The 55,652-nt window shown below is 45.4% G+C and carries 35 protein-coding genes; 23 read left to right on the forward strand and 12 right to left on the reverse strand.

Annotated elements, in window-relative coordinates; translation table 11 throughout:
- Positions 1-89: 89 nt before the first annotated feature.
- The gene (locus D7D25_RS15575) at positions 90-335 is read left to right on the forward strand and encodes a hypothetical protein (protein WP_122969855.1); all 246 of its coding nucleotides are present in this window, start codon (positions 90-92) and stop codon (positions 333-335) included.
- Positions 336-427: 92 nt separating this feature from the next.
- Here D7D25_RS15575 and D7D25_RS15580 read toward each other — a convergent pair whose 3' ends face one another.
- Positions 428-2,203, reverse strand: coding sequence for a DUF4091 domain-containing protein (locus tag D7D25_RS15580; RefSeq protein WP_255417348.1), 1,776 nt, complete (start codon positions 2,201-2,203; stop codon positions 428-430).
- Between the two features lie 659 nt (positions 2,204-2,862).
- On the opposite strand from D7D25_RS15580, the gene thrA reads away from it, so the two are divergent.
- The 4 genes from thrA (at position 2,863) to D7D25_RS18300 (ending at position 11,283) form a co-directional block, all read left to right on the forward strand.
- The gene (gene thrA / locus D7D25_RS15590) at positions 2,863-5,307 is read left to right on the forward strand and encodes a bifunctional aspartate kinase/homoserine dehydrogenase I (protein ID WP_122969884.1); all 2,445 of its coding nucleotides are present in this window, start codon (positions 2,863-2,865) and stop codon (positions 5,305-5,307) included.
- 366 nt (positions 5,308-5,673) lie between these two features.
- Entirely contained in the window at positions 5,674-6,882 is a 1,209-nt protein-coding gene (locus tag D7D25_RS15595; RefSeq protein WP_122969858.1) for a cofactor-independent phosphoglycerate mutase, read from the forward strand.
- 228 nt (positions 6,883-7,110) lie between these two features.
- Positions 7,111-8,412: a threonine synthase gene (gene thrC, locus D7D25_RS15600; RefSeq protein WP_122969859.1), complete on the forward strand. Its 1,302-nt coding sequence runs from the start codon at positions 7,111-7,113 to the stop codon at positions 8,410-8,412.
- Between the two features lie 84 nt (positions 8,413-8,496).
- Positions 8,497-11,283 (forward strand): putative LPS assembly protein LptD, encoded by a 2,787-nt coding sequence (locus D7D25_RS18300; RefSeq protein WP_221408017.1) that lies wholly within the window; start codon positions 8,497-8,499, stop codon positions 11,281-11,283.
- Between the two features lie 122 nt (positions 11,284-11,405).
- Here D7D25_RS18300 and D7D25_RS15610 read toward each other — a convergent pair whose 3' ends face one another.
- The gene (locus D7D25_RS15610; protein WP_122969860.1) at positions 11,406-12,674 is read right to left on the reverse strand and encodes a replication-associated recombination protein A; all 1,269 of its coding nucleotides are present in this window, start codon (positions 12,672-12,674) and stop codon (positions 11,406-11,408) included.
- Between the two features lie 84 nt (positions 12,675-12,758).
- On the opposite strand from D7D25_RS15610, the gene D7D25_RS15615 reads away from it, so the two are divergent.
- Positions 12,759-13,724, forward strand: a complete 966-nt coding sequence (locus D7D25_RS15615) for a bile acid:sodium symporter family protein (protein ID WP_122969861.1) — start codon at positions 12,759-12,761, stop codon at positions 13,722-13,724.
- Between the two features lie 43 nt (positions 13,725-13,767).
- Positions 13,768-15,078, forward strand: a complete 1,311-nt coding sequence (locus D7D25_RS15620) for a 1-acyl-sn-glycerol-3-phosphate acyltransferase (protein ID WP_122969862.1) — start codon at positions 13,768-13,770, stop codon at positions 15,076-15,078.
- Positions 15,079-15,104: 26 nt separating this feature from the next.
- On the opposite strand, the gene alaS is transcribed toward D7D25_RS15620, so the two are convergent.
- From alaS to D7D25_RS15665, 9 genes are all read right to left on the reverse strand, one after another.
- Positions 15,105-17,723: an alanine--tRNA ligase gene (gene alaS, locus D7D25_RS15625; RefSeq protein WP_122969886.1), complete on the reverse strand. Its 2,619-nt coding sequence runs from the start codon at positions 17,721-17,723 to the stop codon at positions 15,105-15,107.
- 347 nt (positions 17,724-18,070) lie between these two features.
- On the reverse strand, positions 18,071-19,297 hold the full coding sequence (locus D7D25_RS15630) for a S9 family peptidase (protein ID WP_122969863.1): 1,227 nt from the start codon (positions 19,295-19,297) through the stop codon (positions 18,071-18,073).
- 56 nt (positions 19,298-19,353) lie between these two features.
- A complete protein-coding gene (locus D7D25_RS15635; RefSeq protein ID WP_122969864.1) occupies positions 19,354-19,563 on the reverse strand; it encodes a hypothetical protein in 210 nt (69 codons plus the stop codon).
- Between the two features lie 398 nt (positions 19,564-19,961).
- Positions 19,962-20,906 carry a sugar phosphate isomerase/epimerase gene (locus D7D25_RS15640; RefSeq protein WP_122969887.1) on the reverse strand — a complete coding sequence of 315 codons (945 nt, stop codon included), beginning with the start codon at positions 20,904-20,906 and terminating at the stop codon, positions 19,962-19,964.
- Between the two features lie 8 nt (positions 20,907-20,914).
- On the reverse strand, positions 20,915-22,237 hold the full coding sequence (locus D7D25_RS15645) for a Gfo/Idh/MocA family protein (RefSeq protein ID WP_122969865.1): 1,323 nt from the start codon (positions 22,235-22,237) through the stop codon (positions 20,915-20,917).
- Positions 22,238-22,568: 331 nt separating this feature from the next.
- Entirely contained in the window at positions 22,569-23,612 is a 1,044-nt protein-coding gene (locus D7D25_RS15650) for a DUF4973 domain-containing protein (RefSeq protein WP_122969866.1), read from the reverse strand.
- 22 nt (positions 23,613-23,634) lie between these two features.
- The gene (locus D7D25_RS15655; protein ID WP_122969867.1) at positions 23,635-25,662 is read right to left on the reverse strand and encodes a RagB/SusD family nutrient uptake outer membrane protein; all 2,028 of its coding nucleotides are present in this window, start codon (positions 25,660-25,662) and stop codon (positions 23,635-23,637) included.
- Positions 25,663-25,689: 27 nt separating this feature from the next.
- Complete coding sequence (locus D7D25_RS15660; protein ID WP_185140278.1) at positions 25,690-28,812, reverse strand: TonB-dependent receptor; 3,123 nt, start codon at positions 28,810-28,812, stop codon at positions 25,690-25,692.
- A gap of 26 nt (positions 28,813-28,838) precedes the next feature.
- Positions 28,839-30,293 (reverse strand): IPT/TIG domain-containing protein, encoded by a 1,455-nt coding sequence (locus D7D25_RS15665; RefSeq protein ID WP_122969889.1) that lies wholly within the window; start codon positions 30,291-30,293, stop codon positions 28,839-28,841.
- A 527-nt stretch (positions 30,294-30,820) separates the two neighbouring features.
- On the opposite strand from D7D25_RS15665, the gene D7D25_RS18185 reads away from it, so the two are divergent.
- From D7D25_RS18185 to D7D25_RS15690, 4 genes are all read left to right on the forward strand, one after another.
- Positions 30,821-31,558, forward strand: coding sequence for a helix-turn-helix transcriptional regulator (locus D7D25_RS18185; protein WP_175497683.1), 738 nt, complete (start codon positions 30,821-30,823; stop codon positions 31,556-31,558).
- A 187-nt stretch (positions 31,559-31,745) separates the two neighbouring features.
- A complete protein-coding gene (locus D7D25_RS15680; protein ID WP_122969869.1) occupies positions 31,746-32,654 on the forward strand; it encodes a class I SAM-dependent methyltransferase in 909 nt (302 codons plus the stop codon).
- 121 nt (positions 32,655-32,775) lie between these two features.
- On the forward strand, positions 32,776-33,168 hold the full coding sequence (locus tag D7D25_RS15685; protein WP_122969890.1) for a MerR family transcriptional regulator: 393 nt from the start codon (positions 32,776-32,778) through the stop codon (positions 33,166-33,168).
- Between the two features lie 270 nt (positions 33,169-33,438).
- Complete coding sequence (locus D7D25_RS15690) at positions 33,439-34,605, forward strand: exo-beta-N-acetylmuramidase NamZ domain-containing protein (protein ID WP_122969870.1); 1,167 nt, start codon at positions 33,439-33,441, stop codon at positions 34,603-34,605.
- A 24-nt stretch (positions 34,606-34,629) separates the two neighbouring features.
- On the opposite strand, the gene D7D25_RS15695 is transcribed toward D7D25_RS15690, so the two are convergent.
- Positions 34,630-35,502 carry an AraC family transcriptional regulator gene (locus D7D25_RS15695; protein ID WP_122969871.1) on the reverse strand — a complete coding sequence of 291 codons (873 nt, stop codon included), beginning with the start codon at positions 35,500-35,502 and terminating at the stop codon, positions 34,630-34,632.
- A 425-nt stretch (positions 35,503-35,927) separates the two neighbouring features.
- Between D7D25_RS15695 and D7D25_RS15700 the strand changes: the two genes are divergently transcribed.
- From D7D25_RS15700 to D7D25_RS15755, 12 genes are all read left to right on the forward strand, one after another.
- Positions 35,928-38,957 carry a TonB-dependent receptor gene (locus D7D25_RS15700; RefSeq protein WP_122969872.1) on the forward strand — a complete coding sequence of 1,010 codons (3,030 nt, stop codon included), beginning with the start codon at positions 35,928-35,930 and terminating at the stop codon, positions 38,955-38,957.
- 13 nt (positions 38,958-38,970) lie between these two features.
- A complete protein-coding gene (locus tag D7D25_RS15705) occupies positions 38,971-40,638 on the forward strand; it encodes a RagB/SusD family nutrient uptake outer membrane protein (protein ID WP_122969873.1) in 1,668 nt (555 codons plus the stop codon).
- Complete coding sequence (locus D7D25_RS15710; protein ID WP_122969874.1) at positions 40,638-41,513, forward strand: alpha/beta hydrolase; 876 nt, start codon at positions 40,638-40,640, stop codon at positions 41,511-41,513. The genes D7D25_RS15705 and D7D25_RS15710 overlap by 1 nt, the downstream gene beginning before the upstream one ends.
- 15 nt (positions 41,514-41,528) lie before the next feature.
- On the forward strand, positions 41,529-44,039 hold the full coding sequence (locus tag D7D25_RS15715; protein WP_122969875.1) for a right-handed parallel beta-helix repeat-containing protein: 2,511 nt from the start codon (positions 41,529-41,531) through the stop codon (positions 44,037-44,039).
- A gap of 76 nt (positions 44,040-44,115) precedes the next feature.
- Entirely contained in the window at positions 44,116-45,633 is a 1,518-nt protein-coding gene (locus tag D7D25_RS15720) for a right-handed parallel beta-helix repeat-containing protein (protein WP_122969876.1), read from the forward strand.
- Between the two features lie 22 nt (positions 45,634-45,655).
- Positions 45,656-46,678 (forward strand): glycosidase, encoded by a 1,023-nt coding sequence (locus tag D7D25_RS15725; protein WP_122969877.1) that lies wholly within the window; start codon positions 45,656-45,658, stop codon positions 46,676-46,678.
- Between the two features lie 53 nt (positions 46,679-46,731).
- Complete coding sequence (locus D7D25_RS15730; protein WP_122969878.1) at positions 46,732-47,976, forward strand: serine hydrolase; 1,245 nt, start codon at positions 46,732-46,734, stop codon at positions 47,974-47,976.
- Between the two features lie 32 nt (positions 47,977-48,008).
- Complete coding sequence (locus D7D25_RS15735) at positions 48,009-49,532, forward strand: hypothetical protein (protein ID WP_148038958.1); 1,524 nt, start codon at positions 48,009-48,011, stop codon at positions 49,530-49,532.
- Positions 49,533-49,538: 6 nt separating this feature from the next.
- A complete protein-coding gene (locus tag D7D25_RS15740) occupies positions 49,539-51,116 on the forward strand; it encodes a sodium:solute symporter (RefSeq protein WP_122969880.1) in 1,578 nt (525 codons plus the stop codon).
- 340 nt (positions 51,117-51,456) lie between these two features.
- Positions 51,457-54,081, forward strand: a complete 2,625-nt coding sequence (locus D7D25_RS15745; RefSeq protein ID WP_122969881.1) for a valine--tRNA ligase — start codon at positions 51,457-51,459, stop codon at positions 54,079-54,081.
- 77 nt (positions 54,082-54,158) lie between these two features.
- Entirely contained in the window at positions 54,159-55,028 is an 870-nt protein-coding gene (locus tag D7D25_RS15750) for a fructosamine kinase family protein (RefSeq protein WP_122969882.1), read from the forward strand.
- Positions 55,029-55,252: 224 nt separating this feature from the next.
- Positions 55,253-55,528: a transposase gene (locus D7D25_RS15755; protein WP_122969883.1), complete on the forward strand. Its 276-nt coding sequence runs from the start codon at positions 55,253-55,255 to the stop codon at positions 55,526-55,528.
- Positions 55,529-55,652: the final 124 nt, after the last annotated feature.

Below are 55,652 nucleotides of genomic sequence, written 5' to 3' on the forward strand. Positions count from 1 at the left end.
AAAGTGGCACGGTTTGAACCGAAAAAGGTGGCACACATAGACCGAAATCACTGGCACAAATCAAACCGTTTTATCCAAATTGGGAAGAAGTGGTGGATTTTTATTCTACCGAAGAAGCGCACAAAAAATTTAATGCTGATTCCGCGATGAAACTTTCAATTTCCCTTGCGCCGGAAGATTATTATAAAAATGATTATAAATATGTTGATGTTTTGTTTTTTCAGAAAAAAGAAAGAGGCTTCATAAGTTTCTTCTGTTTTTATACTGATAGAGCGCGTGGAAATTTTAATCATTATTGGAAAAAGATAGAAGAAGCATTCTATTATGAAGATTAGCATACTTTCTCGTTGATGAGGTAGTACAAAAAATTAAATTTATGTCGAAATACATGATGGCAGGGTCAAAAGAGGTGCACCCAAAATCAGGCTTAATTCAGCAATTTCTTGGCATCGTTCAACTTTTCCTGCCAGTCGGAAGACGGTTCCAGTGTGTTGAAATACTCGATAGCCTCTTCCAGTCGATTCAATTTTGCCAGTGATTCAGGCGTATTCTCCTGGGTGTATTGTCCCCGCAACACCCGGATCTTTTCCGCATCCTGAATCCCTTCCACCAGGCGTTCGAAACGGATAGAGCTACGGGCGTCGGGATAAACCATATAGGTGTCTCCGGCCGGCCATGTCCTGAAACGCGAATCGGTGAGCGGATTTTCAACCCATGAGTTGTAGGCCCAACGCAGGAAGCCATCAAAATCGGCAGCTACGGCATACCATGCGGCATAGACAGATTCGGCCGGTGCGGAGAAGGTAAACATATTGGGAAACTTATCGGAACAGCAAACATAATAGGTGGTGATCAGCCCTTTGCCCCTTCGCGCGGCGATCTCCTCTTTGGTCACCTCATTACCGGCCCCGACACAAATATCCTTTATCCACGGGTAATCCCTGTAACTCTTATGGTTGTCGGCCAAAGAAACACCCAGCTCGGGAGCCACGCTCTCCAATACCTTCAACGCCGCCTGCATATCTGCCGGTGCGCGCTCATCCATGGCTATATTGGTTATCTCCAACCATCCTTTTTCGCGTAAGTGGCTGGTAAAATCTTTCAGGAAGACGCTCCACATCTCCACGTATTCTTTCGACTGGGCTTTCAGCTCCACGGTGACCAACTCTCTCTTTCCCATATCATTATAGTGCAGCTTGTTATTCCAAGTGAGCAAAGAGTAGCAATTGATCATCTTGTCGATACCCAGCTCCATCATATACTCCACCCATTTATCGAAGATGGTATAGTCGAAAGTCCAGCTTTGGTCTTCATGTTTTGTCCAGACGATCATGTCGGCGTACGCATCATAACACTGATTATTCCACGGATCCATATTCAGGGTAGCGGTGATCACTTTCTGTCCCGCATCGACCAGCATCTTCATCAGTGGTTTCATTTTCTCGAAATGGGCATCGCTCCACACTTCCAGGTTATGCACCCTTGCCACGGCCGAAGGATGTTGCCACAGGTCGAGATGATAGCGCCACTCCGACGGTTCGGGCAGCACCTGGTCCACCACATTCAACGTTATTTCAAAATCCTCCACCTTACTTCCTCCCGCATACAGTTTCAGGGTAGTCTTATAGTCCCCGGCAACAGCATCGGAGGGAATGGCAAAAGTCAGCCACACCGGCCTGACGCTCTTGGCTTCTATATTGAAGCACTCCAGGTTATCCAACATGTCCGCTGCCAGTGATGACGGAAAATCTTCAGGTTTGCGGTATCCGCAACCGGGGCCGAACTCATCGGTCATCACGTAGCGGACAAACCTTGCCTGCGCGACAGATGCAGGCAGTTTAGCTCCCGGTGCCTGAAAGTCGGTGAATTCAAATTCTACCTGATCGGCATTCGAAAGCGACCATAAAAGCAGTTGGGCTGATACTTTTTCCCCTTTCCAGCCTGTAACCGTCACGCTCTTATTGAGAGGCACCTGGGGCGCCGCCGATTTCGGCAGTTTGTCGTCAATCGAAATAAAGGATGCCTGTAACCCCGCGGGCACGCTCGACCAGTCGGATAATGTATCGTTTGCCGGATCCCGCATCTCTTCAAAAGTGTCACACTCCTTTTTCGGACGCTTGCTTTCGCATGAGAAAAAGGTCAAAACCTGTAACCCTATCAACATGGATAGGGATAATCGTAAAATAGTGGATGAAATACTCATAGGAAATAAGATAATAGATATATTCTGTTATTGCAAGTCCAAGATTCCCCATCGCCACCGTAGGAAAACGTGAGGAAGCGTCGCCCGTCTGATATCCGTGACTCAGATGGAAATTCCGGATAAAAGGGAGCCCATTCGGAAGATGTCGCTGTCGCATGATAGGAATCTTCCACCCTGATTGACGGAAGGGTCATTCATATCACCTAAATAACAGGATCATTAAAAGAGAATCCTCCCGACACCCGCAATTACAGCAGGCAAAAATAATCATTATTTCCGTAGCAAAAAATTAAATACAACCGCCATATTCTGTATTTTTATTGCATTTTGTCAATTATTCCGCTATCTTTGCAATAAATTCAAATGTTAGCAATGCAGAGATTGTATTCAACATACCTCCACACGACCACTACTATGACCATGACCCCTTAGGGGGTTATGTAAATTCTTCGCACCCGGCCTCGACCGTTATTATTTGATGAGTTCATTCATGAATGTGTTGATTTGCTGATTAAATTATCACTCCTTGTCCCGTCTTCCCTGAAAATCGGGACAAGTTCCCGAAGGATCGGGACACGTTGTCGCGATCAACCAATGAGTCTTTCAATTCCAATTCCAAAAATGTTTCATATAACCTCAAGGTTAAAAATATAATCAATATGAAGGTGATGAAATTCGGGGGAACATCCGTAGGTGATCCCGATAGTTTACAACGAGTCAAGAAGATCATAGAAAGAGAGAGGGAGCCTGTCATTGTGATAGTTTCCGCACTGGGCGGTGTAACAGACCGCCTGTTACTGTCTGCCGATTTCGCCTTGAACGGCAACCCCGGTTATAAGCCCCTGATCGACGAAATAATTCTGCGCCATGAGGAATTGATCGAAAAGATGATCTCTTCTGCTGACGATAAAAAAGAATTAAAACAAAAGACGGGGCAGTTATTCGAAGAGTTACGCAATATTTTACAAGGAGTATTCCTTATTGGCGATCTGTCACAGAAGACCTCCGACAAAATCGTCAGCTACGGAGAGCGCCTTTCCTCGCTTATTATCAGCAAGATAATCGACATGGCCCAGCTATACGATGCCACAAATTTCATTAAAACCGATAAACAATTCCGTAATCATATCCCCGATCTGGCACGTTCAAATGAATTGATCCGGAAAACTTTTTCCGAAATGCCGCCCCCTCGTGTGGCAATCGTCCCCGGATTTATCTCTTCGAGCAACGACAATAATGATATCACGAACCTGGGACGGGGTGGGTCGGACTATACGGCCGCTATCATCGCGGCAGCGATGGATGCTTCGGTGCTGGAGATATGGACGGATGTGGACGGGTTTATGACAGCCGATCCAAAAATCATCAATTCAGCCTATGTCATCGAGGAGTTGTCGTTTACCGAAGCGATAGAGTTGTCCAATTTCGGAGCAAAGGTCATCTATCCCCCCACCATTTTCCCTGTTTACCATAAGAATATCCCCATACGAGTCAAAAACACGTTTCATCCGGAAACGGAAGGCACACTAATCCGAAATATTCAACCCACACGGAACGGAAAAATCATCAAAGGTATCTCGTCGATCAACGATACCGCCCTGATCACCATTCAGGGATTAGGTATGGTAGGTGTGATTGGAGTAAACAAACGCATCTTTTCCGCACTGGCCGATAACGGCATCAGCGTCTTTATCGTTTCACAGGCATCGTCGGAGAACAGTTCCTCCATTGGAGTGCGATCGCAGGATGCCCTCCTTTCACAACAAGTGCTTAGAAAAGAATTTGCCCATGAGATAGGAATGGGAAGCATCAACGATATCATAGTGGAATATGATCTGGCGACCATTGCCATTGTCGGGCAAAACATGAAACATGTGCCCGGTATTGCAGGGAAATTTTTCGGTGCTTTGGGACGGAATGGCATCAGTATTGTGGCGCTGGCACAGGGAGGAGGTGAGACCAATATCTCCTGTGTAATTGCCAAATCAGACCTGAAGAAGTCGCTCAACGTGATTCACGACTCCTTCTTCCTGTCGCCGTACCAGGAGTTGAACCTGTTCATCGTGGGTACCGGCACCGTGGGTGGCAACCTGCTGGAACAAATCAAACAGCAGCAACACACACTCAAGGAGCACAACAAATTACGGATCAATATAGTAGGTATCGCCAACGGCCGCAGGGCATTGTTCACCAGGGAGGGTATTCCATTGGACGGATACTTTGATAACCTGATGAAAAACGGCGTACCAAGTTCACCGGAACGGATCCGTGATGAGATCATCAAAATGAATATATTTAACTCCGTGTTTGTCGATTGCACGGCAAGTCCGGAGATAGCAAAGCTCTATGGCGAGCTGATGGCGAAAAACATTTCGGTGGTCACCGCCAACAAGATCGCAGCCTCGTCCGACTATGAGAGTTATCGTCATCTGAAAGAAACTGCCCGCAAAGCGGGTGTGAAATTCCTGTTCGAAACAAATGTAGGAGCGGGACTTCCTATCATCAACACAATGAACTCCCTGACCAACTCGGGTGATAAGATCGTGAAACTGGAAGCAGTACTCTCCGGCACGTTGAATTTTATCTTCAACACATTGAGTGAAGATATCCCGTTCAGTAAAGCAATACGGATGGCAGTGGAGGCGCAGTTCGCCGAACCTGACCCGCGTATAGACCTGAGTGGCCTGGATGTAACGCGGAAGCTGGTAATTCTCTCCCGCGAGGCAGGTGCCCGCGTAAATCAAACCGATGTAAGGAAAAACCTCTTTGTGCCCCAGAAATATTTTGACGGTTCACTGGAAGAGTTCTGGAAGAGTATTCCTGAGATGGATACATCGTTCGAGGCACGCCGGCAGGAACTGGCGAAAGAGGGAAAACGACTCCGGTTCGTGGCATCGTATGATAACGGCAATTGTGAAGTAGGCCTGCGGGAGGTGGAACAGGGACATCCTTTCTATGACCTGGAAGGCAGCAACAACATCATCATGATCACTACCGAGCGGTATAATGAATATCCCATGGTGATCAAAGGGTATGGCGCCGGAGCCGGCGTAACGGCCGCGGGCGTATTTGCAGACATCATCTCAATTGCAAATATCAGGTAGCGTCCGCTGCGTTCGTAAATAGAACTCGGATCTTAATTATGAATTATAAGTGAGGAATTCTCACTGAAGGCATTTTCAATTATCAAATCTCAAGCAAATGAAACCGACATGTTTACAATAATCATTACCCACCCGAAGGGAATGAATATTTCCGTTAAGCTAAATGAGCAAAGGACAAACTTGTTTGGACTATGCCATAGCGAGGAAATATCTAACTTTAGTGAATATTTTGAACATCAAAGGTTCCATATACCGAAATAAAACAATAAAATAATCATATGAAACGAGCGTGATAATCAATATTACACAAGATCATGACTAAAGCGAGTTCCATATGACACCATTGAAAATAAATATTTTAGTCATATGAAATATATAATAATTCTTGGCGACGGCATGGCCGACGAACCCATTGCCTCATTGGGAAATAAGACAACTATACAGGCTGCCGCCACACCCTACATGGATCTATTGGCACGAAAAGGCAGAAACGGACTGTTACACACTGTTCCCGAAGGGTTTGCCCCAGGCAGCGAGATCGCCAACCTCTCGGTCATGGGATACGATGTCGCTTCGGTATACGAGGGCCGCGGCGTACTGGAAGCAGCCAGCATGGGCGTGGATATCATGTCGGGAGAGATGGGGATGCGCTGCAACCTGGTCTGTCTCGACGGCGACCTGTTGAAAAATCATTCGGCGGGACATATCTCCACTACCGAATCAGCCGAACTGATCCGGTTCCTCGACGAGAGATTGGGAAACGGCGTATTTAGTTTCTACCCTGGCGTTTCCTATCGTCATCTGCTGAAAATGAAAGGTGGCGACAAGAGACTCCGCTGCACTCCTCCCCACGATATTCCGGAACAACCGTTCCGGCCGCACCTGGTGCAACCCGATGACGATGAGGCAAGGCCGACCGCCGAAGCTTTGAACCGGTTGATCTTTACTTCCCAGCAGATACTGGCAGATCATCCCATCAACAAAAAGAGAATAGCGGAAGGAAAAGCCCCTGCCAACAGTATCTGGCCCTGGTCGCCCGGATTTCGTCCTAAGATGAGGCCGCTCAATGAGATGTTCCCGATCCGAAGTGGCGCCGTGATCTCGGCGGTAGACCTGATCCGGGGGATCGGCGTATATGCCGGCCTGGAAGTGATCATGGTGGAAGGAGCCACGGGCCTTTACGACACCAATTACGAAGGCAAAGCAGAGGCAGCACTGAAAGCCTTGAAAGAAAAAGATTTTGTATATCTACACATTGAAGCCAGCGACGAGGCAGGGCATGAAGGCGACGCATCCTTGAAAGTGAAAACCATCGAGTATTTGGATGCACGCATAGTAAAGACCATTTATGAGGAGACTTTACAATGGGACGAACCAGTCACTATCGCCATCCTGCCCGATCATCCCACCCCCTGCGCCATACGCACACATACACGCGAGCCTATTCCTTTCCTGATCTATCACCGGGACATTGAACCCGACAGCGTGCAGATATATGATGAGTTCGCCGCAAAAGAGGGAAGTTACGGATTGCTCCACGGCGATCAGTTCATGAAAGCCCTCTTTGCAAGATAAGCGCCACGGTGGGAAAGAGGGCCCAATAACGACATACCCAGATTTTCATTGTAACAATGTGACGACTCGATGATCATTCTCATTGGCACATTAGCACATTGACACATTAGCACATTGGCACATTAGCACATTAGCACATTAGTACATTAGTACATTAGTACATTAGCACATTAGCACATTGGCACATTGGCACATTGGCACATTGACACATTGACACATTAGTAAATTATGAAATATTACAGCACAAATAAAAAGGCACCGGCAGTTTCCCTGCGGGAAGCGGTGGTAAAAGGGTTGGCTCCGGATAGGGGGCTTTATATGCCCGAGAGGATTGCGCGGCTTTCTGAGACCTTTTTCGCCGAGATGGGAAATTCCGGGTTGCAGGAAATCTCCAAAATTGTCGCGGAGGCGTTTTTCGGGGAGGATATTCCAAAAGATAAGCTGGACGCCATTGTGGAGGGCACATTGAATTTTGAGATACCACTCAAAAAAGTGGAAGAGGGGATTTATGCGCTAGAACTGTTTCATGGCCCCACTTTCGCTTTCAAAGATGTGGGAGCCCGCTTTATGGCGCGGATGCTTTCCCATTTCGTGCAGGAACGGCAGGAAGAGGTGAACGTACTCGTGGCTACTTCCGGAGATACCGGCAGCGCCGTTGCCAATGGTTTTCTGGGTGTGAAAGGGATCAACGTCTTTGTATTGTATCCCTCCGGAAAGGTAAGCAAGATGCAGGAGGCCCAGTTCACCACACTGGGAGAAAATATTGTCGCGCTGGAGGTAGAAGGCACATTCGACGACTGCCAGGCTCTGGTGAAGTCGGCATTTATGGATGAGGGGTTGAACAGGCTGTTCAACCTGACCTCTGCCAATTCAATCAATGTGGCCCGTTTCCTGCCGCAATCATTTTATTACTTCTGGGCCTATGCGCAATTGGCACGGCAGGCACAGTTCACAAAGACAGTGATATCCGTTCCGAGCGGAAATCTGGGGAATCTCACCGCGGGGCTTTTCGCCAAACGGATGGGATTGCCGGTCGACCGGTTTATCGCCGCCAACAACCGGAATGATGTTTTCAGGGAATATATCCAAACCGGGCACTATAACCCAAAAGCATCGCTGCAGACCATTGCCAATGCCATGGATGTGGGAGCCCCCAGTAATTTCGACAGGATCCTCGACCTCTACGGGCATTCGCACGCGGCCATCACTGGCGATATTTCAGCATACCGATATAATGACGAAGAGATCAGGGCAACCATCAATAAAGTCAATCGTCAGTCAGGATACCTTCTTGATCCGCACGGAGCATGCGCTTATATGGCACTGAAAGAAGGGAAAAAAGAGGACGAAACGGGGATATTCCTCGCCACCGCACACCCGGCCAAATTCGGTGAGACGGTCGAGGCATGCACCGGAATCCCCGTACAAATACCGGATGCCCTGGCCTTGTTTATGCAGCACACAAAACAATCACTTCCTTTACCCAATGACTTCAATCTGTTTAAAAAGAAGCTCATCGGCCAGTCTTAAGTTTCTTTTTATTATTTTTGCTGCGAATTAATCCATTAATGTGTAGTTTTGCGTTCAAAACCATACGCTAACTGCTGATTCCGCATGAGGCAACTATTACGATATATATTTTTATATTTTATGCTGGCCATCCCTTTGCAAGGTTTCTTTGTCCGCAAAGCAACTGCAGCAACAGATCCGACAGTATGGAAGGCCGCCTCCGCCGACCCCGCAGCCCTCACCCAACGGCAGGATTCCGCAGCCCTCATCCAACCACCGGATTCCCTCCCGGCACATCGCGACACTGTCTCCACCAAACAGGTATTGGAAACTGCGGTATTTTATAACGCAAAAGATTCCACGGTATTTACCGGCACCAATATGGGCTACCTTTACGGGGATGCAGATGTCAAATATGGGAATTTGGCCATCAAAGGTGAGTATATCACCGTGGATCTGGACAGTAGTATTATCTCATCTACTTTCGGACTCGATTCGGCAGGAAAAGAGTTTGGCTACCCTGTTTTCTCGGAAGGGGGCATGGAGTATGAGATGAAGAAAGTACGCTACAATTTCGATACCCGCAAAGCATTCATCACTAATGTTGTCACACAGCAGGGAGAGGGGCATATCGTGGCCAATGAGGCGAAGATGAACCCCGACAACTCTTTCTATATGCGGAATGCGAAATATACCACATGTGACCGGCACGACCATCCCCACTTCTACCTCAACCTCTCGAAAGCAAAAGTGCGTCCCGAGAAGGATGTCGTTACCGGACCGGCATGGTTGGTAGTGGCCGATGTGCCGCTATTTCCCATCGTGCTGCCTTTTGCTTTCTTCCCCTTTACTAAAACCTATTCCTCGGGTATTATCATGCCCAGTTACGGCGATGAGATGACACGGGGGTTCTACCTTCACAACGGCGGATATTATTTTGCATTGAGCGATTATATTGATCTGGCTGTCACGGGAGAGATCTACACAAAAGGCTCATGGGGTATTGGCGCGCGCTCCAACTATCGTAAACGATATAAATTCTCCGGGAATTTCAATGTATACTACCTCAACACCGTCACCGGGGAGAAAGAACTCAAAGATGTGGTACCCGAGGCCTATTCCGTGGCGCAAGACCTCCGCATCAACTGGACTCACTCGCAGGATCCGAAAGCCAACATGTATCGCACCCTGTCGGCCAGTGTGAACTTTTCCACCAGCAGGAATAACCACAGGGACCTCAGCCGCCTCTACCAGCGGGAAGCCTCCCAAAACACCAAAAGTTCGAGCGTAAACATCACGCAACGTTTCCCTGATTCACCATGGAGCCTCTCGGCCACCATGACCATCAACCAGGTGTCACGCGACTCTACCATTGCCGCCACATTGCCCAACCTCACCCTCAACATGAGTCGGATAAACCCTTTTAAGAGGAAAAATGCAATAGGCAGTGAACGGTGGTACGAAAAAATATCGATGAGTTACTCCGGAGAGTTCCGCAACTCCATCACGACAAAAGAAGACCGGTTTCTGAAATCGAATCTGATACACGACTGGACAAACGGCATGCGTCATAACATTCCCGTGAGCGCGACCTTTACCCTGTTCGATTTCATTCAGGTATCCCCATCGTTCAATTACACAGAGCGCTGGTATACCGGCGCACACAAGCAAGCCTGGGATCCTGTCGCCAAGAGGCATGTTCCGGTGGATACCATACACGGATTGAAGCGTGTATATAATTACAGCACTTCGATCAGCGCACAGACTAAAGTGTATGGGATGTACACTCCCTGGAAAGTTTTCGGGGACAAGGTGCAGGCAATCCGGCATGTATTTTCTCCCAGCATCAGCCTGAGTTACCAACCGGACTTCGGTGATCCCAGATACAATTTTTATGAAACATACACCTACAGGAACGAGTATGGCGAAGATGTGGAATACACCTATTCGCCCTATTCCAACATGATGTTCGGAACCGCTCCCCGAGGTGAGAGCGGAAGTATCGGCTTCGATTTCAAGAACAACGTCGAAATGAAAGTACTGAACGATAAAGATTCTACCGGAGTTCGAAAGATAAGTTTGATCGACGACCTGGGGATCAACTTCAGTTACAACATGATGGCCGATTCGATGAAGTGGAGCAACATCAATACAAATATCCGCCTGAAGTTGTCAAAATCATACACCCTCAGCCTGAATGCCACCTGGGATCCCTATCTGTATGAACTGGATCATAACAACAGCCCCCGCAGGGTAGACAAACTCAGGGTATTGAACGGCAAAGGATTCGGCAAACTGATGAATACCGGCACCTCTTTCTCCTACTCTCTGAATCAGGATACTTTTAAAAAATGGTTCGGCCGCGACAATGATAGTTCCGGGAAGAATAAAAACGAGCCGGATCCGAATTTGCCGGATGACGGTACAATAGGAGCAAACCCGTATGAAGAAGCCGAAAAAAGAAGAGGTGCATTCGATCAACCCGACAGCTCTATGGGTGAATTCGACAGCGACGGTTATCTGAAGAATCCTGTGAATTGGAACCTCTCGTTTAATTATTCGTTGCGGTACGGATACGGGAACTTTAATACCGATCGGATGGAGTATGAGGGAAAACTCACCCATAATTTCGGGCTGAGCGGTTCTATCCAACCCACCAAGAACTGGAATTTCACTTTCAATACCGATTACAATTTCGATCAGAAGAAATTCACCAATATCAACTGCACACTCACACGGAATCTGCATTGTTGGAGCATGTCCGCCAGTTTTATCCCTATCGGTCCCTATAAATCCTATAATTTCACCATCCGTGCCAACTCCTCACTGCTCCAGGATTTGAAGTGGGACGAACGCAGCTCTCCCTATGACCAGGGAGTAAGTTGGTACTGATAACGTGGAAAGGAGGGAAAGACGGAAAGAGGGAGGGTGGAAGGTGGAAGGTGGAAACGTGGGAAGGTGGAAAGATGATCAGGTGATCAGGTGCGAAGGGAGCTTTCCCGGCGGTAAGCGTATTATTTCTTATCACCCCAGCGCTTTCTCATAAGTTCATTCATTTTCGATTCGGCGGGATTGGGCTGAGGATCCCAAAACCGACTATTCTTTAACTCTTTGGGTAAATACTCCTGCCTCACAAAATTATTCTCGTAATCGTGCGCGTATTTGTATTCCTTCCCGTAATCGAGTTCCTTCATCAGCGAAGTGGGAGCATTGCGCAAATGTAACGGTACGGGCAGGTTACCGGTGTTCTCCACTTTCGCCATAGCGCTGTCAATAGCCAGGTAGGCTGAATTGCTTTTGGGAGATGCGGCCAAATAGATGGTAGCCTCTGCCAATACGATACGTCCTTCCGGCCAACCGATCTTCTGTAATGTGTCGAAGCAAGCATTGGCCAGCAACAGCGCATTGGGATTCGCCAGACCGATATCCTCGGCTGCCGAGATAACCAGCCTCCGGGCGATAAATTTGGGATCTTCCCCACCCGCCACCATCCGGGCCAGCCAGTAGATCGCCGCATCGGGATCACTGCCCCTTATCGATTTGATGAAAGCGGAAATGATATCATAATGCATCTCCCCCCCTTTGTCGTAAGCCGCCGGATTCTCCTGCAAACGCTCGGTGACCATCTTGTCAGTAACCACGATTGCCTCCTCACTGCCGGAAGCCACCGTCAGATCCAGGATATTGAGTAGTTTCCGGGCATCCCCGCCTGAGAAACGGAACAACGCATCGGTTTCTTTAATTTCTATTTTCCGCTCCTTGAGAATGAGATCCTCCGTAAGCGCGCGATTCAATAATTGTTCCAGCTCTTTCTTCTCTAACGGTTTCAACACATACACCTGGCAACGGGAAAGCAACGGGCGGATCACCTCGAACGAAGGATTCTCGGTGGTAGCGCCGATCAGCGTGACAATACCCGTCTCCACGGCATTCAACAGTGAATCCTGCTGTGACTTGCTAAAACGGTGGATCTCGTCGATAAACAAGATAGGTGCCGAGGCTTCGAAAAAACGGTTGTTCCTGGCCTTCTCAATCACTTCACGCACATCCTTCACGCCGGAATTGATAGCGCTCAATTTGTAAAAAGGGGCATTCAACGTTTTGGCGATGATATTTGCAAGGGTGGTTTTGCCCACGCCGGGAGGGCCCCAGAGAATGATGGAAGGTATCCTTCCCGAGTCGATCATCCGGCGCAATACAGCTCCCTTGCCGATCAGGTGCGATTGCCCGATCAGTTCATCAAGGTGTTGCGGCCGGAGCCGTTCGGCAAGCGGTGTACTCATAGAATTTCTGTTTAGATGTTTTACAAAGTTAGCATTTCTTACAGGAAATGCTAACTTTGCAACTTAAAATCAATCAGTCATCCAATGCAATTGACTCCATTACTATCCCTTTTCGGGGATCTAGAACAGCTTGACACGATCCGGCTGAACTTTAACCAGGAAAGTGTCCACCTGATGAATATCGCCATCGCCTTCATCATGTTCGGCGTGGCACTAAGCATCAAACCCCGGCATTTTAAAACACTGATATTCCATCCCAAGCCGGTATTGCTGGGTGTCATTTCACAATATATGCTTCTTCCGGCACTTACTTTTGCACTGGTGATCCTGCTGCGTCCCAGTACCGCCGTGGCCATGGGGATGATATTGGTAGCGGCCTGCCCCGGCGGCAACGTATCTAACCTGATCTCCTCCATATCGCGATCGAATATCACCCTTTCAGTAAGTCTCACGGCCATCACAACCGTGATAAGCCTCTTCATGACACCGTTCAATTTCGCCTTCTGGGGTGGCCTCTATGCGAAGCATTCACCCTTGCTGGTTCCTATCACAATTGATCCAGTAGAGATGTTCCGGACGGTCTTCCTGATCTTGGGTATCCCGGTGATTTTGGGAATGTTCGTGGGGATAAAATTCCCGGCATTCGCGAGAAAAATCGACAGAAGTGTGCAGGCCGCCTCTATCATCTTTTTTGTGGGTTTCATCGTGGCAGCCCTGGCAGGAAATTTTGATCTCTTCCTACGCTATATCCATTCGATATTCTTTCTGGTACTTATCCATAACGGATTGGCATTTTTAAGCGGATATTTCTTACCGAAAACATTCAAAGTAAGCGAAATCAACTGCAGAACCATTTCCATAGAGACCGGTATTCAGAACTCGGGACTGGGACTTGCACTGATCTTTAATCCAAGGATATTCCCACCCGAATTACACCTGGGAGGGATGGCCTTCATCGCCGCATGGTGGGGAATATGGCATATCGTTGCCGGGCTCTTGCTGGCTTTTTTCTGGAGAAGACGTTCGATTACTCCCGCGGTAACACCTTAAACCACTCCTGTTCCCTGATATTATCGGTCAACACGTCCCAGATATGATATACCGTTACGATTTTCGTTATGCATTGGCAAAGATACCGGTGAATACCGCCCTGAGATTAAGCTTCAGGAAACTGGTATTTGTCGGGAAGAAGGAAAATGTGTCCAAAAAAAGAGCGATCATCTTCGCCTCCAACCACCGCAACGCACTCATCGACGCGCTGATACTGGTCCTGGCCAGCTACCACCGTAAACAGATTGTATTTCTGGCGCGTGCCGATATTTTCAAAAAGAGCTTTGTAGCATGGCTGCTGAGAGGAATGCGTATCATGCCGGTCTTCCGCATCCGCGACGGCAAAGACAATCTCGACAAAAATAACGAGATCTTCGTCAACGCCGCCCGTATCCTGCGCAAGAACAACCCTATCGCGCTCTTTCCCGAAGCAAAACATAACCCTAAGCAATCGCTTTTACCGATACAAAAGGCTGTCCCCCGCATCGTATTACCTGCCGAAGCATCGGTCGACTTTCAACTCCGGAGCCAGATCGTTCCCGTATCTATCTACTACAGGGACCTGTTCGGTTTTTTATCGGATGCCTATATCACTTTCGGCACACCCATTGAAGTTGCCGATTACAAGGATATGTATGATGAGAATCCCGTCATGGCGATCAATCAGTTGAGGCAGGAGCTGGAAAAACGGCTCAAATCGATGGTAGTAAACATATGGAATGATGAATTTTACGATGAATACTGCCATGCTATTGACTGGAACGGGAAGCTGATCGCAAGGGAAAAATTCTCAGAGAGAAAAGACGATTTTCTACAGGCATCCCTCCATATCGTGAACAAGCTGGATGAGACATATGAAAACAACCGTCTGGAATTCGACCGAAAAATGGCAGGGTTCCGTGAGGCCCGCACCCTATTGAAAAAACATGGACTTACGTCAAAAGACCGGTTGGGGAATCCTTCTTCCGGATGGGGCCTTTTCGCCCGTCTTGCCGCTCTTATCCTGAGCGCGCCGGTGGCATTTTTCGGATTTCTGAACGGCATCTTTCCCATCGTTATCAATAAAAAGTTATCAAGCCTGTTCAAGGACAAGCAGTTTATCCCTTCCGCGAGATATGCGTCGGGGCTCTTTTTTGTACCTCTATTCGACCTGATCCAGTCTCTTGTTGTGGGGGCTGTCACAAAGAACTGGCTCCCGGCACTCGCCTACTTTATCCTGATGCCGTTGACTTTCTATTTCGCCCTCTACTGGCGCAAATGGCTCAAATCAGTGCGACGGGATTGTATAGTACGCCAATTCGCAAAACAGCACCCGAATACTTGGAAACGGGTGCTGGAACTTATTCGATTGTAATGGATAACTAATTACCAATCAGTAAATCAATAATCATTCAATTTCTGTATAATTGAGTCTACAGCCGCGATCAACCCATCGGCGTTCTTGCCGCCCGCGGTAGCGAAATGGGGTTGTCCGCCTCCACCTCCCTGGATATGTCCGGCGGCTTCACGTATCATATTTGCGGCGTGCAACCCTCCGGCCACCAGGTCGTCTGTGAGCATGACGGTAAGGCTGGGCTTTCCACCTGTAGTCGTTCCAGCTACAAACATCATCTTCTCGGGGAATTGGCCTTTCAGTTGGTAAGCGATATCTTTCACCACGTCAACCGAACCCATCGGCATGATCACCTTAAAGAGGGTGACACCATTCACATCCTGTTTCTTCTCAATGATCCGCTGTTTCAACTGTTCGGTCTTTTCCCTCACATACTCCCGCAGCTCCCTCTCCTTCTCCTCATTGTCAGCAAGCAAACGCCGGATTCCCTGCATCACATCAGGCACATTATTGAACATACTCTTTATTTCGAGCAAGAGGTCCTCTTTGGCGTAGAGATACTCTTCGCACACCTTTGCCGTCACCGCTTCAATACGGCGCACACCGGCAGAAATAGCGCTTTCGGTAATAATACGGAACGTGCCGATACGTCCGGTAGAGGAGATATGGGTGCCACCGCACAATTCAATGGACGAACCGAAACGGACGGTACGCACGTCATCACCGTATTTCTCACCGAACAAGGCCATGGCTCCCCGGGCTTTTGCCTCTTCAATGGGTACATGGCGATGCTCTTCAATCGGATAATCGCTCCGTATCTTTGCCGTCACCCGTCTCTCCACTTCACGGATCTCTTCGGGAGTCATCTTCCCGAAGTGGGAGAAGTCGAATCGCAATAGTTCCGGAGACACATACGACCCTTTCTGTTCCACATGCGTGCCCAACACCTCGCGAAGTGCCTCGTGCATCAGGTGGGTGGCAGTATGGTTACATTCGGTGGCCGTCCGCTTTTCCGTATCGATCCGGGCAGTAAAGGATCCTTCCATGTTTGCCGGTAATTTCCGGGTAAGATGCACTGCCAGGTTATTTTCCCGCTTGGTATCGAAAATATCGATCTTGTCGCCTTCCTCGGGAATCAGCCAGCCGGTATCTCCCACCTGTCCACCCATTTCGGCATAAAAGGGTGAGCGGGAAAGTACAATCTGAAAGAATTCCCTGTGCTTTTGTTTTACAGCACGATAACGCAGTATACGGGTTTCGGTTTCGGTTTCGTCATATCCTGTAAACTCCGGTTCACCCTCACGTACTTTGGTCCAATCGCCGGTCTCTACCGCAGCGGCATCGCGGGCACGTTGTTTCTGTTTCTCCATTTCGGTATTGAAACCGCCCACGTCGACCCTCATTCCGTGTTCGCGCAGGATCAGTTCTGTCAAATCCAGCGGGAAACCAAAAGTGTCATAGAGCTGGAAAGCCACTTCGCCGCTTAACACCCCACCCTCCTGTTCGGGCAGGTTTTTCTCCAGGAGACGGATACCGGTCTCCAGCGTCCGCAGGAACGACTCTTCCTCCTCCTTTATTACCTTCTCAATAAGTATCTGTTGCGCCGCCAGCTCGGGATAAGCATCACCCATCACATCAATAAGCGTGGGGACCAGCCTGTGGATAAATGACTCATGCATTCCCAGGAAAGTGTAACCATAACGTACTGCCCGACGCAGGATACGACGGATCACATAACCCGCCTTGGCATTCGAGGGAAGTTGTCCGTCGGTAATGGAGAAAGCGATGGTACGCAGATGGTCGGCAACGACGCGCATTGCCACATCTCTCGCAGTATCTTCGCCATAAAGCGAGTCACTTATCTCTCCTATTTTCCGGATTATAGGTTGAAAAAGGTCGGTATCATAATTCGACAGTTTACCCTGTACAGCCATACAGAGCCGTTCAAATCCCATTCCGGTATCGATCACTTTAGCGGGCAGCGGCTCCAGTGAACCATCTGCCTTACGGTTATACTGCATAAACACCAGGTTCCATATCTCAATTACCTGAGGATGGCCCTGATTCACGAGCGACAATCCATCTATTCTGACCCGATCCTCTTCGGGACGAATATCGATATGGATCTCGGAGCAAGGGCCACAGGGGCCTGTGTCACCCATCTCCCAGAAATTATCGTGCTTGTTACCGTTAATAATCCGTTCTTTGGATAAATATTGTTCCCAATAGGCGGCGGCTTCATTGTCCCGATCCAGATTCTCCTCGGCTGCTCCTTCAAATACGGTAACGTACAACCGGTCTTTGGGTAGTTCCAACACTTCCGTCAGGTATTCCCATGCCCAGGCAATGGCCTCTTTCTTGAAGTAGTCGCCGAACGACCAGTTGCCCAGCATCTCGAACATGGTGTGATGGTAAGTATCGTGTCCCACCTCCTCGAGGTCGTTATGCTTGCCGCTCACCCGCAGGCATTTCTGGGAATCGGCCACACGAGGATACTTCACCGCGGCATTTCCCAGAATGATATCCTTGAACTGGTTCATACCGGCATTCGTAAACATCAATGTGGGGTCATCCTTTATCACCATCGGAGCCGAAGGTACGATACGATGTTCTTTTGACTGAAAGAAATCTTTAAACGACTGCCTAATCTCTTTGGAAGTGATCATATAATTCCTTTTATGCATTCATTAAATATCCGTCATCGGGGAAAAGAGTGTTATCAAATTCTCAGTCACTCTTATCCCCGATACCAAACAAGATGCAAAATTACATGAAAAACTCCGTATCCCCAAGTGTGTGAATAAAAACGTCTTTTTCCTTTTTAATGCGTTTCAATATAAATTTGTAACTTTTGGGGGAATACTTCGGTGGAGCTCCTTATTTTTATTTTTAAACTTTTATCAGTCAGTAGTGATAAGTTTTATAAAGAACTATTGTGAATAACACTTAATTACATATCTGTTTAGTATGACACCATTTATTATTAATTAGTTAAAGCTGTTGAATTGAGTTTTTAATGAATACTTTCTAGCCAATTCAACATTGATTCAAAATACAACTCAGAACGTTTATTTAAAGTGTATGTCCTGCCATTTTCTTCAAAAGAGATTTTTGATCCCAAGTCATAAAATCCATGATCTACATTTGGAATAACCACTATCGAGAAATTATTTTTTTTATATCTTTCAATAATTCGTTTAGAGTTTTCGATACTTCCTTTTGTATCAATATTTATGTCTTTCTCTGCAAACAACATCAAAGTAGGACAATTAATTTTAGGATAATAATCTTCAGGGTTCCATTTTAAATAGTCTATGTCTTGAGGTGTATACCAAAAATGAATTAACTCGTCAATATACTCATCTACGGTGTATTCCTTTTGCACACCCGTTAAATTTAAGGTTTTTCGCTTTTCTATCTTCTCTGTTTCAAAATTTTCCTTTATTATCTTTTTTGCATAACACTGAATAGAATCGTTGTTGTTTACTTTCTGTATTACTTCATGGTTAATTGTTCGAATACTCTCCCATGCACACTTCTCAAATTGCGTCTCAATGGGATTTTCTTGTGAATCCATAATGATTTTACCTTTGTAAGTAAAAGTGTTATTCGGGAAAAAGGTTCTAAATTCAGCAATTAGTGATTTGTAAAAAGGAACAGCTGATGTTTCCGGATGATTTATCCATTTATAATCCGCCTCATTAATACTTGGAGTACTTGGTGTCACAACAAGCAATGCAAAGTCAATAGAAGTATTTCTTGCTGCAACCTTTGCTGCTGCAATCCCCGTCGCACTATAACCCATTACTCCAATTGGGATACGACTAAATCGTCGTTCTTTTTTTAAATGGCGATGAGCATTATCAACATCTGTGGCAAGTGTTTCAGATGTTTGACTTTTCATCTTTTCTATATTCTCTGAAGATTGTTTAATTCTTGGAGACAATAAACACACACCAGTTCCAGAAAATACCAACTCTAGTATATACCTATGACGAATTGAATCATTTATTGAAGTAAAATTTGGCTTTTTGAATTCTTGATCAAAGCTAACTATTTCAATGACTAGCCTTTTCAACTCGCTTTCTGGTAGATATAATATACTCTGAATTGGAATTGAATCTTCTGTGTGGTATATGAATCTTTCAATTGATAATAATTTCTTGTTAGAAGAATGGCATGATGAAACGCATACTACAAAAAAAAGAAAAACGAGTTTTCTTCTAATATTTTTGTTCATAGTTACAGAGATTTTAATTCGTATAAGGCTATTAATTTGCCTTATACGAATTGCTTTTATAAACCTTCAGATTTATACCCACTATTAGGATAGTACTGATCTATATATTCCTGACCGCGCTCACTTGCATTTTTTTCAGAAGGTATCTCATAATAATCCACATCAGGATTTAAACGTCCGTACAAACTTCCACCCCCAGCATATAAACCATATCTAATTGTCCCCATTTCTTCCTGTTGCAGAAAATGTCCATATTCATGAATCATCCTACCTATATCAAAATTGCTTGATGGATTATCACCGACACATATGCCATTAAATTGATAAGCACTTCCATCGGGAGCAGAACAATTAGAGCAAGTTACTCCATAGAATACGACAGGTTCACCTCCATTGTCTGGCTGATAAACGGTTAATTTTGCAGTGCCAAGTCCTGTTCCATTTCCATGGAGGTCCGTACAGCGTATTTATTTGGTGATCGGATATGTCGTCAGGAAAAATGGCGGCACATTAGTGTACCGCAATCAGGGTGAAAAATAAAATTTTCCATCTATGGGGTCATCATCAGGAAAGAAGTATATCATGGAACTATTAAAAGCGCGCATGATTTTACAGGAAAGACAACTTTAATTACAAAATTGTCTTTCCTCTTCAGTATGATATATCACAGATAACCAATAATTTCATCCATCTGTAATGAGATCTTTTTTAAATGATCCCTGTTTCCGCCGGGCACCTCTGCCGTAAGCCATCCACCTGTGTGACCGATCCTGCGCACAGCCTGCATCACCACCGGCCAGTTGTTATCTCCCTTCAGCAGATCGACTTTGAACCCTTCCCACAATCCTTTCGAATTCATCAGTTCACGGCTGAATTCCTTGACATGGAGCTTCATGATGCGTCGGTTCAATGTCTGGATCCAATGCTCTGGCCAACCGTATCGCAATACATTGCCGATATCGAAATACCAACCCACCAGGGGATGATTGATCTCATCCACATAACGTTTGGCTTCCACCGGACTGAGAAGAAAATTATTCCACACATTCTCCAGGGCAATCTGCATCCCGGTCTCCTCAGCATAAGGTATCAGTTCACGGACAGCGTTTTGGGAGTTGACATATGCCTGTTCATACGACACCTTTTCGTTCACTACCCCCGGTACCACCAGCACGGTATCACCACCCAGCTCCTTTACTTCGCGCAGCGAAGCGGCTACCGACTCAATGCACTTCTTTCTCACCGCCGGATCGGGATCAGAAAGCGGTGAACTCCAGTGGTCCTTATTGACCACCGAGGGGAGCTCGATTCCCGACTTTTCTTTGGCCTCAAGGATTTCCGCTATGGGAAAATCTACCGGGCTGTTGAGTTCCACTCCATGAAAGCCCAGATCCTTGGCTAGTTTGAATTTGTCGGTCAACGACAAATCTTCATTGATCATGCCGAACCCTAAACTCTTTTTTAAAGTCACATCCCTTTCTTGCCCCACGGATTTGTCTTGCCCGACTGAAGCCGAGGCCGAAGAAGGGGTAAGAGCCGAAGAGAGGGGGGCAACTGCCGTGGCTCCTGCAATAACGGCAGCGGATTTGATAAATTCCCGTTTGTTCATATGCATTATTATTTGAATTCTGTGATACCGGGTATCGCTATCTCCACATCATACCGAGTTTCCCACGACAAGTCTGCCGGAAACAGGACTTCTTCTGAAGAGAGTGCCTGTTCCAGCGAAATGGTCTGGCCTGTATAACCCGCCATCCGTCCCGCCAAAGCGACCAGATTGGAACGTGTCATCCATTCTCCGTCGTTTATCGGCTTGTTATCACGGATAGATGCGAAAAGCTCATCATGCTCCTGCTGATACATGCTCCTGGTTTGCGATTTTTTATAGGCATTCTCATCTGTAAACTTCGTTTCATCATCATATTTCCAGGGTTTCTTACCGGTTATTTCATGTTTTCCGGTACGGCAATCCACCAGACACCGGCCTTCATCCCCGGCCAGTTCGACAGCATAAGAGGGGGCGGTGTTGTTTTGCTGACGGCAAAAGAAATAGGCTTTTACTCCTCCTTCATACTCGTACGTCAAGGCAAAATGATCGAACACGTTCCCGTATTTGGGGTCTATTCGCTTTTGGCGTCCACCGCTACCTGTCACGCGCAAAGGAGTCACATCTCCCATTGCCCATTGAAGCATGTCCACACTATGGATGGCCTGTTCAACAATATGGTCTCCGGAAAGCCAATTATAATAAAGCCAGTTACGCAGCTTATACTCCATGTCCGACCATCCCTTCCGGCGCTCCTTATACCATAGTTCACCCGTATTGTAAGTAGCTTCCGCAGTGAGTATTCCTCCGATTTGCCCGTTCAGCACTTTACCGAAGGTTTCTCTCTTGGGTAGATGGTAACGCCAGCAAAATCCGGAAACCAGCGACAACTGCTTTTCTTTTGCTTTTTGAGCGGCAGCCATTACCCTTCGCAGTCCGGGAGCATCCACGGCAAAAGGTTTCTCGCAGAAAACATGTTTCCCGGCATTTACCGCAGCTTCGAGATGATCAGGGCGAAAAGCGGTGGGAGCGGCCAGCAAGACCACATCGACATCGGACTCGACAAGTCGTTGATAGGCATCGAGACCTACAAATTTATTCTTCTCCGTTACCTGTACCTTGCGAGGCTCCTTTTCTATTAATGTTTTTAAAGAGGCCTCCAGGTTATCGGCAAACGCGTCGGCCATTGCGGAGAGCACCACATTCTTATCGGCGTTTAGCGCTTCCTGAGCCGCGGCAGTTCCCCGGCCACCACAACCTATCAATCCGACCTTCAACGTATTACTGTTGGATGTCCATGGCCTATTTGCCGCCCATGTCAAATGGGGAATAACGATGGAACCGGCGGTGGCAACTCCTGCCTTTTTAATAAATTCTCTTCTTGAATAGTGCATAATGTTTATTTTTTATGTGAATGAGTAATTACTGGGATTCTGTTTTAAGTCGGGGAGCTTTATTAACCTCTGTCCTGGATATAGGCAACTATTGCCTGTCATGCCTCCTTCTGGTATCTGCGTATTTTTATCGTCGCCTCTCACATCGAGAGCGATAAAGGTAAATTATTATGAATTACTAAACAAGAAAAAGGGATCTTTTCGACAACCGCTATATTAAATTTGGTTAAAAGAAACAAACAAAATCAATGTCTCCAGAATGTTATCCCTCGGATCCATCCGGAATAACACTTTGGAGACACTTCTTAATATTTGAAGAAATCCCTATTGCTTACCAGAATACAGCCTGGTCTTCATCCGGGATCAATGTACTTACGTTACGCTGCATAAGCATGGTACCCTTACATCTATAAGGAAAATCAATATTCTCACTGGAGGCAGTGTCTTTATACCTATACTCCATCGTCAATGTGAAGAAGCGTTTAATGATATGTGGACGGTCGATATCTAATTCTTCCTTGATCTCGTAAGTAGGCTCGCCTATAACCTCAAATTCCAAGGCAGGATTCTCGGCACTTAATACCAGCTTTCCCCTTTTCAGATAAAGAGGGGTCCCGTCCTCTGGGCGCGTATCCTCCATTTCAGACACTTCATCAGGCTCCAGAAATTCACACTTCACTTTAAAATCGCCCCTGTTTTCAGCCAACTCTTCGGTAATACCGGCATAAAAGAAAATGGTATTCTCATCCACCACCCTCGCCTCACGGCTGCTGGCTGTCATATACTTGGTGGTATTGTCCCCAAAGTACACATACATACTCGCAGCATTATAAGTTCCGGAGTAATCGTTAAAGGGCATCACCCAGAGTAACGCTTTCTGCCTCCCTTTATAAGTATTCAGCGTGTAGGAAGGATCGGGCAAGACGGTCAACGGTAAAACCCATTTATCCACAAGATCCAGTCCTGAAAATTTAAAGTCAATGTCGAAGTGAGCCACATCGGTGCCGGCCGGAATATGGCAGGTCTGTGACGGAAATTCATAGAAGTTCGCAGGTAACTGCTTATAATACAAATCGGTCCGTTCCGTATATTTATCAATATTCAAAAAATTCAATGTATCGTTATCCACATCAATACGGACAATATAATCGCGGTCATTGGTGCGTGATCCGCTTACAATCACCGGAAGTTTAAAAGTGACCTTTTCGTCATCGGGTTTATATCTCAAATAGATAACCGACACATCGTCTCTGTTGATGGGCGCCTTCAATGATATCATCCGGGTATATAGTTCACTTTCCCACTCATCATTACAACCGGAAAGAATAAAAAGTGTACCAATCAGTACAGTCAAATAAAAATATAAATGTTTCATACTATAATTTTTTATTGCTGAATTAATCAAATGAAGGCCATCCGGGTGCCTGGGTCAGGCGGGCATTCCTTTTCAATTCTTCGTAAGCAACCGGCCAGAAATATTTTTTCATTGACCATGATGTTTGTACACTGGGTACCACTACTTGTTCATAGAAAAATTCCCGATATTCTTTCGGAACGGTGGTGTTACAGCCGTAAATCATCTGGCTCTCTTCCTCCGGCGCATCTTTCCAGCGGCGAAGGTCGTAATAGCGTTGGTTTTCTCCCAAAAATTCAATCTGGCGTTCACGTTTGATCTCTCTTCTCAACGCATCAGGATTATGATAAGGATCACCAATACCTATTTCATCGAAATTGGGTAATCCAGCCCGTAAACGTACGGGAAGAACGGCTGCCTTCATAGCCGCCACATCACGCGAGATAGCATGGGTTTCACTTCCATCCCATGACGCAATCTGATAAGTAGTTGTCAACTCGTTCAATGCTTCGGCATACATCAACAGAATATCGGCATAACGGATGGCAGGATCCACTTTAGGATATACGGTCCCGTCCTTGTAACTCTCTTTCGGGTTAACATACTTCATCATGCCAATTCCTGTAGGAATCCAGCGGTCATCGGTACTTACAATTTTCCTTCCGTCATTTTCACCATAATAATAGAACGTCTGGAAATCACGATTGTTAGCATCCCTGGCACTGGTACATGCCCAATGGGCGCCGCTGAAAGCCACCGAAGCATAGAAACGGGGCTCCCGGTTGGCATATTCCAACCATACATCTTTTCTCAGATAAGGATACTCCCCGTCATATTGAGTAAATCCCTTCATACTGGTACTTCTGTCGAACAGCTTTCCGTCATTCATTGCATAAGCATCAGCTTGTTTACCGGTGATCCCGTGACAGTTCCATCCCCCCGCTTTGTCAACAGGCATCTGATGGCGCGACATGGAGGTGATTCCATATTCATCATTCAACTGGTTATCTCCACGGGAAAAAATCAATTCCGGATTTTCTGAAACGTAAAGATCCCCATTAAACAAGGCACGATAAGAATCCAACGGATCAATATCCTTCCATCCTCCTTCTTTCCATGTCTTCTCCGAATATACCGGGTGATAAGGCGGGTCTATAGTCTTGGGATAAGCTCCCCAAAGTCCTCCGGTGCTGCGTTTAGGAGCCACATAAATCTCGTATTTGCCTAACTTTATCACATCCAGCGCTGCCGCTGCTGCTTTGGCCCATTTCTCCTCATCATAGTCCCGGGAAATAAGTTGTCTTCCCTGATCGTCCAAAAAAGAGGCCATTTCCGGATTCCCGTTCATTAACGGGCTTGCTCCATAGAGATATGCCTTTGCACGCACTGCCAATGCAGCTCCTTTTGTCGGACGTGAAGCATCGCGAGTACTCCGGTTACTCTCTAACAGTTCTGCAGCCAAAAGCATCTGTTCGGAGATATATTCAACGCATTCATCGTATGTATTCCTTGGATAAGCCAAGTCAGAGTATGGCGCCTCATAATCAATCCCCTCATCGGGCAGGATGGGCACAGGACCATATTTCCTCAACAACAACCAATAGAGGTAACCCCGGATGAAATAGGCTTGTCCCTTGAGATCCCTGTACATCTCCTCGGTAATTTCAGGTCCGGGATGGACATGTTGCAGAAAGATAGAAGCCTGACGGATACCTTCATAGGATTGATCCCAGGGGCGGGAAACAAGTGCGCCGGCATTACCACCATACTGCGGGCCGTACTGACCGAATTTGTAGTTCGAGTATGATATACCGGCACCTCCTTCGGTAAAAATCATGTCATCCGAGTAATTCGTAAGCGTAAACCGTACATGCCCTATTTCAAGATTAAAGGAAAGTAACTGATAGTAGGCATTGGCCAGCCACTGCTCGGCATAATCCCTGCTGTTGAATATGCGCTCCAGATCCTGCCTGTCATTAAAATATCGTTCTACATTCAGATAGTCGGAACAGGACTGGAAAAATGTTCCCAGGCTGATTATAATGCTCAATAAAATATATTTTTTCTTCATCTCATTAAATTTATTTGTTTTCTGATTTTAAATATTGACAGTCAATCCAAACGTCACAGTTTTCCCCAACGGATATTTCATCCCGTTGGAACTGCCCATTTCCGGATCCCATAATTTGAATTTGGAGAATGTCAATAAATTCTGACCTATAATATGCAACCGTAATTTTTCCAGACGCAACCTGGTGGTAAGCGCCTTTGGCAATGAATAACCCATTTCCAGCGTTTTCAGACGGAGGTAGGAACCATCGCGTAACCAATAAGTGGATGGGCGGTAATTGTTGGCGTTCCCGCCATAGCTCAATCGCGGGTATTCGGCATTCGGGTCTTCATTGACGCCCAAAATCCAGCGGTTGGCATTTGCCATCTCTTCTAGTATATTTCCCCATTCCCCGTTGACGAATGGGTATACAGTAAATCCATCGATAAAGAAATGGGATTTTCCTGCACCCTGGAAATGGAGGTTAAAATCAAATCCTTTCCAGGTAGCTGACAAACCCAGGCCATAGATAAGATTCGGACGTGTTGTAGCTCCAATCGGCACAATATCATCATTATTAATGATTCCATCTCCATTTATATCTTTGTATTTGATATCACCCGGCATTACGTCCCTTTGATCACCGAAATCCTGACGGGGACTGTTCCGTATGTCTTCATAATCCTTGAAAAGACCCAATGCTACCAGACCTTTTGCCTGATCGACACGGAAACCGGTACGGCGCAGGTATGGATAACGGTTTACCATTTCATCTGCCTCGGTAATTTCATTTTTACTGTAGGTAAAGTTTCCACGTAACTGTAAAGCCACATCTCCTACCCTTTGATCCAATTTAAAGTTACCGTCAAACCCCTTTGTTTTGACACTTCCCACATTTGCCGAAGGGTTCTGACCCTGTATACCGACCATATCCGGCAAGAAATCTCTCCTCATATAGATTCCTTCGCGCTTTTCATCAAAATAGTCCACTGTCAGACCAAATTTATCGCCCCATAGATACAGGTCTAACCCCAAATCATGTTTCTTGGCAATTTCCCAGGTTACATTATTGGAAGAGACACGCGTATAGGTCAGCCCGTCATATCCGAATGCGCTGTTCAGGTCGCCCCAGTTATAATATACCGGCTGATTTCCTGCGCCTGTATTGCGCTCGTAATTGCCGAAATCGGCCAGATAAGGAAAACGTGAAGAAGAGTTGTCTGTCCCTACTTCCCCGTATGAATAACGGATCTTAAACATGCCCAACCAGTCAAGATTATCCTTTACAAAACTCTCTTCTGCTATGTTCCAGGCGGCTGAATAAGCGGGGAAGAAGCCAAATTGGTGTCCTTTGGCAAAGTTTTCCGAGCCGTTGTAACCAAAATTGAAATTGAGTAAATAACGATTCATATAACCGTAAGAGAAATTACCTGCCAATCCCTGATGGCGGCGGGCGATGCCTTGCATGATATCACTACCGATGCTGGAAGTATTTACATAATTATCTTGTGTATATTTGAGGACACTGCCAATGTTGTGATTCCCGAAAGCTCTCCCGTAGGAAAGTTCTGCTTCAAGAAATTCCTTTCTATCGCCTGACGCTGATGAGCCCTGGGACATTAAACGCTCCGGCACCAACCGGTTAAATACAATTTTCCCGTCCGAATCACGTTGACGTTCGGCTCTCCACATCTCCGGGTTTTTTCGTCGTTGTATATAATTGTAATTATACGTATCGTAGCCGAAACGCCCTGTAAATTTCAACCCCTCGGTTATGAAATCCAGTTTTTGCTCTAAGGTGATATTGGAATTGATGGTATTTTCCCATATCTCGGAATATCCCGTTTGCGTAGCGGATGTCCATGGATTATATATAGCTTCCCACGATGATGTTATCGTACCTTCTCTCACCATGACAGGCACATACCCGTTCGAATACATCACCGGCATCGTAACAGGATTATAGCCGAATACCGAATACCATATATCGTCAGTGTTGATCGCACCGGAACGATTCGCTTTTTCCAACGCTCCGCCGATACCTACCTGGACCAGGGTCGACTCCGTTATATTCATGTCCATATTCAGACGATAGTTATAACGCTGGTAATTGGCATTGGTATCATATTCTTTCATCGTTTTGTCCACATGATACATTCCTCCTTCATCAAGGAAGCTTCCGGATAGATAATACCGGGCTTTCGATCCTCCCCCTTTCACACTCACGGAAGTGCGGTACGTAGGAGCGCCGTCCTTTAATAAAAGATCCATCCAGTCCACATTCGGATAAATATCAGGATCCAACTGTTCCTCGATCATCATTAACTCCTGATCGGAATAAACAGGCCTTTGATTGCGGGTAGTACGCGCCTCGTTCGCCATGGAAGCATACCTTAAACCATCCACGAATTTAGGTGTCCGGGTACGGGTGGTCCAGGTATATTCCGATTTGGCATTCACTTCCACTTTTCCTTCACTCCCTCTTTTTGTGTTGATCAGTATAACCCCGTTCGCACCACGTGAACCGTAGATTGCTGTGGCTGAGGCATCCTTCAGTACCGAGAAAGATTCGATATCTTCTATATTGAGTTCATCCATACTCCGTTCAAAACCGTCCACCAGGATCAAAGCGCTGGAACTGCCTCCGAATGTGGAAATTCCACGTATCCAGAATTCGGAAGTATTGTCTCCCGGCTGCCCTGAGCGCTGCATGGCCAGAACCCCGGCCACATTCCCGGCTAAAGCATTGGTAATGCTGGAAACCGGAGTCCTCAAAGTCCCCACCTCCACGGTGGTGATTGCTCCTGTTACGGTCACCTTCTTCTGCGGCCCCATGCCCGTAATGGTTACTTCATCAAGTATAGTAGATTTTGATTCCCGCATCGTGACATCCAGTATGAGATCTTCGTCCTTTACCAAATGTTCCTGGCTTTCGTAGCCAAGGTAAGAGAACACTAAATATTGAAAGGATTCAAGCCTTATTTTGTATTTTCCGTCAATATCGGAAGCCACACCCAATCCTGGCTTATCCTTTACGGTAACGGTCGCGCCAATCAGCGGAAGACCTTCCGAGTCAACAATGGTGCCGGAAACCTCGACAGTCTTTGGTTGGGCAAATACGCCCATTGCATATATCATCAAGCATAAAACGGATAGGATATATTTCTTCATCTTGTTGTGTTTTTTATTCCTTTGATTTATTCCACGGAAATGGTACGTATACGTTTGTTTTCACGGTCTGCCACATAGAAGACTTCTTCCTCCTCGTCATAACAGATGCCGGTAGGCTCCCTGAAACGGGCCGTTTCACGGGCTTCCCCGTCTATCCAGCCCCATACCTGACCGTCAATGCCCACACTACCCCGTCCGGCAAATGTGCTGACTTCTCCCTCCGGGGTTACTTTGCGTATACAGTTATTATTGTGGTCACACACATAGAAGTCATATAGATCCGCCTTGCCTTGCGCCACATACTCTTTATTCTTCACAAATACCCCCTGACGCGGACGATTGAAACGGGCAGAGGTTCCCGGTGCATCAGCATATCCCGATCCTCCGCCTATATCTCCTACATGGAGTACAGATGAAACCAGTTCTTTCGTTGTTTTATCGTAAGCACACCTGTACACGCCGTTGAATCCGGTCATATATACATACAGATCTTCCGGATGCCTGAACATAAACACATGGTCACTGGAATTGGCTTTCACGCTAAACAGCGCTTTTCCATCCCACATCTGGGCGGTTTCATCCCACACCTGCTTGGCCTTATAGACCTCCGAGGATGTCCATGTATTGTAAAAAATCGTACCGTCATGCATCGATACTGCAGAATAAGAGCATTGGGCATAGAGGTAAGGATATACCTTTCTGAAACTTTCGTTACGAAGGGCATAAAACATATTCGGCATCTGATGCCTGTCGTTCCAGTTCCCTCGCCCGTTGTCATCCACAAGGAAAAGGGTATCCCTCGTAGGCGTGTCGAACAACATCGATTTCACCTGATGGACACCTGCCTGTCCTTTCATAAACACGGTAGAAACTTCTCTTGCAGTCAGGTTGATCTTCCGTAGTGCCGCCAGATTTTCGGCATCAATACAATAAATAATCTTATTCCCTTCTTCGTCTATATCGAATTCCAGCCACCAGGGATTTTGAAACTCAGCTTCCTCAAATGATCCGTTGATAATACTGGAAGCGTTGGTTTGCGGATCCACCTTACCGGTCAATGTATTTACCTGCAAAGCTGATTGAAGGGTAAAGAGTTCTTCAAACTGGTGTTCTTTTACAACTTTACCACCTTCATCCATAATCCGCACAATAACATCCCCCCTGTTGGAACGCCTTGGAGCCATCGCACATATTTTCGTACCCGAAGAACCAATAACAGGAGCTGATACGCCTCCAATGATTACTTCTATTTTCGAAACATCTGTTCCGAAATTTGATCCTTCAATGAATACTAAAGTACGCACAGGACCCTCTTTTGGGGAAAAATCGGTAAAAGTTACCGGCTTCGAAGGATCAGTAGGTATAACAGGCTTGGCACCCTGATACCCTCCATCCAGACTACAACTTGTAGCGGCAAGGGCTATCGCAAGTAAAATTGCAATAAATCCCCGCTGAGAATTTTTTTTGATTTCTTTTAGCATTTCTGGTTACAATTAGATTATTAAATATTTGAAAATAACACACTTAGATGTGTTAATATTTTTTAGCAACATATTCCTCGAAGTGGAACCCAAACAAACAGGCAAAACATAAATTAGAGGGTTAATCAACGTTTAAAACAATGAGAGTCATCAATATAAAAAATCGGTTGATTAACAATCAATTAAATGGAATTGGATTGTATTTAAACAATGCTATATAAAATCATCTATATATCTGAATTTTTTGTATTATTCACCTCAATGCCTCCTCTCTGAATAGCAAGCCTTCTTATTCGCTCCGATAATTCACTCTGTGTGCGGTCTTTCAATGCATTCCGGACAGTTACCTCGCTAACATTAAGCATTTTAGCAATATCCCTCCGTTCTCCGTGTTTCATTAGTATCTCTCCCATATACTTTTTCTTAAAACTTTTGTATCTTTATCGTCGCTTTCTAAATCGAAAGCTACAAAGATAAATCATTACGATTTATTAAACAAGGAAAACATATCTTTTTGATTTATTTTTATGTTAAATATTGCGAAAATACGAAAAGAATGGTTCATAAGGCAAATAGAAGGTCTAAAAGAGAGGGGCATTCCATACAATGAAATAGCCAATTCTTTAGGAGTTAAACCTCAATATCTAAACCTGATAAAGAACTCGGAAAGGGGAGCCTCAGAAAAATTGACGCTTAAACTCTGCGAAACATTCAATATAAATCATAATGATTTATTAGATCATATCCGATCATATGAAAAACAGAATCCGGAAGGATCTTCAGCAAATGAACCGACCACGGAAATATCGCCTCAAAAAAAAATCCCACTGCAAGATAATGCTACCGGGGGTAGCAGAGGTATTACCACAAAGTGGTCCCACAACAGGGAAGATGGATGGATTGATACCGGAGAATTGTTTCCGGAAGCCACATCAGCCATCCGTCACTATGGTGACAGCATGTCCGAATATCCATCCGGTTCTATCCTCATACTCAAAAGCGTAATCGATTTAGGGCTTATTGTATGGGGACGAAACTATTATGTGGAGACAAAAGAAATTGCAATTACAAAACGATTGCAGGATGGAGGTAAAGACCATATCATCGGCTACAGTTCGAACCTGAAAACATACCCGGACGGACGGCTTATACATGAACCCGTGAAAATCCCCAAGAAAGATATTCGCCACATCCACATTGTTCTGGGATGTGTCACCAGGGAGTTTGGCGAAGGTGTGATTCCAACCGTTACCCCGGCTATTTAAAAAAGCTTCATCCAATTATCTCACTCACTATGACATAGACTAACGTAAGCTACGAGTGAAAATGAATGTTGTATCGATAAAAAATTTGTCATTCCTCTTGAATAATCGTACTTTTGAACTATTTCGTCATGCGAGCGAGTGCAAAATGAATTTATTTATTGTAATTGAAATAGTTTAATCCGGGTATATGTCAATCATCACCATTACCAGTTGCCCTGTTTGCGGCGGTAACGATTTGAAAAAAACTTTTGACGGTGTCGATCACTTCTCAAGCGGAGAGGTGTTTCCCGTCTGTGATTGTGCCCGTTGTGGGTTTCGCTTCACCAATGATTTTCCTTCGGAAGATGCTATCGGGAGATATTATGACTCACCGGACTATATCTCCCACTCCGATTCAGACAAAGGGCTGATCAACCGGTTATATCACCACTTCCGGAAAAAGATGCTGAGAAAAAAAGTGGGACTGGTAGCAGCTCATGCGACCCAGTCCCCCATCCGGTTACTGGATATCGGCTGCGGCACGGGTTATTTCCTGCAGGCGGCAAAGAAGCGGGGATGGGTTGTTTCAGGTATCGAGAAAGATAAAAAAGCCCGGGAAAGGGCCACCCTCCGCTCCGGCCTGTCGGTAAACGACGAGAATTTTTTTTGGGAGATAGGGAGCTCCTCATTCAATGTCGTAACGCTGTGGCACGTACTGGAACATCTGGAAAAGCTAAATGAAACTATCCACAAAATAACGGAGATCACCACCCCGGAAGGAATTATCCTACTTGCACTCCCTAATTGCCACTCTCACGATGCCGGATTTTACAAAGAGCTGTGGGCTGCCTACGATATTCCACGGCACCTCTGGCATTTCTCACCCGGCACCGTCGACAAACTACTTGCCAAACACCATCTGAAAATAATTAAGAGAATACGCATGCCTTTGGATGCCTTTTATATCTCCCTGCTAAGTGAAAAATACAGGGGGAGCAACCGATTAACAGGATACGCCCGGGCATTCGGAGTGGGCACAATGGGCTTTATACGCTCCTTATCTGATCCGGAGCGAGCAAGTTCCATCATTTATATTGCCAAAAAAAACGGGAGATAAACAAAAATCAGGCGAATAATAGCGAAAAACTTGCTCCTCCTGACGGAAAGTATTATTTTTGAAATGAATAACATTTACACGGTCAATTATTCCAACCGACACCACTCACACAGAGATGATCATGGGAAAAAGAAAGAAACCGATCCATTTCGACGACAAGCGCCTCTTCTATTCCATTCAGGAGGTGGCTGACCATTTTGCGGTCAACGTGTCTCTTTTACGTTTCTGGGAAAAGGAGTTCGAGAATATCAATCCCAAAAAAACGGCCGGAGGTACTCGCCAGTACACCCGGGAAGACATACAACAGTTGGAGATCGTGTACCATCTGGTAAAAGAGAAAGGGATGACGTTGGAAGGCGCCCGCCAGACACTGAAATCCAAAAAAGATGAGGAGGAGAAACGGGTGGAAATTCTTTCCAGGCTTACAGAAATCAAAAAAGAACTGCTATCGCTGGAGACGGAATTCGACCGGCTCCATGAACAGCAGAAATACGCCAGAACAAAAACGGAATAATCAATGGGAATAATGAGAATAATGTGCCAATGTGAATAATGGGAATAATATGACTAATGGGATAATGTGAATAATGTGCTAATGTGAATAATGTGCTAATGTGAATAATGTGCTAATGTGACTAATGGGACTAATGGGACAATGTACTTCGTACGATAATCCCTTCGGCGATAGTTCTCTTAATTCTTAATTTTTCATTCTTAATTCTTAATTTTTCATTCTTAATTCTTAATTCTTAATTTAAAAAGTCTTATTTCTAAATAAATAATTATGCAAAAATATATATTCCTGCCGATCTTATTTTTCTCTGTTTTTATATCCGCTCAGCATGAAGCGCCCGTAAAGGTGGGTGCCGAACGTACCAATGTCTATTTTCCGCTGCTGGAAGGGAAACGGGTTGCAGTAATGACCAACCAGACAGGGATCGCCGGAGAGGAGCACTTGGTGGATATGCTGGTCAGACACCGGTTTAATGTGGTGGGTATCTTTTCTCCTGAACATGGCTTTCGCGGCACGGCCGATGCGGGGGAACACGTAGCCAGTTCAATCGACGAGAAAACGGGTGTTCCTATCTGGTCGCTTTACGGCAGTGGAAGCGGCAAACCGTCACCGGACAAGATGAAACAGTTCGATGTGCTGCTGTTCGACCTGCAGGATGTGGGGCTCCGCTTCTATACCTATTACGCCAGCATGGCCCGCCTGATGGACGCCTGCGCGGACCACGAAAAAAAGATGGTGGTGTTGGATCGTCCCAACCCCAACGGATTCTATGTGGACGGCCCGATCCTCGATATGAAACATAAGTCGGGTGTAGGATGGCTGCCTATTCCGGTGGTGCACGGCATGACACTCGGTGAGCTGGCGCGGATGGTCAACGGTGAGAAATGGCTTCCGGAAGGCAAGGTGTGTGATGTGACGGTCGTTCCCTGCGAAAACTACACCCATCAAACCCGTTATGAGCTGCCCATCGCCCCGTCCCCCAACCTCCCCAATATCCACTCGATCTACCTGTATCCTTCCACCTGTCTTTTCGAAGGGACGGTGATGAGCCTGGGGCGCGGCACATCATTCCCTTTTGAAGTATACGGACATCCGCAGTATAAAGGATCTGACTTTTCATTCACTCCACGAAGTGTGCCCGGCGCCAAGAATCCGCCACTGCTCAATACAAAATGCTACGGAGTGGATCTGCGGCAGGTTCCCAATCAACTAATATGGGAAAACGGATTCGACCTGTCCCATATCATCGACGCCTATAATAACCTGAATATGGGGGAGAAATTCTTCACCTCCTTCTTCGAAAAACTGGTCGGAGTAGATTATATCCGCAAAGATATTATCGCGGGAAAACCGGCCGGAGAGATCAGGAAAAAATGGTCCGCCGACGTGGAGGCATTTAAACGGCAACGAAAACCTTATCTTCTCTATCCGGAGTAAGTGGAAAAATGATATCCCCGGATATTAAAATTTCGTCATTATTTTTTGAATATTTATCCTATACTCTGAGGGTGTTTGTCCTTTTTTCTTCTTGAATAGCCGGTTAAAATTGGATATATTATTGAAGCCAGAGGCGTAGCATACTTCGGCAATCGTGTGCGACGTCTCATAAAGAATTTTGGACGCGTGTCCTATACGTATGTCATTCAGGTAGTCTATGAAATTTCTGTTTGTCCTTTTCTTGAAGAAATGGCTGAACGCCGATTCGGACATGCCCACACTTTTGGAGACAGATGATAATGTGATGTTTTCCTGAAAGTGCTCCTGTATATAGGTTATTACTTTATTTATTCTTCTGCTTTTTGACTCTCTGATGACAGAATCCAGCCTGTTATCACCTTCCAGGAGAAATTTCTGGTCGGGTGAAATCGAGAGAAGATAGAGTATCCTGAAAAACTCAAGCGCTGATTCCACGCCTTGTTTATGGGAAAGATTAAGCAACAAATCTTTTACATTCCTCTTTGTCTCCCCTGAGAATTCGATCCCATAGGCCGAATTCTTGAAAAGCTCCCGGACAGGATGAAAGATTTTCTTGTTGAAAATAGGATATTCAAGCGCTTCTTTGTGAAATTGTATCGTCACCACATGGGCATCGCCGTTATCGTTGTCGGATATCCAACGATGGGCTATATTGGGGCCTATCATGACCAAGTCAAGGTCATTGTATGCATCCACGCAATCACCCACAATGCGTTTCCCTTTGCTGTTTAGAACGAGGTTTATTTCATAATCGGAATGGAAATGCGCGGCATAATCGAATCGAGCCTGAGGATGATCCAGCACAATAAACAGATCCTCATTATTTATCGGGGTGATTTCTCTTTGTATATATTCCATGATTTTTACAAATATGGGTGATAGAGGATGAAAACTTTGTTTATTTATTTTCATGGTCCTCTAACAGAAGTCATAAACGTTTCGCAAACATACACAAAACATTCAAAAAAACACAACAATTTGTGAAAATAATACATACACAAATAATATTGATTCTGAGCCATATAGTTATTTTACCCTTCATGAAGTTCAAAATAATATCACATCTTAGTGATATTGTATTACAATTAGTATAAATACTGTCTTAAGTTTGCAGCCTGAAAAGAATGGATTTATTCACGTATTTTCATTTTCCCAGCATAAGACATTGAATGTATCTAAACCAAGTTTGATTATTGACGACACTGATCTGCAATACTTAAATTTTGAAAGCCTATCGCAGGCAGGCTGATGGAGCGTGCGAAAGTTGAATTATTTGATATGTCATGAATTTAAAAAGATTTTTCACTCTAATTTTACTCGTCCTTCCTGTGATTCTAATCGCTCAGGAAATAGAGATCAAAGGACGGGTCACCTCTTCTGATGGTATGCCTTTGGCCGGTACAACCGTCTTGATAAAAGGTGGAAATGTGGGAACCGTTACAGATATAGATGGGGGGTTCTCGCTTAACGCGTCCCGAAACGACATTATTCTATTCTCGTTTCTGGGTTTTAAAACCATTGAACGACAAGCGAGTTTGTCTTTTATGGAGATAATTCTCGAAGAAGATTATGTTTTAACGGAAGAGATCGTTGTCGTGGGTTATGGAACACAACGTAAAATTGACATGACAGGTTCAGTCTCCTCCCTTAGCGGAGATGCTTTGTTAACCGCTCCAACACCAAATCTCACGAATACTCTTACAGGTAAAATGACCGGAGTTATCACCTCTCAACAGTCGGGAAAACCGGGAGATGACGCCCCTCTATTCTATATCCGGGGAAAAAGCACTTGGGGAGATAATGCCACACTCACCATTGTCGACGGGGTTGAGCGACCTATAAACCAGGTCGATCCCAATGACATTGAGAGTATAAGCATACTCAAAGACGCAGCATCAGCCGCAATTTATGGGGCGCGTGCTGCCAATGGTGTAATTCTGATCACAACAAAACGGGGTTCGGGAAAAGAAACCCGCTTAAATTATTCGGCGTCGTTCGGAGTACAGACTCCGACAATAATCCCGAAAATGATGAATTCCTATCAATATGCCAAATATCTGAATCTTGCCAGGTATAATATTGGTAGCCAGTTATTGTTTACCCAGGATCAAATAGACGGATACCAAAATGGCACATTGCCGAATACAGATTGGTGGGATGCATCATTGCACAAATATGCCCCGATGCATCAACATAGTGTCACCATAGATGGAGGTGTCGACAAGACCAAGTACTTCATTTCCGGAGGATTTCTTGATCAGAAGGGTTTATATGATTTGGCCTCATTTCAACGTTATAATGTTCGTTCTAATATTGATACAAAGATTGGCAGTTACTTCTCCTTAGGGTTTGATTTGTCAGGCCGATTAGAAGATATCAGCGATGCGGCTTCAGGTGATGGCGTTTTCAGTACTGTACTCAACTCGGCCCCCACAGAAGCGCCTTATGTCCCGGCTCATATTGCCGAGAGGGGTTTACAGGCAAACGGGCAAAATGTTTCGCCCATAGGAGTTGCCGACCACTCGGGATATGCTAAGCGTAAGATTTCGTCTTTCAACAGTAGCTTTAAAGCAACATACGATGTCCCCTGGATTGATGGACTGGAGGCAAATTTCTCCTATTCCTATGACCGGGCTTATGCCAGGAATAAGACATTTACGGATGTGTATGATTATTATATACACGATCGGCTGACAGACACCTATGAGAAAAAAACATCCGGAGGAGGTAAAAATCTACATGAAATAGCCGGAGATGAGACCCGTACAACGTTACAGACTTCATTAAACTACCAAACTACATTAGCGGAAAAACACAATATATCTGCAGTACTTGTCTATGAAGAATCGACATACACAGGAACGAACCTGTCGGCAAGCCGCTATAGCTACTATTCCTCTTCTATTCCCGAAATATTTGCCGGCCCCGAAAAAGATCAGAAAATGGGTGGATATAGATGGAACAACGCGCGCAGAGGCTATGCAGGACGTGTAAACTATGGTTACATGGGTAAATATCTACTCCAGGCCAATTTCCGTGTCGATGGCTCATACAATTTTCACCCGGATAATCGTTGGGGCTTCTTTCCTGCCATATCTGCAGGTTGGAGAGTCAGTGAAGAAAATTTTATTAAAGACCTCAATATATTCGACAATCTTAAGTTCCGTGTTTCATACGGAGAGTTTGGAAACGACCGTATAGAACAATTTCAGTACCTATCCGCATTCGTCGTGGGGCCAAGTTCTGTGATAGGAGGCTCATACATACCAGGACTCCAGGAGAGCGTGCTGCCGAATCCGAAGGTGACCTGGGAAACCGCCCGCAATACAGATATAGGCCTTGACTGGAGTATCCTGAGAGGCAAATTATCGGGAGAATTCACTTACTTCAGGAAAAACACCCGCGATATACTCATGGTTCGTGATGCTGTGGTTCCTGAATCGGCCGGAGTTTCAGGCTTGTTGCCACAGGAAAATCATGGCGAAGTAGATAATTATGGTTTTGAGGCACTGCTGCGCTATACCGACAAGTGGGGCGATTTTGGAGTAACGGTTGAGGGCAATACAACTTTTGCGCGCAGCAAAATCGTTTATATCGGCGAAGCTGACGGTATAAATGATCTCCAACGCCGCACGGGACGTCCCTTCGACCAGTTCTTTGGTTATAAGGCTGTCGGCATTTTTAAAACGCAGGAAGAGGTTGATACATGGGCCGATCAATCAGGATTTGGCGCTTATGGAATCGGTGATATTAAATATGCCAATATTGATGATCGTGATGGTAAAAATGTAATTGACGGCAACGACATTACCGCCATTGGACGAAGCCAGGTACCTGAGCTTGTGTATGGTTTGAATTTAAATCTTAGTTATAAGCGTTTCAGTCTTACTACGAATTGGCAGGGTGCGGCCATGTTTGACCAGATGTTGCGTTGGGATCCCTTCAACCTGGATGCGAATGCATTGGCTATCTTCATGGATTCGTGGAGCACCGACAATCCGGATGCGAAATATCCAAAACTATACGCCGGCATGAGGCCGAACAATCGCGTAAATTCTTCACTCTGGCTATATGATGGGACCTATGTACGCCTGCGCAATCTTGAACTGGCATATTCGTTCGATTGCAATCAGGAATGGCTGAAAAGGGCAAATATAAACGGGTTACGCCTTTTTGTCTCCGGGAACAACCTCCTGACCTTCTCTGCGATGAAAGATTTTGACCCTGAATCACCACAGATCGAACCAGGGCACAGGAGCTATTTTTATCCTCAAATGAGGACATACAATTTGGGGGTAAATATTCAATTCTAACAATTTGACGACAATGAAATCATTCACAATATATATATACGCGGCATTTCTTGCCCTTCTGGCATTTAGTTGTGCTGATCTCGATGAGGCACCCAAGGACAGGATTGTAAGTTCATCGATATTCCAAGACCAGGAGTTGGTGCTTCAATATCTTTATCATATCTATTCTTCCATGCCATGTGGTTATGGAGCCATGGCTTTTGGAACGGCTCCTCACAATGCGATAAACACAGGAATGGGGATCACGGACCTGCTCGATGGAAGTACGGACCTTCTTCGCTCCAGAGCCGGCTGGAATGAAAGTAACAGCGTGATCATACCCGGAGGAATGTCTGCCCAGTGGAATCCGCATGACGTATGGGGACAACGTTATTCTGCTATCCGCAAATGCAACCACATGCTGGTCAATCTGGCTGCATCCGGTTTTACTGATGATTTTAAAAACAGGATTGCGGCTGAAGTCCGGTTCCTGCGGGCCTATATGTATTCAGACCTGGTTCGACGATATGGAGACGTACCGCTGATTGTAGAATTACAGGATGTCAACAATCTGGAAGAGATGCAGGTTCCCCGTGATCCGGTATCTGATATATATGACTTTATTGAAAGGGAATTAGAAGCCATAGGTGCTGAGCATGGAGGCTTGCCTTCCGCAGAGAATCTACCTCCGTCACAACTTGGTCGCGTTACACGGGAAGCAGCATTGGCGCTTGGCGGACGTGCAATGTTATATGCAGAGCGTTACGAAAAATCGGCATGGTTCTCAAAACAGGTCATTGATAGAGGGATTTTCTCTCTTGTCGATAATTACAATGCCTTATTTCAATCTAAAGGAGGGGAAACAAGCGAGGTTTTGTTTGAAGTCCTTTACGATGGCGTGAATAAAGGGCATTCGGCTGACTTTTTATATATGCCTTTCAGCCTGGACAATGGTTGGGGAAACCAGACCTGTCCGACGCAAGAACTGGTCGATTCTTACGAGATGCTGGATGGTTCCCCTTTCGACTGGAGCAACCCGCAACATGCGGCCAATCCATATGAAAATAGGGATAAGAGATTACAGTGGAGTATTATTGTAGATGGCGCTACATTTAAAAATACAGTTATCCGCACTGCATACAGGACTACATCCGATGGATTAGGAATGAATGAGGGAACAAATACAGGCTATATCCTGCGCAAATTTTTAGATGAGACAATACCTTTCGAGAAACTGGCTATTAACTATTTGGGAAGTTCAACAAGCTGGAAGGAAATCCGCTATGCCGAAGTATTGCTCAACTATGCGGAAGCCCAAAATGAAGCTGTCGGAGCAGACGAATCGGTTTACAACGCCATGGAAGTCGTTCGCCGGCGCGCCGGATTGGGGGGCACACTGCCTGCAGGACTCGACCAGACAGGAATGCGTGAAAGAATACGCCACGAACGTAAAGTAGAGCTCGCTTTTGAAGGACATCGTTTCTGGGATATACGCCGTTGGCGTATTGCCGAAGAACTTTTGCACGGGAAACGTTTTCATGGAATAAAAATTACAGAGAATGATAATGTGAAAAACTATGAGGTTTTTGAGATTACCACTTCTCCTGTACAGGTATTCCTCCCGAAACATTATTTGATGCCAATAAACTTCAATGAACTGGCAAAGAATCCTAAATTGGGACCGAACAATGAAGGTTATTAATGATGAAACGCAGAAGATTTGAACTTATAGCCATAAGCCTGTTCCTGTTATCAGCCACAATAGGTTGTTTTGCAGATTCAAAAAAGAAGGAGTTGAGGTCGCATGACATTGCTTATGGGAAAGACGCTCTCCACAAGATGGATGTGGATCTTATTGCTGGCAGAACACCGCAGACCCCTCTTGTGATACTTATTCATGGAGGAGGATGGATGGCAGGCGATAAAAAAGATGCCTATTTTATGCGTGACGGTCTGCTGGCGGCAGGTATCAACGTAATCAATATCAATTATAGGTTAGCTTCCCCCGGGAATAACATTCATTATAAAGAGATGATGGCAGATATTGATGAAGCATTAAGCTTTATAAGAGCCAACGCGAAAAAATGGAATATCAGGGATTCCCGGTTCATCTTCTGGGGAGGTAGTGCCGGCGCACATTTAGCGCTACTCTATGCTTACAGGTATGACAAGCAAGATGTTATTTCCTCTGTCATTACTCTTGGCGCACCTACCGTATTAGATACGTTCTTTTCAATGGAAGGAGCAAAACCCCAGGACGTAGAAAGATTATTACCCCTGGTCACAGGTAAGCCCTGGAGTTACGACCCTTCAAAACTTGCCAGAGAATACAAGGATGCAAGCCCCTATTATAGTCCAAATTACAAACCTACCATGTTGATCCACGGAGAAGCGGATGATATCGTACCGGTAGGGCAATCACGGATGATGCAGCAAAAACTCAAAGATGAGAACGTTGCGGACACGCTGATTATCATTCCCGGTGGCGGACATGGTGGCGAGGGTGCCTCACAGGAGTTTTCTCATCGCCTGAATATCGCTATGCTGGAGTGGATTATCAAATACAGTCAGAATTAGTAAAACAATATTATCATGATAAAAAATATATTACATTTAGCAACTATTGCATCCATATGCTGTATCATTTTTTCATGTAGTAACGTGGAAGATCTGCTTAGGAATTATCCAACCTTGGCCGAGAGTGGAGCCACCTATTACATTGACTCAGAATCGGGAGACGACACGAATAAGGGAACTTCCCCCGAAGCCCCCTGGAAAACTCTTGAAAAAATCAATCAACAGACTTTTGTAGAGGGCAATACAATTGCCCTTAAGGCCGGAAGCAGTTTTGAAGGCATGATAGCTCCCGGTGGATCCGGAACGGCCTCAAAGCCTATCATCATCACTTCGTACGGTGAAGGAGCAAAACCCATAATCAATGCCAATGGAGCGGATGCGGGTGTAAAACTTGTCAACCAATCCAACTGGGTAATCGATGGACTGGAAATTACCAACACGGCTGCACAACGCGATGCTTACCACAGTGGAATTCTTGTCCTTAACGAAAACGGAGGAGTGGTCAGCAATATTACAATCAAGAATAACAAAATTCACGATGTTTTCGGCTCGTTTGGTTATGCCGGTATTTACCACCCCCATTCATTCGGTGGCATTGCCGTGTCAACCTACAGCGTAGCTGCTACCGATAAATTCGACAAAGTATTGATCGAAAACAACGAAGTCGAAAAAGTGGGTCGAAGCGGAATTGTTGTATGGGACTACATATGGGGTAGTAATGCAGAATCTTCCACGAATGTAGTGATTCGTCACAACTCGGTGAAACAGAGTGACTCGGATGGCATCCTCACCTATGGTTGTAATGGAGCACTGATAGAGTATAATGTCTGTGAGGCGGCAGGCTCATACAGGGAAGATAATCAATTCAATGGTTCGGCAGGTATATGGTGTACCCGCGGGCGGGGTTGTATCATTCAACACAACGAAGCATTTAACACCCGTGCCCTGGAAGGCAATACAGACGGCACAGGTTTCGATATCGATATGGAATCATACGATTGTATTGTGCAGTACAATTACAGCCACGACAACGATGGAGGTTTTATGCTATTTGTGGACGGACATAAAGAGGCAGGAGGTGAAGGCTCGAAAAATAACATCGTCCGCTACAATATCTCCCAAAACGATAAAGAACGAATTTTTTTGTTTGGAGGAGGGGTTCCTGCTTCAACCCAAATCTATGGCAATACAATCTACATCAAAGAAGGATTGGATACCAAAATTTTTGACCATAGTTGGGAAACGGGCGGAAACATCAATGCCAGATGGAGTTTCCAGAATAATATCATTGTCAATTATGGAAGTGGCGGATACAATATTCCCGGTACAGGAGGAGGTTTTGCCGGTAATATTTATTATGGCAACCATCCGGCAAGCGAACCCGGGGAGGAAAATAAACGGACATATGATCCCATGTTCGTATCTCCCGGCAACGGGACATTAGGAATTGCAAGCCTTGAGGGATACAAACTGCAAGAAGACTCTCCTGCAATAAACGATGGCGTGGAAATTCGTAAAAACGGGGGTAAAGACTTTTGGGGTAATCCTGTATCAAGCAAAGGTGCGTTAACCATAGGTGCTCACGAACCAAACGGGAATGACGATCCTGACACTGTGTTGTTTGATCCGCTTGAAGATTGGAGTGTTGCAGACTCACATTCCTCTCATTTTGCATTCGATTCCTCGAACCCGCAATATTTCAACGGTGATGATTCGCGTATCGTCAGATCAGCAAACCATGATGCCAATATAGTGTATAAATATGAAGGCTTTAAGTCGGCAACAGTGACATTCTCAATAGGTAAATATACTTCACTCGGCATCACCGACGTAAGCGATTTACAACTATTCGAGGCCGAATGGGCAGAAGGCCCATGGAGTCCTTTATCGGTTCAATATTCAAAAGTTGGCAAAGAAATAGATGGTTGGCAAACCTATGAAGCCAAGATCAATTCGGTGGTATCAGCCGGAGCCAGATATCTGAAAATAGAAGTAAAGGAAAAAGGAGACGACGTATGGGGACTTCAGGTAGGATCGGTTGAAATCGACAGTGAAGAGCCAATAATTATTCCGGTTGAGAATTTCCTGTTCGATGATTTTGAAGATGCATCAAAAATTGCAGGCGCTTCCGCGAATATGACAATTATTTACGAATCTCCTGCTGAGGCATTCAATGGAGATGCTACCCGCGCCACAAGGACGAATATTGCCGAAGGATATGTCGTATATAACCTCCCGGAAGATATTACCGGCTTTGCAGTTACCTCATTTGTAAGCATGTGGGCTCCGGTGGATGAGTACGTGGAGATCCTCTGCGGAACCACAAGTGATCCCGCACAAATGACCTCAATCCCATTCACACGACAGGATATGGGAGGAACAGAATGGCTGGGTTACAGATACATTCCGGCAAACCCACTAGCCCCGGGTTACAGGTACTTTGCTATCAGGCTGAAAAAGCTTGAAGTTCCCGAAGGCAATGGCTGGTTAGTACAACTTGGAAGCGTAAAAATAGAATTTGAATAATAATCTCAGTGAATTAGACATTGCCTGTACGATAATCGGTATTGTATGGGCAATGTTTACACAATAACAATCAGAAATGAAACGACATCTTTTAACAACTCTCTTTATTTGCTTTTGCATTATTGCAAATGCCACAGACTATTACATCGACTCCCAAAAGGGGAATGATAATAATGCCGGGACATCGGAAGATGCAGCATGGAAAACATTTGCCAATGTCAACGATAAATTATTTAATCCGGGAGATAAAATACTATTACGAAAAAATGGAGTATGGGAAGACTCATTAGCGCCCAAAGGCTCCGGAACAAAAGAAAACCCCATCACAATAGGAGTTTGGGGCGAAGGCGGGCGTCCAAGAATCAACGGTAATGGCCAGGTAAATGCCACAATATATATCCGTAATGCCTCATACTGGATTGTCCAGGGTTTGGAAATCACGAACACAGCCCCCGGGAGGGGCAATACATATCGCAATGGCATACTTTTCGAGAACGATGGCGCGGGCGAATTGTACGGCATTGTCATCCGGGATAATCACGTACATCATGTGTCATGTTCATTCCGTTATTTAAATGGTGTCGATCCACATCAATATGGAGGTATCTCGGTTAGCGTAAGCCATACATCAAAAGGGACTGATAAATACCGGGATGTTTTGATTGAGAATAATACTGTCGAGTATTCAGGTCGTACAGGTATTGTTGTCTGGGACTACACTTGGGCTGAACCTGGTCAATCTACAACAGGGGTTGTGATCCGGGGAAATACAGTGCGTGAGATAGATTCGGATGGCATTTTAACCTTTGGTTGTGACGGAGCACTCATAGAATCTAATTATGCCGAGGGTTGTGGTGCTTACCGGGAGGATGATGGCTTCAACGGGGCGGCAGCCATCTGGTCTACCCGTGGGCGTAACTGCATTATTCAGTACAATGAGGCATGCCATACCTATAAGCTTGAAGGAAATGCCGATGGAATGGGATTTGATCACGACTTGGACTGTTTTGACTGTGTGATCCAATATAACTACAGTCACGATAACGAAGGCGGATTTGTGTTGGTCATAGATGCGTCAAATTCCACCAATAACATCGTGAGATACAATATATCGCAAAATGACAAGGAACGTGTGATAATGATTGCAGGAGGAATGACTCCCCACACTCAGATTTACAATAATGTGTTTTATATTGGCGATGGGTTAGACACCAAAATAATAGACCACTTGTGGGACGAAGGGGGTGATGTAAACGCTCCATGGATATTTAAAAATAACATTATAATAAATCACGGCACGGGAGGATATTCTATTCCGGGTACAGGTGGTATATTCCTCAACAACCTTTATTGGGAGAATCATCACCCAACCGAACCTGATGAGATAAATAAAATAACGAGAGATCCGATGTTGATGGCTCCCGGAACAGGAAAAAAAGGACTTGAATCACTTGAAGGCTACAAACTTCACAAAAAATCTCCGGCCCGGAAAGCAGGAGTTGTCATAGATCATAACGGAGGAAAGGATTTCTGGGGTAATAAACTTCCTGTAAATGAAGCCCCTTCCATAGGAGTTCATCAAGTAGACAAGTAATAGAAGACAACAAAATCAGATTATGAAGCTTACAAGACATAGTGCAAACCCAATACTCTCCCCTAACCCGAAAAACGAATGGGAAAGCCTGGTAACGTGCAACCCGGGAGTGTGGTACGAGGAAGGAAAATTCCACATGCTTTACAGGGCTGCCGGAGCAGATACAGAACATGTTATCAGATTAGGGCTGGCAATTAGTAACGACGGAGTCAACTTTGAGAGAGTCTCATCCGAACCCGTATTTTCACCTGTCCCGGGATACCCTGATGGAGGTTGTGTGGAAGACCCCCGCATCGTAAAATTTGATGATGATTTTTATATCACCTATGCTTTTCGTCCATTTCCTCCGGGACAGTACTGGAATTTCGCACATGACGTGGTAAACCGCCCCCCTCAGGGAGAGCATGCTCCTGTCTTTATGAAGGAAAATATGGGAAATTCGGGTTTGATGCGTACAAAAGATTTTCGTACATTTGAGCGTTTGGGGCGGATTACCGATTCGCACCTCGACGACAGGGATGTGATACTTTTCCCTGAAAAAATAAATGGAAAATATGTGCTGATGCACCGACCCAAACAATATGTGGGAGAAAACTATGGCGTGAAACATCCCTCCATCTGGCTAAAATTTTCGGATGACCTGCTGGATTGGCAAGGCAAAGAGAGTCACTTGCTGATCACGGGAATCGACGGGACCTGGGAAGAGAAAATCGGAGGCGCCACTCCTCCGCTAAGGACCAAAGATGGTTGGCTGACATTATATCATGGGGTTGATAATGGAGGGAGCGGCTATTATCGTGTAGGAGCGCTCCTGCTGGACCTTGAAGATCCCCTGAAAATTATAGGGCGGACAAGAGATTTTATTCTGGAGCCTGAGACTGACTGGGAGATGAAGGGCTATTACAATGGCTGTGTATTCCCCACGGGAAATATAATAGTGGATGATACGCTATACGTATATTATGGAGCTGCGGACAAATATGTATGCCTTGCAACATGCCCCGTACAGGAATTGGTGGATTTTATAAAAAATAATAATAAATAAACTCTTTCATGTTCACAGACTTTTATCACGAATAGAGAAAAACGAATATAGATATGAGGAAATTAATTATACTGACAGGTTATTTATTTTTCATAGGATATAGCTTTGGGCAAACGGTTCAAAGCTTTTTTCCCTGTGAGAATGTGGAAAACATTGGATTCGCCGGCAATCGTATAAGCAGGATTGATTCGCTGTTATCACAATATATAAAAAACAAAAAACTACCTAATGCAATAGCCCTGGTGATCAAAGACGGCCAAATAGTTTATCACCGAGCTTATGGATACAAAGATGTGGAAAATAAAATAATGGTAAAGTCAGATGATATTTTCAGAAATGCATCGCAAACCAAAGCAATCACTTCTGCCGTTTTACTCTCACTATTCGAGGAAGGCAAGTTCAAACTGGATGATCCCATAGAAAAATACCTCCCGATGTTTGCTAATCCTCAAGTGTATGAATCGGGAGATGCAAAGGAGGGAACCCTGAAAACAAGACCCGCACAAAGAAGTATCACGATCCGTCACTTACTTACTCATACTGCCGGATATGATTACAACCCTCATGGGCAAAATGTGGATGGTTTTTTTTACAGATATCCGATCACATCACAAGAAGTTTTGGAAAGAATGGCCAAAATACCTTTACAACATGATCCGGGGGAGAGATTCACGTATGGATTCAGCACCGATATCGCCGGTTATTTGGCAGAGGTAATAAGTGGAAAAACATTGGATGTACTGATGAGAGAACGGATACTCGACCCTTTGGGTATGAAGGATACATACTTTGTACAACCTCAAAGGAATTATGATAGATTGGTGAAATTATATACGCAAGACACCGAGACCAATAGTTATAAACTTACGGATGATCAATTTGCGCAAGATGCTCCAAAAATCACATACAAAACAGCACTTTGTGGTGGGGCCGGGCTTTCGGGCACAATAGAAGACTATGCCAAGTTCTGCCAGATGATACTGAACGGAGGAGAATTCAATAATCAAAGAGTTTTGGGTAGGCAAACTGTCGAGCTGATGACGAGCAGTCAGATGGAAGGAGTAGAAACCTATCATGATTTCAGTATGGCTTTTGAACTAACCGACAAACACAGATATAACAAATGTATGGTACCCCCCAATTCCTTGAAATGGGGGGGAGCCTTTGGCACCGACTATATCATTGACAGAAAAAACAATATGATACTGTTGTTCTATACCAACATAAACCAGGCATACAATGACAATGTCAGTATGCACGAAGCATTCCATATATCGGTATATCAAAGTATGAAATGAGAAAATTTCACAAATTATAAGTCCTTGAAGATATGAAAAAGAATATTATAATTCTGTTAATCAGCATAATACTAACAACTATAGGATGTACTCCCCCTGAAACTATTGAAATAGACACTCAACCCGTGTCGGAGAATTTTATTGGTCATGGCGTCGAGTGGTCGGCCTATCCACACGGTGATTCTCCGGATGCCGAGTGGGGCTATCTTATGACCGACGAGAAACTGGAAATGGTATACAAACGTCTCGACTACATGAAACCACGTATTGTGCGTGTGATGGATGTAGCAGGATGGAGGTATTTCAAAGGGGTAAACGCAAAAGGAGAACCGATACTTGATTTCGATTGTCCTGAAGTTCAGATGGTATGTAAGATTTTAGACTATTGTCAACGCAATGGAATAGTTGTTTTACTGGGTGACTATGGGGTGCCTGGCTTTTGGGGTTATCCGGGAAATATAGACCGGGTGGACGATCCCCGTTTTATTGAGATGACTACCCAATATGTCTCTTTTCTGGTGAAAGAAAAAGGCTTTAGTTGTATCAAATATTATATCATAACGAATGAACCCAACGGTGATTGGGCCTGTACCAGAGGCGAGTGGGATCAGTGGAAAAAAGGAGTGGAAATGATGGCAGAGGCTTTTGCCAATGAAAAACTTGATATTACCATGGCGGCACCGGATGTGGTAGAACTAAGCAATAATCATAAATCGGAATATACCGGGTGGCAATGGGTTGAACAATCGGTGAAACAACTGGATCACTTAACAGGAGTTTATAACGTGCATTGTTATGCCGACTACCAATTTATCCGAAGCGGGGCATTCATGGAACATTATGCCGCTGTGGGAGAAACTATCCGCCCCACAGGAAAACCAATGATTTTCGGTGAGATTGGGGGCTGGTACCACACCCTGGAATTAGGCGGAGAATACAAGAAACGGATGCAATCGACCGAATTTGCCAGCGAAGACTCACAACTATTCGTGTATGATTATCTGTATGGTGTGGATATGGCTGATATGCTCATTCAAACAATGAAAGCCGGTTGGCATGGAGCCAGTGCTTGGATGCTGGACGACGCAATGCATACAATAGGAGACCTGGGAGATAAAGATCAGTTGAAAGTATGGGGATTTTGGAATTCACTCGGCACAGAGCTGATCGGTGATCCTAAGCACGAGGAAATACGTCCCTGGTTTTTCACATGGTCGCTCATGTCACGCTATTTTACACCCGGGATGAAGATATACAATCCTACACAGGAAGAATCATTCCACAGATTGAGGGTCGTTGCCGGAAGTTCCGGTACAGGATCCACCATAGCAATTGTAAATGCTGATGAGGTCGATCATACATTTGACTTGAAGATGAATATAAACGGCAAAAGCGATCTGGATATTTATGACTACGTAGAGTCGGGTTACCAAACCGATGAAAATTCTTTTCCTGTACCCGTTGATAAAGTAACCACCGAAAAGGTCAAAAAAGGATTTACTGTTACAATTCCTGCGAGAAGCTTCAAACTTCTGACCAACATCCCAATAAATTAAGAGTGTATGACAACCTCTATTTCAATGATAGATATTGCCGTGATAGCATTATCTATGGCGGTAATTGTTTGGTGGGCTTTAAAAAACGGAAAAAGCAGAGATTCTAAATCTTACTTTCTTGCCGGGCGTAGCATGTCCTGGGTAGTAGTAGGATTGTCCCTCTTTGCCGCGAGTATATCCAGCACAACCCTTATAGGACAAACAGGTGACGCCTATTCTACAGGCATAGCTGTTTTCAACTACAATCTGATGGGAGTCGTAGTGATGGTGTTCTTTGCCACTTTCCTACTCCCAATCTATATTAAAAGCGGTATTTTCACTATTCCCGAATTTTTGGAGCGCAGATTCGATGCCCGCTCCCGATATTATTTTTCGGCTATTTGTATATTAGGGAATGTATTTTTGGACGCAGCCACAGCCTTGTATGCGAGTGCTTTGATTGTCAAGTTGCTTGTGCCATCGGTCGAAATACAAACAATTGTCATTGTCTTTGCCCTGTTAGCCGCCTCGTATACAATTCCCGGTGGACTGTCGTCCGCCATCAACGCGGAGATCATTCAGGCTGTAATTTTAATCGCGGGATCCATCCTTCTTGCCGTATTCGTAACCATGAGTGGTGGTTTTGAATATTTCAAAGAACTCCTTACTTCCGGTGATTATATGACCAGGCTGATCCGCCCTATAGACGACGCATCCACTCCTTGGTTAGCGCTGCTGGTAGGAATGCCTATAACAGGTTTGTACTTTTGGGCAAATAATCAAACTCTGGTGCAAAGAGTACTGAGTGCCAAAAGCCTGAATGCTGGCCGCAACGGAGTAATGCTTAACGGAGGTATCACTCTGACCACCCTGTTTCTTTTCGCCATTCCGGGAGTCATGTCCCAAAAAATATTTCCGGGATTAGAGAGTCCCGATATGGTGTACCCGGCAATGATAATAAACCTGATGCCTGTGGGTCTGCTCGGGGTTATGATTGCTGTCCTTTTTGCAGCGCTCACATCTTCCCTCAGTGCCATAATGAATTCTACATCAACCTTATTTACGATGGATTTTTACAGCAAATTGAATAAAAAAGCAAGTGACAAACAATTGGTTAGAGTCGGAAAGATTGTAGCATTGGTCGTAATTATCATAGCTGCATTGTGGGCTCCTCAGATAGGACGTTTTGGGTCAATCTTAAAATACTATCAGGAAATGTTGGCTTATTTGTCACCTCCTATCGTGGCTTCGTTCATTGTAGGTGTCTTCTCGAAACGAGTGAACGCCCAAGGAGTATTTATCGGCTTAATCAGCGGCTTAGTGGTTGCCGTGCTATTACTTATTTTCAAAAACGATATTTTTGGAGATATGCATTTCCTGTTTATTGTCCCTCTATTATTTGTAATTAGCTTATTTGTGATGTATATATGCAGTCTGTTCTCCCCGGCTCCGGACAATAACAAACTGGAAGGAAATATTTTCACCGTAGCCCAATTTAAAGAGGAAACCCTAGAGTTGAAGAAAGTTAAGTGGCACGCTAATTATAGGGTATGGGGTTTAGTATTACTTTGTTTTTCAGCGCTAATGTTATTTGTTTTTTCATAAATCCCATTTTCGTCCCCCCTTATTATAGAAACAACTCAATGCTCCTGACAGGCATTTTTTCACCTGGCCGACAATCTGTTCCGCAGATACCCCGTAAAAAGACGCGCAGTGAAAAAGCCACATCCCCTCTGCCGGAAGTTCACGACAAACAAAACTCCAAGAACGTTTTGAGTTATTTTTTGTACTTTTGCATTTTGCTTCCCTCTTTTTGACGTCACGTCCGCCAGGCAAAAAAACGGAGGTGAAGCATCATCATAAAACAGGATAAGACCGCACAAGACGAGACAAGATGATCGTCGTTGCGTGCGGATTTCGTAGGATTAAACTCAAGTATGTTCGTATGGAGATTGCAAGCAAATACAACCCCGCAGAGGTAGAAAAGAAGTGGTATCAATATTGGATGGACAACAAATTGTTCCACTCCGAACCGGATAGCCGGGAACCCTATACCATCGTTATTCCGCCACCCAATGTCACCGGCGTATTGCACATGGGGCATATGCTCAATAACACTATCCAGGACGTGCTGGTACGCAGGGCGCGGATGCAGGGAAAAAACGCCTGCTGGGTGCCCGGCACCGATCATGCTTCCATCGCTACCGAAGCAAAAGTGGTGGACAGGCTGGCCGCGCGGGGTATCCAAAAGAATGAACTCAGCCGGGAAGAATTTCTGAAACACGCGTGGGACTGGACTCGCGAGCATGGAGGGATCATCCTGGAACAGTTGAAGAAGCTGGGGGCTTCCTGCGATTGGGACAGGACTGCTTTCACCATGGATGAGACCCGTTCTGAGAGCGTGCTAAAAGTATTTTGTGATCTACATGACAAAGGACTCATTTACCGCGGGGTAAGGATGGTCAACTGGGATCCAAAAGCCCTTACAGCACTTTCTGACGAGGAGGTGATCCATAAGGAAGTGACCGGCAAACTCTATTATCTGCGATATAAGATTGAGGGTGATCCCCACGGGGCTTATGCGGTGGTCGCCACTACCCGCCCCGAAACTATCATGGGTGATACGGCCATGTGCATCCATCCCGATGATCCCAAAAACAGCCACCTGAAAGGGAAAAAAGTCATTATCCCCTTAGTCGGCCGCGCTATTCCCGTAATTGAAGATGACTATGTGGATATCGAATTCGGTACCGGATGCCTGAAAGTGACCCCGGCACACGATGTGAACGACTATATGCTGGGGGAAAAGTACAACCTCCCGTCCATCGACATATTCAATCAGGACGGCACACTGAATGAAAATGGCGGCCGTTATGTGGGAATGGATCGTTTCGAGGTACGCAGGCAGATCGAAAAAGACCTGGAAGAAGCCGGACTATTGGAAAAAATGGAACCTTACACCAACAAAGTAGGCTTTTCGGAGCGCACCGACGCGATCATCGAACCGAAGCTCTCGATGCAATGGTTCCTGAAAATGGGCGACCTGGCACGCCCCGCCCTGGAAGCGGTGGAAGATGGGACCATCCGCTTCTATCCTGAAAAATATAAGAACACTTACCGCCACTGGATGGAAAACATCAAGGACTGGTGTATCAGTCGCCAGTTATGGTGGGGACACCGCATACCGGCTTACTTCCTCCCCCAGGGAGGATACGTGGTGGCCATGAGCCGGGAGGAGGCATTCGAAAAAGCGTTGGAAAGAGTGGATTATCCGCTATCGATCGACGACTTGAAACAGGACGAGGACGCGCTCGACACCTGGTTCTCTTCATGGCTGTGGCCTATTTCGGTATTCGACGGCATCAACCACCCCGATAACAAGGAGATCGCCTACTATTATCCCACAAGTGACCTGGTGACCGCTCCCGAAATCATTTTCTTCTGGGTGGCGCGCATGATTATGGCAGGATATGAATACCGCAAGGAACCCTGCTTCCGGAATGTGTACTTCACGGGGATCGTACGCGACAAACTGGGTCGCAAGATGTCCAAATCGCTCGGCAACTCACCGGATCCTATCGAACTGATGGAGAAGTACGGGGCTGACGGCGTACGCATGGGCATGCTGCTCACTTCCCCGGCCGGGAACGACCTTCCTTTCGATGAATCGGTCTGCGAACAGGGACGTAATTTCAACAACAAGATATGGAATGCCTTCCGCCTTATCAAAGGATGGCAGAGGGATGAGACCATCCCTCAGCCGGAAACGGCTAAGATCGCGGCTGAATGGTTCCGGAGCAAACTCTCCGAAACTATCGCCGAATTGGATGACCTCTTCTCCAAATATCGCCTTTCGGAAGCGTTGATGCTGCTTTACAAACTCTTTTGGGACGAGTTCTCCGCCTGGTACCTCGAAATGATAAAACCGGCCTATCAACAGCCTATCGACACGGAAACATATAAGATCACACTCTCTTATTTTGACGCGCTGATGCGGCTGCTGCACCCCTTCATGCCGTTTATTACCGAAGAGTTGTGGCAGGCTTTGTGCGACAGGAAGGCAGGTGAGAGCATCATGACCAGTCTTCAACCGAAACAGACTCCGGCAGACAAGGAACTACTGAACGATTTCGAAACACTGAAAGAGGTAGTGGCCGGTGTACGTACCATCCGTCTGGAAAAGAATATCCCCAACAAGGAACAATTGGAATTGCAGGTGACCGGTCAACACAACCATCAATATGATAGTGTGATTGCCAAGATATGCCGTCTTTCCTCGGTCATTTCTGTTTCTGAAAAGCAACCCGGAGCATCGGGTTTTCTGGTAGGGACTGTCGAATACAGTATTCCCCTGGCGGATAAAATGGATGTGGAAGCTGAGCTCCAGAAGTTGAAGGTGGAACTCTCCTATACCGAAGGTTTTTTACAGTCGGTATTAAAAAAACTGGCTAACGAACGGTTTGTACAGAATGCAAAACCTGAAATCGTGGAAGGGGAGCGCAAGAAACAGGCTGACGCCGAAAGTAAAATCGCCCTGCTGAAGGAGAATATCGCGGTATTGGAGAAATAAACAGAAGTTTACAGTTTCTATATCCGGGAGACCGGCGCTGCCCGGTCTCCCCCATTTAACGATAACACGGCTGAATAATGAGTGAACCCTTAACATGTATTCTGCCATATATCACTTCCTGTCTGGGAGAAAAAGTGGTGAACGCCAGACCGGTTTCCGGCGGGGATATTTCTTCGGCATACCGCGTTGACACTGAAACGCGACAATATTTCCTGAAAGTAAACAGCGCCTCTTTCGCCCTGGAAATGTTCTACTCCGAACGGGAGGGATTACAAGCTATCGGAGCAACCAAAACCATCGCCGTACCGCATGTCCACCTGGTAGATTCCATAGAGGGAAAAGCCTTCCTCCTGATGGATTTAGTGGAGAGCAAACGCCCGGCTTCCTCCGATCATCAACGCTTGGGTAGTCAATTGGCCCGATTACACCAATGCTCACAAGCAGACTTTGGATTTTCCTCAGATAATTTTATCGGCAGCCTGCCCCAACAAAATAACCCCCACGCCGACTGGGCAGAATTCTATTGGTTCGAGCGTATTCTCCCGCAGCTCCAATTGGCACTCAGAGACGGATTAATACAACGAAACATGATACCGGAAGAAGAGAGAGCCATCACCCTGTTCCGAGAAATTTCCGGCGATATAAAGCCTGCGTTGCTGCATGGCGACCTCTGGGGCGGCAACTACCTGATCGCAACGGACGGCACCCCTTACCTGATTGATCCCGCCGTATATTATGGCCACTCAATGGTTGACATTGCCATGAGCCGGCTCTTCGGCGGTTTCGGATCGGAGTTTTACGATGCCTATCACCAAATCATCCCCCAACCCGTTCATTACGACATCCAAATCGATCTGTACCAACTCTATTACCTGCTGGTACACCTCAACCTCTTCGGCAGCGGGTATTACTCTTCCGTCTCATCCATCCTGAAAAGATTTTTTTGAGATAAACATCAAATAAACTTGGTTTTCTGGCATAAAAGTAATTATTCAATAAATCAGTCAGTTTGACAACAACTGGAATTGAGACTGTCAATGCAGCGATAAAAAAACTCATGTAGAATAAAACACCATCACATTGCCAATCGTTCATCAAGGAGGAAATGCAATAATTACCCCCAAATCTTAGACAACAAGTATCATTAAAAAAAAGTATTAATTTTGTTGTCATGGTCAAGAGAAAAAGTTACAGTTCAGGCTTCAAAACGAAAGTCGTTTTAGAAGTCCTAAAAGAAAGGGAAACAGTGCAGGAGATCGCCCGCAAATACGAACTCCACCCAAGTCAGATCTCAACATGGAAGAGTCAATTTCCATCCAATGCGGATTCGATTTTCGCAAGGGGAGCAAGTAAACCTGAGGATGACAGGGAAAAGGACGCACTTTTCAAGAAAGTGGGCCAACTCCAGCCGAAGGTTGATTTCTTAAAAAAAGTATTGGGGAAATAGATAAAAAAAGGGGATGTCACAGATCTACAAGTCTCACCCATTGAGCTTTTCCCGCCAATGTGAGGTCTTGGATGTTCCCCGCGGCAGCTTCTACTATTCTCCCCGTGAAGAGGGCTCGTACAAT

The sequence above is a fragment of the Proteiniphilum sp. X52 genome, assembly GCF_003712195.1.
In the GTDB taxonomy this organism is placed as follows: Bacteria; Bacteroidota; Bacteroidia; order Bacteroidales; family Dysgonomonadaceae; genus Proteiniphilum.

Coding starts and splice junctions, on each gene's coding strand:
- D7D25_RS15580 (WP_255417348.1), bottom strand. CDS start 2,203: ATGAGTATTTCATCCACTATTTTACGATTATCCCTATCCATGTTGATA.
- thrA (WP_122969884.1), top strand. CDS start 2,863: ATGAAGGTGATGAAATTCGGGGGAACATCCGTAGGTGATCCCGATAGT.
- D7D25_RS15595 (WP_122969858.1), top strand. CDS start 5,674: ATGAAATATATAATAATTCTTGGCGACGGCATGGCCGACGAACCCATT.
- thrC (WP_122969859.1), top strand. CDS start 7,111: ATGAAATATTACAGCACAAATAAAAAGGCACCGGCAGTTTCCCTGCGG.
- D7D25_RS18300 (WP_221408017.1), top strand. CDS start 8,497: ATGAGGCAACTATTACGATATATATTTTTATATTTTATGCTGGCCATC.
- D7D25_RS15610 (WP_122969860.1), bottom strand. CDS start 12,674: ATGAGTACACCGCTTGCCGAACGGCTCCGGCCGCAACACCTTGATGAA.
- D7D25_RS15615 (WP_122969861.1), top strand. CDS start 12,759: ATGCAATTGACTCCATTACTATCCCTTTTCGGGGATCTAGAACAGCTT.
- D7D25_RS15620 (WP_122969862.1), top strand. CDS start 13,768: ATGATATACCGTTACGATTTTCGTTATGCATTGGCAAAGATACCGGTG.
- alaS (WP_122969886.1), bottom strand. CDS start 17,723: ATGATCACTTCCAAAGAGATTAGGCAGTCGTTTAAAGATTTCTTTCAG.
- D7D25_RS15630 (WP_122969863.1), bottom strand. CDS start 19,297: ATGAACAAAAATATTAGAAGAAAACTCGTTTTTCTTTTTTTTGTAGTA.
- D7D25_RS15635 (WP_122969864.1), bottom strand. CDS start 19,563: ATGATTCATGAATATGGACATTTTCTGCAACAGGAAGAAATGGGGACA.
- D7D25_RS15640 (WP_122969887.1), bottom strand. CDS start 20,906: ATGAACAAACGGGAATTTATCAAATCCGCTGCCGTTATTGCAGGAGCC.
- D7D25_RS15645 (WP_122969865.1), bottom strand. CDS start 22,237: ATGCACTATTCAAGAAGAGAATTTATTAAAAAGGCAGGAGTTGCCACC.
- D7D25_RS15650 (WP_122969866.1), bottom strand. CDS start 23,612: ATGAAACATTTATATTTTTATTTGACTGTACTGATTGGTACACTTTTT.
- D7D25_RS15655 (WP_122969867.1), bottom strand. CDS start 25,662: ATGAAGAAAAAATATATTTTATTGAGCATTATAATCAGCCTGGGAACA.
- D7D25_RS15660 (WP_185140278.1), bottom strand. CDS start 28,812: ATGAAGAAATATATCCTATCCGTTTTATGCTTGATGATATATGCAATG.
- D7D25_RS15665 (WP_122969889.1), bottom strand. CDS start 30,293: ATGCTAAAAGAAATCAAAAAAAATTCTCAGCGGGGATTTATTGCAATT.
- D7D25_RS18185 (WP_175497683.1), top strand. CDS start 30,821: ATGTTAAATATTGCGAAAATACGAAAAGAATGGTTCATAAGGCAAATA.
- D7D25_RS15680 (WP_122969869.1), top strand. CDS start 31,746: ATGTCAATCATCACCATTACCAGTTGCCCTGTTTGCGGCGGTAACGAT.
- D7D25_RS15685 (WP_122969890.1), top strand. CDS start 32,776: ATGGGAAAAAGAAAGAAACCGATCCATTTCGACGACAAGCGCCTCTTC.
- D7D25_RS15690 (WP_122969870.1), top strand. CDS start 33,439: ATGCAAAAATATATATTCCTGCCGATCTTATTTTTCTCTGTTTTTATA.
- D7D25_RS15695 (WP_122969871.1), bottom strand. CDS start 35,502: ATGGAATATATACAAAGAGAAATCACCCCGATAAATAATGAGGATCTG.
- D7D25_RS15700 (WP_122969872.1), top strand. CDS start 35,928: ATGAATTTAAAAAGATTTTTCACTCTAATTTTACTCGTCCTTCCTGTG.
- D7D25_RS15705 (WP_122969873.1), top strand. CDS start 38,971: ATGAAATCATTCACAATATATATATACGCGGCATTTCTTGCCCTTCTG.
- D7D25_RS15710 (WP_122969874.1), top strand. CDS start 40,638: ATGATGAAACGCAGAAGATTTGAACTTATAGCCATAAGCCTGTTCCTG.
- D7D25_RS15715 (WP_122969875.1), top strand. CDS start 41,529: ATGATAAAAAATATATTACATTTAGCAACTATTGCATCCATATGCTGT.
- D7D25_RS15720 (WP_122969876.1), top strand. CDS start 44,116: ATGAAACGACATCTTTTAACAACTCTCTTTATTTGCTTTTGCATTATT.
- D7D25_RS15725 (WP_122969877.1), top strand. CDS start 45,656: ATGAAGCTTACAAGACATAGTGCAAACCCAATACTCTCCCCTAACCCG.
- D7D25_RS15730 (WP_122969878.1), top strand. CDS start 46,732: ATGAGGAAATTAATTATACTGACAGGTTATTTATTTTTCATAGGATAT.
- D7D25_RS15735 (WP_148038958.1), top strand. CDS start 48,009: ATGAAAAAGAATATTATAATTCTGTTAATCAGCATAATACTAACAACT.
- D7D25_RS15740 (WP_122969880.1), top strand. CDS start 49,539: ATGACAACCTCTATTTCAATGATAGATATTGCCGTGATAGCATTATCT.
- D7D25_RS15745 (WP_122969881.1), top strand. CDS start 51,457: ATGGAGATTGCAAGCAAATACAACCCCGCAGAGGTAGAAAAGAAGTGG.
- D7D25_RS15750 (WP_122969882.1), top strand. CDS start 54,159: ATGAGTGAACCCTTAACATGTATTCTGCCATATATCACTTCCTGTCTG.
- D7D25_RS15755 (WP_122969883.1), top strand. CDS start 55,253: ATGGTCAAGAGAAAAAGTTACAGTTCAGGCTTCAAAACGAAAGTCGTT.